Annotated in this window: 60 protein-coding genes (2 of these 60 only partly in view); 35 read left to right on the top strand and 25 right to left on the bottom strand. The window is 36.8% G+C overall.

Features of this window, described 5'->3' with window-relative positions:
• From ACMAWV_RS08705 to ACMAWV_RS08675, 7 genes are all read right to left on the bottom strand, one after another.
• Positions 1–359, bottom strand: the 5' end (the start) of a protein-coding gene (locus ACMAWV_RS08705) for a hypothetical protein (RefSeq protein WP_412469562.1). The gene continues 1,219 nt to the left of window position 1, outside the view; only the first 359 of its 1,578 coding nucleotides appear in the window; it begins with the start codon at positions 357–359; the stop codon falls past the left edge of the window.
• A 25-nt stretch (positions 360–384) separates the two neighbouring features.
• A complete protein-coding gene (locus tag ACMAWV_RS08700; protein ID WP_412469563.1) occupies positions 385–1,725 on the bottom strand; it encodes a cytochrome P450 in 1,341 nt (446 codons plus the stop codon).
• Between the two features lie 12 nt (positions 1,726–1,737).
• Positions 1,738–2,670: a hypothetical protein gene (locus tag ACMAWV_RS08695; protein ID WP_412469564.1), complete on the bottom strand. Its 933-nt coding sequence runs from the start codon at positions 2,668–2,670 to the stop codon at positions 1,738–1,740.
• 132 nt (positions 2,671–2,802) lie between these two features.
• Positions 2,803–3,378, bottom strand: a complete 576-nt coding sequence (locus ACMAWV_RS08690) for a hypothetical protein (RefSeq protein ID WP_412469565.1) — start codon at positions 3,376–3,378, stop codon at positions 2,803–2,805.
• A gap of 74 nt (positions 3,379–3,452) precedes the next feature.
• Positions 3,453–4,433: a PHB depolymerase family esterase gene (locus ACMAWV_RS08685; protein WP_412462624.1), complete on the bottom strand. Its 981-nt coding sequence runs from the start codon at positions 4,431–4,433 to the stop codon at positions 3,453–3,455.
• A 119-nt stretch (positions 4,434–4,552) separates the two neighbouring features.
• The gene (locus tag ACMAWV_RS08680; protein WP_103217249.1) at positions 4,553–4,999 is read right to left on the bottom strand and encodes a hypothetical protein; all 447 of its coding nucleotides are present in this window, start codon (positions 4,997–4,999) and stop codon (positions 4,553–4,555) included.
• 169 nt (positions 5,000–5,168) lie between these two features.
• Complete coding sequence (locus ACMAWV_RS08675) at positions 5,169–6,524, bottom strand: hypothetical protein (protein ID WP_412475821.1); 1,356 nt, start codon at positions 6,522–6,524, stop codon at positions 5,169–5,171.
• 95 nt (positions 6,525–6,619) lie between these two features.
• Here ACMAWV_RS08675 and ACMAWV_RS08670 point away from each other — a divergent pair, with 95 nt between their 5' ends.
• Together ACMAWV_RS08670 and ACMAWV_RS08665 are read left to right on the top strand one after the other, a co-directional pair.
• A complete protein-coding gene (locus tag ACMAWV_RS08670; protein ID WP_103217251.1) occupies positions 6,620–7,093 on the top strand; it encodes a hypothetical protein in 474 nt (157 codons plus the stop codon).
• Complete coding sequence (locus ACMAWV_RS08665) at positions 7,093–9,396, top strand: hypothetical protein (protein WP_412475822.1); 2,304 nt, start codon at positions 7,093–7,095, stop codon at positions 9,394–9,396. The genes ACMAWV_RS08670 and ACMAWV_RS08665 overlap by 1 nt, the downstream gene beginning before the upstream one ends.
• On the opposite strand, the gene ACMAWV_RS08660 is transcribed toward ACMAWV_RS08665, so the two are convergent.
• Positions 9,389–11,044 carry a S8 family serine peptidase gene (locus tag ACMAWV_RS08660; RefSeq protein ID WP_412469568.1) on the bottom strand — a complete coding sequence of 552 codons (1,656 nt, stop codon included), beginning with the start codon at positions 11,042–11,044 and terminating at the stop codon, positions 9,389–9,391. The genes ACMAWV_RS08665 and ACMAWV_RS08660 overlap by 8 nt on opposite strands.
• 174 nt (positions 11,045–11,218) lie before the next feature.
• Between ACMAWV_RS08660 and ACMAWV_RS08655 the strand changes: the two genes are divergently transcribed.
• Positions 11,219–11,521, top strand: coding sequence for a metal-sensitive transcriptional regulator (locus ACMAWV_RS08655; RefSeq protein WP_158246820.1), 303 nt, complete (start codon positions 11,219–11,221; stop codon positions 11,519–11,521).
• On the opposite strand, the gene ACMAWV_RS08650 is transcribed toward ACMAWV_RS08655, so the two are convergent.
• On the bottom strand, positions 11,518–11,793 hold the full coding sequence (locus tag ACMAWV_RS08650; RefSeq protein ID WP_103217255.1) for an acylphosphatase: 276 nt from the start codon (positions 11,791–11,793) through the stop codon (positions 11,518–11,520). The two genes, ACMAWV_RS08655 and ACMAWV_RS08650, sit on opposite strands and share 4 nt — an antisense overlap.
• 70 nt (positions 11,794–11,863) lie before the next feature.
• On the opposite strand from ACMAWV_RS08650, the gene ACMAWV_RS08645 reads away from it, so the two are divergent.
• The gene (locus ACMAWV_RS08645) at positions 11,864–12,592 is read left to right on the top strand and encodes an SOS response-associated peptidase family protein (protein ID WP_103217256.1); all 729 of its coding nucleotides are present in this window, start codon (positions 11,864–11,866) and stop codon (positions 12,590–12,592) included.
• A gap of 10 nt (positions 12,593–12,602) precedes the next feature.
• Here the strand turns inward: ACMAWV_RS08645 and ACMAWV_RS08640 are convergent, their stop codons facing one another.
• On the bottom strand, positions 12,603–13,079 hold the full coding sequence (locus ACMAWV_RS08640) for a GreA/GreB family elongation factor (RefSeq protein ID WP_146037798.1): 477 nt from the start codon (positions 13,077–13,079) through the stop codon (positions 12,603–12,605).
• Positions 13,080–13,172: 93 nt separating this feature from the next.
• Here ACMAWV_RS08640 and ACMAWV_RS08635 point away from each other — a divergent pair, with 93 nt between their 5' ends.
• The 3 genes from ACMAWV_RS08635 (at position 13,173) to ACMAWV_RS08625 (ending at position 15,255) form a co-directional block, all read left to right on the top strand.
• A complete protein-coding gene (locus tag ACMAWV_RS08635; protein ID WP_412469569.1) occupies positions 13,173–14,009 on the top strand; it encodes a hypothetical protein in 837 nt (278 codons plus the stop codon).
• A gap of 76 nt (positions 14,010–14,085) precedes the next feature.
• Positions 14,086–14,718 (top strand): PAQR family membrane homeostasis protein TrhA, encoded by a 633-nt coding sequence (gene trhA / locus ACMAWV_RS08630; protein WP_103217259.1) that lies wholly within the window; start codon positions 14,086–14,088, stop codon positions 14,716–14,718.
• Positions 14,719–14,820: 102 nt separating this feature from the next.
• Positions 14,821–15,255, top strand: a complete 435-nt coding sequence (locus tag ACMAWV_RS08625) for a Dps family protein (protein WP_103217260.1) — start codon at positions 14,821–14,823, stop codon at positions 15,253–15,255.
• Positions 15,256–15,268: 13 nt separating this feature from the next.
• Here ACMAWV_RS08625 and ACMAWV_RS08620 read toward each other — a convergent pair whose 3' ends face one another.
• Entirely contained in the window at positions 15,269–15,877 is a 609-nt protein-coding gene (locus tag ACMAWV_RS08620) for a tRNA-uridine aminocarboxypropyltransferase (protein WP_412469570.1), read from the bottom strand.
• Between the two features lie 60 nt (positions 15,878–15,937).
• Here ACMAWV_RS08620 and ACMAWV_RS08615 point away from each other — a divergent pair, with 60 nt between their 5' ends.
• Complete coding sequence (locus ACMAWV_RS08615) at positions 15,938–17,698, top strand: acyl-CoA dehydrogenase family protein (protein WP_392991900.1); 1,761 nt, start codon at positions 15,938–15,940, stop codon at positions 17,696–17,698.
• A 34-nt stretch (positions 17,699–17,732) separates the two neighbouring features.
• Here the strand turns inward: ACMAWV_RS08615 and ACMAWV_RS08610 are convergent, their stop codons facing one another.
• A complete protein-coding gene (locus ACMAWV_RS08610) occupies positions 17,733–18,443 on the bottom strand; it encodes a hypothetical protein (RefSeq protein ID WP_412469571.1) in 711 nt (236 codons plus the stop codon).
• A gap of 77 nt (positions 18,444–18,520) precedes the next feature.
• Between ACMAWV_RS08610 and mnmD the strand changes: the two genes are divergently transcribed.
• The 3 genes from mnmD to ACMAWV_RS08595 all read left to right on the top strand — a co-directional run bounded on the left by mnmD (position 18,521) and on the right by ACMAWV_RS08595 (position 20,980).
• A complete protein-coding gene (mnmD, locus tag ACMAWV_RS08605) occupies positions 18,521–19,273 on the top strand; it encodes a tRNA (5-methylaminomethyl-2-thiouridine)(34)-methyltransferase MnmD (RefSeq protein ID WP_412469572.1) in 753 nt (250 codons plus the stop codon).
• Positions 19,263–20,207, top strand: a complete 945-nt coding sequence (locus tag ACMAWV_RS08600; RefSeq protein WP_412469573.1) for an NAD(P)H-dependent flavin oxidoreductase — start codon at positions 19,263–19,265, stop codon at positions 20,205–20,207. The genes mnmD and ACMAWV_RS08600 overlap by 11 nt, the downstream gene beginning before the upstream one ends.
• Before the next feature lie 209 nt (positions 20,208–20,416).
• A complete protein-coding gene (locus tag ACMAWV_RS08595; RefSeq protein WP_103217267.1) occupies positions 20,417–20,980 on the top strand; it encodes an HNH endonuclease in 564 nt (187 codons plus the stop codon).
• A 36-nt stretch (positions 20,981–21,016) separates the two neighbouring features.
• Here ACMAWV_RS08595 and ACMAWV_RS08590 read toward each other — a convergent pair whose 3' ends face one another.
• The 3 genes from ACMAWV_RS08590 to ACMAWV_RS08580 form a co-directional block, all read right to left on the bottom strand.
• Positions 21,017–21,490, bottom strand: a complete 474-nt coding sequence (locus ACMAWV_RS08590; RefSeq protein WP_103217268.1) for a hypothetical protein — start codon at positions 21,488–21,490, stop codon at positions 21,017–21,019.
• Positions 21,491–21,625: 135 nt separating this feature from the next.
• Positions 21,626–22,600: a DUF4423 domain-containing protein gene (locus ACMAWV_RS08585; protein WP_103217269.1), complete on the bottom strand. Its 975-nt coding sequence runs from the start codon at positions 22,598–22,600 to the stop codon at positions 21,626–21,628.
• Between the two features lie 82 nt (positions 22,601–22,682).
• Positions 22,683–24,224: an FMN-binding glutamate synthase family protein gene (locus ACMAWV_RS08580; protein ID WP_103217270.1), complete on the bottom strand. Its 1,542-nt coding sequence runs from the start codon at positions 24,222–24,224 to the stop codon at positions 22,683–22,685.
• Positions 24,225–24,374: 150 nt separating this feature from the next.
• Between ACMAWV_RS08580 and ACMAWV_RS08575 the strand changes: the two genes are divergently transcribed.
• The 5 genes from ACMAWV_RS08575 to ACMAWV_RS08555 all read left to right on the top strand — a co-directional run bounded on the left by ACMAWV_RS08575 (position 24,375) and on the right by ACMAWV_RS08555 (position 30,831).
• Entirely contained in the window at positions 24,375–25,238 is an 864-nt protein-coding gene (locus ACMAWV_RS08575; protein ID WP_392991886.1) for an acyl-CoA desaturase, read from the top strand.
• 100 nt (positions 25,239–25,338) lie between these two features.
• Positions 25,339–26,295: a tyrosine-type recombinase/integrase gene (locus ACMAWV_RS08570; protein WP_412469574.1), complete on the top strand. Its 957-nt coding sequence runs from the start codon at positions 25,339–25,341 to the stop codon at positions 26,293–26,295.
• 440 nt (positions 26,296–26,735) lie between these two features.
• Positions 26,736–27,707: a ribonucleotide-diphosphate reductase subunit beta gene (locus ACMAWV_RS08565; RefSeq protein ID WP_233189698.1), complete on the top strand. Its 972-nt coding sequence runs from the start codon at positions 26,736–26,738 to the stop codon at positions 27,705–27,707.
• Positions 27,708–27,710: 3 nt separating this feature from the next.
• Positions 27,711–30,080, top strand: coding sequence for a ribonucleoside-diphosphate reductase subunit alpha (locus ACMAWV_RS08560; RefSeq protein ID WP_412469575.1), 2,370 nt, complete (start codon positions 27,711–27,713; stop codon positions 30,078–30,080).
• 100 nt (positions 30,081–30,180) lie between these two features.
• Positions 30,181–30,831: a hypothetical protein gene (locus ACMAWV_RS08555; RefSeq protein WP_412469576.1), complete on the top strand. Its 651-nt coding sequence runs from the start codon at positions 30,181–30,183 to the stop codon at positions 30,829–30,831.
• A gap of 27 nt (positions 30,832–30,858) precedes the next feature.
• On the opposite strand, the gene ACMAWV_RS08550 is transcribed toward ACMAWV_RS08555, so the two are convergent.
• The 3 genes from ACMAWV_RS08550 to ACMAWV_RS08540 all read right to left on the bottom strand — a co-directional run bounded on the left by ACMAWV_RS08550 (position 30,859) and on the right by ACMAWV_RS08540 (position 33,570).
• Positions 30,859–31,179 (bottom strand): hypothetical protein, encoded by a 321-nt coding sequence (locus ACMAWV_RS08550; protein ID WP_412469577.1) that lies wholly within the window; start codon positions 31,177–31,179, stop codon positions 30,859–30,861.
• Positions 31,180–31,189: 10 nt separating this feature from the next.
• Complete coding sequence (locus ACMAWV_RS08545) at positions 31,190–32,608, bottom strand: DUF4105 domain-containing protein (protein WP_412469578.1); 1,419 nt, start codon at positions 32,606–32,608, stop codon at positions 31,190–31,192.
• Between the two features lie 107 nt (positions 32,609–32,715).
• Positions 32,716–33,570 (bottom strand): class I SAM-dependent methyltransferase, encoded by an 855-nt coding sequence (locus tag ACMAWV_RS08540; protein WP_103217277.1) that lies wholly within the window; start codon positions 33,568–33,570, stop codon positions 32,716–32,718.
• A gap of 93 nt (positions 33,571–33,663) precedes the next feature.
• On the opposite strand from ACMAWV_RS08540, the gene ACMAWV_RS08535 reads away from it, so the two are divergent.
• Positions 33,664–34,239: a Maf family protein gene (locus ACMAWV_RS08535; RefSeq protein WP_103217278.1), complete on the top strand. Its 576-nt coding sequence runs from the start codon at positions 33,664–33,666 to the stop codon at positions 34,237–34,239.
• Between the two features lie 95 nt (positions 34,240–34,334).
• On the top strand, positions 34,335–35,951 hold the full coding sequence (locus ACMAWV_RS08530) for a YiiX/YebB-like N1pC/P60 family cysteine hydrolase (RefSeq protein WP_412469579.1): 1,617 nt from the start codon (positions 34,335–34,337) through the stop codon (positions 35,949–35,951).
• A 1-nt stretch (position 35,952) separates the two neighbouring features.
• Here ACMAWV_RS08530 and ACMAWV_RS08525 read toward each other — a convergent pair whose 3' ends face one another.
• Both ACMAWV_RS08525 and ACMAWV_RS08520 read right to left on the bottom strand, forming a co-directional pair.
• Complete coding sequence (locus ACMAWV_RS08525) at positions 35,953–36,441, bottom strand: dihydrofolate reductase (protein WP_199177521.1); 489 nt, start codon at positions 36,439–36,441, stop codon at positions 35,953–35,955.
• Positions 36,438–37,235, bottom strand: a complete 798-nt coding sequence (locus tag ACMAWV_RS08520) for a thymidylate synthase (RefSeq protein ID WP_103217280.1) — start codon at positions 37,233–37,235, stop codon at positions 36,438–36,440. The genes ACMAWV_RS08525 and ACMAWV_RS08520 overlap by 4 nt, the downstream gene beginning before the upstream one ends.
• 123 nt (positions 37,236–37,358) lie before the next feature.
• On the opposite strand from ACMAWV_RS08520, the gene ACMAWV_RS08515 reads away from it, so the two are divergent.
• On the top strand, positions 37,359–38,543 hold the full coding sequence (locus tag ACMAWV_RS08515; RefSeq protein ID WP_412469580.1) for an exo-beta-N-acetylmuramidase NamZ domain-containing protein: 1,185 nt from the start codon (positions 37,359–37,361) through the stop codon (positions 38,541–38,543).
• Between the two features lie 27 nt (positions 38,544–38,570).
• On the opposite strand, the gene ACMAWV_RS08510 is transcribed toward ACMAWV_RS08515, so the two are convergent.
• A complete protein-coding gene (locus tag ACMAWV_RS08510) occupies positions 38,571–40,094 on the bottom strand; it encodes an alanine/glycine:cation symporter family protein (RefSeq protein WP_412469581.1) in 1,524 nt (507 codons plus the stop codon).
• Between the two features lie 165 nt (positions 40,095–40,259).
• Here ACMAWV_RS08510 and ACMAWV_RS08505 point away from each other — a divergent pair, with 165 nt between their 5' ends.
• Both ACMAWV_RS08505 and ACMAWV_RS08500 read left to right on the top strand, forming a co-directional pair.
• Positions 40,260–40,469: a hypothetical protein gene (locus tag ACMAWV_RS08505; protein ID WP_103217283.1), complete on the top strand. Its 210-nt coding sequence runs from the start codon at positions 40,260–40,262 to the stop codon at positions 40,467–40,469.
• Between the two features lie 148 nt (positions 40,470–40,617).
• The gene (locus tag ACMAWV_RS08500; RefSeq protein ID WP_103217284.1) at positions 40,618–40,950 is read left to right on the top strand and encodes a hypothetical protein; all 333 of its coding nucleotides are present in this window, start codon (positions 40,618–40,620) and stop codon (positions 40,948–40,950) included.
• A gap of 58 nt (positions 40,951–41,008) precedes the next feature.
• Here ACMAWV_RS08500 and ACMAWV_RS08495 read toward each other — a convergent pair whose 3' ends face one another.
• Entirely contained in the window at positions 41,009–41,719 is a 711-nt protein-coding gene (locus ACMAWV_RS08495; RefSeq protein WP_103217285.1) for a hypothetical protein, read from the bottom strand.
• Positions 41,720–41,799: 80 nt separating this feature from the next.
• On the bottom strand, positions 41,800–42,018 hold the full coding sequence (locus ACMAWV_RS08490) for a hypothetical protein (protein WP_103217286.1): 219 nt from the start codon (positions 42,016–42,018) through the stop codon (positions 41,800–41,802).
• 114 nt (positions 42,019–42,132) lie between these two features.
• On the opposite strand from ACMAWV_RS08490, the gene lysS reads away from it, so the two are divergent.
• The gene (gene lysS / locus ACMAWV_RS08485; RefSeq protein WP_103217287.1) at positions 42,133–43,710 is read left to right on the top strand and encodes a lysine--tRNA ligase; all 1,578 of its coding nucleotides are present in this window, start codon (positions 42,133–42,135) and stop codon (positions 43,708–43,710) included.
• Positions 43,711–43,716: 6 nt separating this feature from the next.
• Here the strand turns inward: lysS and ACMAWV_RS08480 are convergent, their stop codons facing one another.
• On the bottom strand, positions 43,717–44,226 hold the full coding sequence (locus ACMAWV_RS08480; protein ID WP_146037802.1) for a hypothetical protein: 510 nt from the start codon (positions 44,224–44,226) through the stop codon (positions 43,717–43,719).
• 264 nt (positions 44,227–44,490) lie between these two features.
• On the opposite strand from ACMAWV_RS08480, the gene ACMAWV_RS08475 reads away from it, so the two are divergent.
• The 3 genes from ACMAWV_RS08475 (at position 44,491) to ACMAWV_RS08465 (ending at position 47,771) form a co-directional block, all read left to right on the top strand.
• Positions 44,491–45,153, top strand: a complete 663-nt coding sequence (locus tag ACMAWV_RS08475) for a hypothetical protein (protein WP_103217289.1) — start codon at positions 44,491–44,493, stop codon at positions 45,151–45,153.
• A 132-nt stretch (positions 45,154–45,285) separates the two neighbouring features.
• Entirely contained in the window at positions 45,286–46,620 is a 1,335-nt protein-coding gene (locus tag ACMAWV_RS08470) for an aminopeptidase P N-terminal domain-containing protein (RefSeq protein WP_158246821.1), read from the top strand.
• The gene (locus ACMAWV_RS08465) at positions 46,620–47,771 is read left to right on the top strand and encodes a hypothetical protein (protein WP_412469582.1); all 1,152 of its coding nucleotides are present in this window, start codon (positions 46,620–46,622) and stop codon (positions 47,769–47,771) included. Before ACMAWV_RS08470 ends, ACMAWV_RS08465 begins: the two co-directional genes overlap by 1 nt.
• Positions 47,772–47,848: 77 nt before the next feature.
• On the opposite strand, the gene ACMAWV_RS08460 is transcribed toward ACMAWV_RS08465, so the two are convergent.
• Positions 47,849–48,829, bottom strand: a complete 981-nt coding sequence (locus ACMAWV_RS08460) for a polyprenyl synthetase family protein (protein ID WP_412469583.1) — start codon at positions 48,827–48,829, stop codon at positions 47,849–47,851.
• A 108-nt stretch (positions 48,830–48,937) separates the two neighbouring features.
• Here ACMAWV_RS08460 and ubiE point away from each other — a divergent pair, with 108 nt between their 5' ends.
• From ubiE to ACMAWV_RS08410, 10 genes are all read left to right on the top strand, one after another.
• A complete protein-coding gene (gene ubiE, locus ACMAWV_RS08455; RefSeq protein ID WP_103217293.1) occupies positions 48,938–49,651 on the top strand; it encodes a bifunctional demethylmenaquinone methyltransferase/2-methoxy-6-polyprenyl-1,4-benzoquinol methylase UbiE in 714 nt (237 codons plus the stop codon).
• Positions 49,652–51,025, top strand: coding sequence for an isochorismate synthase MenF (locus tag ACMAWV_RS08450; RefSeq protein WP_412469584.1), 1,374 nt, complete (start codon positions 49,652–49,654; stop codon positions 51,023–51,025). It abuts the gene before it with no gap.
• Positions 51,007–52,728 carry a 2-succinyl-5-enolpyruvyl-6-hydroxy-3-cyclohexene-1-carboxylic-acid synthase gene (gene menD / locus ACMAWV_RS08445; RefSeq protein ID WP_103217295.1) on the top strand — a complete coding sequence of 574 codons (1,722 nt, stop codon included), beginning with the start codon at positions 51,007–51,009 and terminating at the stop codon, positions 52,726–52,728. The genes ACMAWV_RS08450 and menD overlap by 19 nt, the downstream gene beginning before the upstream one ends.
• Positions 52,729–52,732: 4 nt before the next feature.
• Positions 52,733–53,644 (top strand): 1,4-dihydroxy-2-naphthoate octaprenyltransferase, encoded by a 912-nt coding sequence (gene menA, locus ACMAWV_RS08440; protein ID WP_412469585.1) that lies wholly within the window; start codon positions 52,733–52,735, stop codon positions 53,642–53,644.
• Positions 53,632–54,612 (top strand): hypothetical protein, encoded by a 981-nt coding sequence (locus ACMAWV_RS08435; protein WP_412469586.1) that lies wholly within the window; start codon positions 53,632–53,634, stop codon positions 54,610–54,612. The genes menA and ACMAWV_RS08435 overlap by 13 nt, the downstream gene beginning before the upstream one ends.
• 41 nt (positions 54,613–54,653) lie before the next feature.
• Positions 54,654–54,854 (top strand): hypothetical protein, encoded by a 201-nt coding sequence (locus tag ACMAWV_RS08430; protein WP_103217298.1) that lies wholly within the window; start codon positions 54,654–54,656, stop codon positions 54,852–54,854.
• A 102-nt stretch (positions 54,855–54,956) separates the two neighbouring features.
• Positions 54,957–55,127 (top strand): hypothetical protein, encoded by a 171-nt coding sequence (locus tag ACMAWV_RS08425; protein WP_158246822.1) that lies wholly within the window; start codon positions 54,957–54,959, stop codon positions 55,125–55,127.
• 137 nt (positions 55,128–55,264) lie between these two features.
• Positions 55,265–56,431 carry a hypothetical protein gene (locus tag ACMAWV_RS08420; protein ID WP_412469587.1) on the top strand — a complete coding sequence of 389 codons (1,167 nt, stop codon included), beginning with the start codon at positions 55,265–55,267 and terminating at the stop codon, positions 56,429–56,431.
• 100 nt (positions 56,432–56,531) lie between these two features.
• Positions 56,532–56,783 carry a GlsB/YeaQ/YmgE family stress response membrane protein gene (locus ACMAWV_RS08415; RefSeq protein ID WP_103217300.1) on the top strand — a complete coding sequence of 84 codons (252 nt, stop codon included), beginning with the start codon at positions 56,532–56,534 and terminating at the stop codon, positions 56,781–56,783.
• 77 nt (positions 56,784–56,860) lie between these two features.
• Positions 56,861–57,159, top strand: the 5' portion of a protein-coding gene (locus tag ACMAWV_RS08410) for a hypothetical protein (protein ID WP_103217301.1). 262 nt of this gene lie beyond the right edge of the window; only the first 299 of its 561 coding nucleotides appear in the window; the start codon lies at positions 56,861–56,863; its stop codon lies off the right edge, out of view.

The raw sequence follows: 57,159 nt of genomic DNA, 5'->3' as shown, positions 1-57,159 counted from the left end.
ATTAAGCTTTGGGTGTTTTTATAATTTATTTCAAAGACGCCATCAAAATCCTTATCAACCTCAATTGTTGCCTGAAATTGAGAATCATTTAGTTTTCGATAACTAACCCTACGATCAATTTTCCCATCACCGTTGGTATCTTGTAATGTTTGTTTGTATATCTCTTTTAGGTTGAACTTCGTGATAAACTCAAATTTTCCATCGCCATTTCGATCTTCTTGAATTTCAACAATTTTCTTTCCAAGACTTATTTCGATGCGATCGATCTTACCATCTTTATTGATATCAATTTTCTTATGGCGTAATTTTTGAGCTGCATAAGTATTAAAAAATAAGGAAAGGACTATAATAAATCTCATTCCTAAATTTTAACATAAATTGGATTTATCGACGTATAAATTCTAAAGAAATTTCACGATCACTACTGAAAACAAATTTTTGCTTTGGTTTTACTTGCGCTAAATCACATGCTGGCCTGATATGATAACTTCTTAATATATGGGCAAGAATGAGCTTTACTTCAATACTTGCCATTTCACGCCCTAGACAAGTACGTGTTCCTGTTGAGTAAGGAATATATGCTTTCTTCTGCTCACTTGTTAAATGATTAAAACGCTTTGGATTAAATTTATCGTGATCTTCACCCCAAATTTCTTGATTATTGAGGATTTTACCCAGAAGTGAAAAGACGATTGTCCCCTTCTTAACTTTGAATGTAATATCTTCGCTTGTTAACTCTTCATCTTCTGCTGCTTCTCTAAACAAGATAGGGAAGGCCGGCCTTAAGCGAAGGGTTTCTGCAACATAATTTTCCAAGAATTCATTTTTAATTATTGAATTTGAATCGTTAAGATCTAGTGTAGCTAACTCTTGATATAATTCATTTTGTAATTCTTGATTTTGAGCTAGAAAGTAAAGGGCCCATGTTAAAGAGACCGCTGTTGATTCAAAAGAAGCTCCTACTAGGCCATATATTTGACCGATAATTGCTTCAGTATCTAGGCCTTGATTTTTTAAGTGAGTAATTAATGTATAACTAGTTGTTCCTTTCTCAACTTTTTCACGAACAAATTGTTTTCCTTCCTTAATAAATTTAGAAAATCGTAGGTTGCTAAGCGTTGGTAAGTATTTCCACATTGGGCCATAGTTCATTCGCTTAGTAAGTTCAGCAATAAGAAATTTTTGAAAGTAATAGAAACTATCGCTATCTGCATTTGAATTTGTAATTTCCTCTTTATTAATTTGAAAATTATGTTCAATAAAGAACTCACTTGTGATGGCCAAAGCAATTTTCCCCATCAATACTTCAACATCATCAACAATTGAATGATCATCAAATAGTGGAAGTGACTTTTCAAGTCGCTTGCTTGTAATATCATATAGGTTTTCTAATACCTTAGGTGTAAAGAAATGGACTAACTCCCCTCTTAAATCCTGCCACGTTTTCCCATCGGCATCAAGAATTGAGGGCCTCCCTTTATTGATGTGTTTAATCTCATTAAGGGTACTTCCTTTTAAAAAAGTATTTCTTTTTTTAACAATTACTTCTTTATAGAGATCATAATTTCCGATTACCACAATATCTTTATGAAAAATTTTAAAACGATATGAATCTCCAAGCACCTTGCTTTTCTCATTAAGCTGATCAAATAGACACTTTTTGAAGTCTAACTCTCCAATACTGCCGATTACAGGTAATGTTTTTAAGCTTGGAATTGTACTCATATTAACCTTCTTTTATAGTCCTAAAATATCGCCAATTCGATCAAAGATTCCTCTTGCAGTATCAGCAACAGGCTTCTTTAGGCCGTATTCAACTGTTCTTGGAGAAGTAACAAATCCAAGTGCCTCATATTCTCTTGCATCTAGTTCAACAAGAGAGTCTTTAATACAAGATTTTTCAACTTCATCTATTTTAAGTGTGCCTGTTTTTAAGTAATTCTCAACACAATTTTTCTCTTCTTTCGTATTAATTGCAGCAGTAAGAAGAACAGCTGAAACTGTTGGTGCAGGATATTTCATATCAAGCTCACCTTTTCCAACATAGTTTCTAAGAACAGATAATCCGTAATTGGCCCCCTCTTCATCATTTGATTCATAAGCAGAACAGGCAGCAATACTAGCAACCTTAAAAGACGAATAACTTGTTGAGTAGCTAACACAAGTAAACTGTTGCTTTGAAGAAATTTGATTACAATATTCAACGACTTTATCATCAATATTAAAGTCTTCTTTTAAGTAATCCACACAAGCAGGCGAAGCATCAAGTAGTCCGGCCTTTACTTTTTGAATAATAAGTTCCTTCTTATTGACACCTATACACTCAACATCTGCATCAACAGAACAATAGGCCATTTCACCTGCGATATAACAGTCTGAATTACTAAAATCTATTTTTTCATTATTATCACAAATTCTTTTTATACTGAAAGTAGCATTGGCCTTTGCTTGTTTCGTTGCCGCCAGTTTTGCCTTAGTTTCAGCAAAAAGTTTTCCTTCAACTTTTGATTCACCTTGTGAGCGAAGACTTAGGTCTGCACGATCACCATATTCATGCAGGCGAATCTCTTGGTACTCAACACTATCCATTGCCTGATCAGCAATTGAGATCGCTCCATGGGCCATAGAATTTAGCAAGAAGAATGCAAGTAGTGATAGTGTTTTTTTCATAAGTCATTACCTTTAAAAATTGTACACCTATAGGCCAGCTGTCCAAAAATGAAACAGGCATAGTCCTCTAAAGTGCTAAATTCTTTAACAAATTAAGTATTCAAGGTAATAAGTTGCAAGGGATGGGCCAATTTAGAAATTTGTTTCGTAACCGCTTTCTTTAAACTCTAATTCACGCCATACACTTTTCCAGTCATCCTTAAGTAGAGTTGACGGCGTAAGTCTTGCTTGATTAGGTGTATCTTCTTTGAGCTCGATTTTCTCAAGGCCAGAGATGAGAAACATTTTTTCTTTATCGAATTCAATATAAAAATCAGATTGGAATAAATGTCCCTTTAATGTCTTTCCCTTTAGGAGTACGAGGAGATAATCACTTGTTTTACATTTCTTATCAAGACGATATAGAAGCTCGCTTTTTGCGTTGTAATAGGTTTTGCGCAAGTCCCCCAAGTTTAAGCGCTTCTTACCAATCATAGGAAAAGCGATATTCTCTTTAAGTAGATAAGAAACTGTAGTCGGGGTATCTGGATAGTTAGAATAATATTCTTTAAAGCATTCTTTGTTAAAGAAGCTACCTCTGGTTGTAGCAGCAAGTTGAGACCTTACTTCATAGACCTGGTCAACAATGTGATCGTTGGAATAAGTTGAATATTCATAGAAATCGACAACGACTTCGCCTGCTATTACAGGAGTCGAAATAGTTATCAAAATAAATATTAACTTAGCAAAATATCTCACAATACTGTTTGTTTACCATAAAAATATAGTGTTTCAATAAACACTTAAGGTTTTTGTAAAATATCTAAGACCATGGCCTTGATTATACGCATTTGTTGGCCATCTTTCAGGTGATAATTTGCTCCTGAATGTCCCCACCAGTCCCAACAACCGTGTGGATTTCTTCCAGGAATTACTGATTTCTTTGCTTGAGGAAAAAGAACAACAACATCAAGCTTATCAGCAGCTTCTTTTATTCCAGTATCATTAATATAACTCATGCCAATATGATCTACAGTTTGCTTACAGCCATGAAAAGCTACATGCAGGTCACACTTTCTGTCACCTTTACAACGCGAAGGAATATAGAGATATGCCTTGTCTTGTAATAGTGGCGTGAATGCTCCAACATCAAAAGCTGTAAAGTGCTTGGCCTGATCAACTTCAACTGTTTTTCCTTTGAAAGTAAAACGCCTTTGCTTCTTTTCAGGATAGAGCGCACTAAGCGACTTCAAAGCACCATTGTAATTACAATTTCCAATATAAGGAACTTCTGAAAGCTCACACTCAACTCCTTTATTTTCAGTAGGATAAGTATGGCCAGCTGCTAATGTACCCTCGTACTCGAGATTTTTAACACCAAAGAAAGCATACAAGTCTCTAAGTTCTTCACTTACGCTAGAAACGACTGTTTTATCGTTTTGCCCAGAGAAAATATAAACCTTATCATCCTTTAAATTTGTCGTAGGATCAATAAGGCCCATCATGGCCAATCCACTGGCAAATACATACGACTGATAAGCACTGCCCCAGGCACCATTTCCCTTCATACATGTATTTGTCGCCAAGGCCACAGAGCCCTTTGCGCAGTAATAAGGGCCTGCTGCAAATATAGCTGCACCTTCTACTAGGTTGCTATTGGCAATGTGAAACTGATGAGCAAAGAAGCCTCCTGAGGAGATCCCTGATACAGTAATTTTCTCACTCAGGTTAAGAGCGAATACATTTGAAACTAAGATTATATAAATAGCTAAGATTATTTTCATTTTTGCTTTATAGAACAAAATCTATCGAATTTAAATGAGCATGAAATAAGTAAAGGGGGGCCTCCTCACAAAGCCCCCAATTATGCTAGAACAATCAGCAAACCCCTAAGAATTCTTGATTATTCCACAACAATAAAGTTGAATTCACATACGTATTTTCCGCCACCGAACATACCTTTTTTGTAGAAATCAACATCTCCAAAAACATATCCGATAGTTGTATTGATGATTCTGTTTCTCATTTTCATACACTCAGTATATGACTTATCGTAGTTATTAGTGATTTTCTGTTTAATTTGCTTCTTAGATAGTACTTGCTCGTAACTATCAAGAGTTGTTCTGATTTCACAAATGTGATGGCTACCACTTTTTCTAGTGATAAATTCAAATTCAATACCTTCAACTTTGATATCTTTGATTTCATCATACTCAACTTCTGCGTCAAGACATGCTTTCTTGGCTTGCTCCTCTGTGTCATAACGATCTATTTCGATGCTTGATGATTGAAGCTTTGCAAAAGATGATAAAGAAAATACTGCACATAAAATTAAAAGTAGGTGTTTCATAAGTTTCCCCTCTGTTTTTCAATTGTTAAAAAATAATGTTTTTTCTTGAGAAACTTATAGCCAATGAGACTACTCAGGTCAGTTTAAGAAAGGTAAAGTTAAAAGTGAAAATGTATAAACTCTCTTAACTTTACATTATCTCTGGAATTTTGTTGGTAATTTCGGATATTTAGCTAATTCGTCGTTGAAAACCTAGTACCACAAGGGAAAAACCGAAGATGACAAGCCCCATAACTTTAAAAATACGAGTTGGATCAAAAGAGACATTTAACTTAACCTTCTTGGGTGTATGTGGGCTTAGTGGATCTAGAGAAATTAACCAGCCACTTATATTAGCTTTTGAATTCTTCGAGTTTAAAATGTATTTTTGATCTGAAATTGAAAGTTCATAACTACTTTCATTATTTTGTTTTGAGATTTTGTCTAAACGAATATCAAAAGGAAGTTTAAATTCCTTATTATGAAATTTAAGATCATAGAATCTTCCTTCACTATCAATAATCTCTCTCGTTTCACCTAATTTCATTTGATAAATTTTTTGAGTATTTCCCTTCTCATAAAACTTAAGAATGTCACTATCATGCTTTTTAAAATTACTGCTATAGCGATATTCTAGTTTTAGGCCAGTATCCTCTAGAAAGTTATTTAAGCGGTACTTATAACTATCACCAACAACTTCTAACTTAACTTTTTGCATTTTACATTCATTACCTAAAGAATAAAAACCATCTTCTTTAAGAGCATATTTATTAGTTAAACAGTATTCTTTTTTGAGCAATGATATTGACTTTCTTCTTGTGTACACTGAACAAGCAGGGTTCACATTTGATAAATTTTCCAAGCAATTGAGCATTGATTGATTAAAGAGAACAATCTCCAAATTACCATCCTTTATACTAGTTGGATGATCAAGACGACTTGAAGAAAGATAAATCAACTCACTATTAACTCCCGAAAGGTAGCGAGACTCCTTCAAAACGACAGCACTATTATCTCCTGTACTTTTAAAATTTGCGTGAAATTTTTCGCTATAAGGTAGGTATGAAATTAGATAAACCGGACCAAAATCGAGATTAAGGCCTTGAGGTCTTACTGAAAAATTTAGATCAATATATAAAGTTTTTCCGCTAGATCGCTCTCTTAATTGAGCTTGATACTGATCGAGCATAGCAGTTTTAACTTCCGACTTCTCTAAGAGTTCTATATGACCCTTAACTGATGTGAAAGTTGAGACTATCGTCGAGACACAAATAGTAATTAAACCAATATGTGTTAAATGAATACCTAGTAACCTAGTTCTTATTGGAAACTTTTTAAGAAAACTTACGACTAATGATAATGTTACAAGTGAAAGTAAGAAGATAAAAAATGGGCCATTAAAAATTAGGGAATTTGAAATCTTCGGGCCATATAAATAATCGACAACCGCACCTATGACCAAATAAAGGACAAAAATGATTACTAAAGTGATAGCACTATAAACACTACTAAAAGAATGATTTAGTTTTGATAAGACTTGTCTCATGACAATAGAATAACTTGGGTCAAAATATCTGTCTACGTGCTAAAAAAGCGCTAAAAGACGTAAAGCACTTCATTAACCAACCGATAATATAAGGTATGAGAAGAGCTATTATAATTACACTTTTACTACTATTTAATTTCACGGGCCAAGCTAATAAAAATCAAGATTTAGAATGGGAACATGACTTCAGTTTTGACAACATTCAGGTCTGGAAGAATTCTCATAAGAGACTAACAGTCGAGGATAAGAATTCATCGAATAAAATTGAGAATTATAATAAAGAAAAAATAAGAAAATACTTAGATCAAAGAAACAAAATACTCAAGTATAGCGATTTCTCACAATTTAAAACAGAGTCCTTAGACTTCACGAAAAAGAAAAACTATATTCAAGTCTATAAGCTTGGTAGCTATAAAAACTCAAGATCCAAAACAATCTACTTAGCTGAGATACATCGTCTTTATAAAAATCGCACGATTATCACAATGCTAAGCTCTGAAAAAAAGATATCAAAATCAGATATAAAAGACTTAAATGAAAAATTCAAATTTGTTACGGAGCAAAGATAATGAGAAAACTTTGTACCGTACTTACTCTAATTATAAATATGTCAATTCACGCATTTGTCCCAATGAGTAATTATGAATTGGATCTTAGTGTTGCACAGACTCAATGCTTAGAAATTGGAAACCTTAATATTCTTGATGAGGCAAATTCACAACAATTATGTGAAATTGTTGTAAACTCACCTGCCTGCGAAGATGTTGAAGCAATAGATAAAAGAAAATGTGATCCGGGCCTTATAGTCGAGAGCAATGTTGCTGTTGATTTTATCTCTTGCCTACAGGGTCTTTGGGGTTCTGCGGTTGAGTTTATGAAGTTCATTGGTTCAGTCATCGATTATATTATTGATGATGAGTATCGTGGAGAAAAGAATGAAGAGCTCCTTAATACCCTTCAAAGCGCCAAACACATGCTCGCTATGGAATGGTCGCGCTCACTAAGTGAAACTGATGGTATAGGGCCTTTGCATTATATCAATGCAGCAAAGCACTTCTCAAAAACAATGGGAACAATTATTTTTAATATGCTCCAAGATGCTTATTATTCGACGCAAGCAAACTACGCTTGTCTTTCACCAGCGGCAAGAACAAAAGCAATATGTCAATTTGCGGGTTCTTATGTTATTCCACCAACAATTGTGATAGCAAAGGTTGCGAAATTTCTATTAAAGTCAAAAACTGGTATAAGTCGCTATACTCGCGAAGACTTTGCAAAAGAAGAACTCGAAAATAATATTCACGAGAAAAAAGATATTGATGATGAAGATGTCGTTGAAACAAAAGGGCCTTATTCAGAAGAATCAAGCTTTTTAGCAAGACTCGATTTATCACTGGCCAAAAGAGCGTTTGAAAAACCTGATCAGATCACAGAGATTTCAAATGCGCAGACAGAAGGAATATTAAAGGTAATCAATAAAATTGAGCTTCCACATCGAATAGATATTATTGAAATTCAAGGAAAGAAAACAAAACGAATTGTTCTTTATGAAGGTGATCTTGTAGCAGCAAAATCAGATGCGGCCAAAGAACTACTTGCATACATGAAACAAACGGGAAGAAGTCAGATCGTTATCTCACCTCAAGAGATGTATCAAAGAAGTAGTGCTCTTCTTGCATCAGATAAAACAACTTTCGTCTCAGGTACTGGTCTTGCAAATATCCTACGCCTTAATGAGAAGAATAGTCTGAATCAGAACAGGGCCTCTGCAGCAATTGAGGCAACGATGATTGATTCATCAGATGAAAACATAATTAGACTTGCAAAAGAGTTAAATGATCAAGGCTTCTCAGTTCGTGTTATAGAAAGAAAGGCCGTTAATAAAGAGACGAATCAGAATGTAACTAAAAAGGCCCTACAATTTAATAAATTTGCTGCAGATCAAGACAACCCAGCAGTAATTAGACTAAATAGATTCAGAAATGAAGATTTCAGACAAAAGATAGTCTTTTATCCAGATGACCTAAAGAAAGCGCAAGGCTCTTCAAATAGAGGAACTAGAACTGTCTCATTTAATTTTTCAAACTTAAGAGAGCTAATTAATGGAGGCCATGCTAATACTCTACCTCATGAGTTTAGACATGCTAAGTTTGAATATAATCGCTCAATCGGAAAAGAATCAGCTTACGATCTACGTGTTCAACACTTAAAACCAGACGGCAAGCTTCATGATGGAAGAACTTATACAAATTATTTTTCAATGGAAGAGCTTTATAACCACGCACAAGATATTCAAAGTGTGACAAGAAAGATTCAGAAAGACCCTCAAATAGGTTTCACACTAGAAAAGGTCGCTGCAAAGGCAGATACGATAATCAATATTGCGAAAGGATTCAAAGTACAAAACGACTCTCTTAACTTGAACTTAATGTCGAGAATTCTTCCCTCGCAACTTAGTAGGCCTATTAGAGATCAGGGCACGTATAAGATAAATGTTGGGAGTGATAGTTATGTTAAAATAATAAAAGATAATAATAACTATTTCTCGATTGTTTTAAAAGATGATGATGTCGAACACACGGTACCAATGACATCAGAAAACTCAAAAAATGTGCTTAGAAACTTCATCAGAAATGCAGATAATGCAGCTCAAACAAATGATATGAATACTATTGCGAGTGAGTTAAAAACTGTTCTAAGAGATGTGGTTGCTAAAAACAATGAAAGAAGAAATCTCATTCGGTCAATTGAGCCAAGAGCAAAGGCATTAAAAGAAGCAGTTAAAAATACTGATTACTCTAACAAAAGCTTAGAAGAAATTAGAGAGCTGTCACGCCAGCTCTCGCAAGCTACAAAAGGTCGTGTTAATTAGACTTTGTTTTTAACACGGCCTTGTAAAAGGCTTCAGGATCAACGATCCCACCACTTTCACATGGAAGCCTTCCGCCTTTTGGAATATAGGCAGTTGATAGAAGCAGCTCTTTTAATTTTAAAGGAGAAAGCTCTGGATTAATTTTGTGTCCTTTTAACAGTACGTTTGTCACAAAAGGAGCGGCCATAGAAGTTCCATTTAATGGAATTGTTCCACCACCTGACTGAGCAGAGACAACACCTTGCCCCGGGGCGAAGATTTGTACTTTCTTGTTTCCAAACTTTGAAAAGCTAGCAGGTTTATATGTGTCCATCTTCTCCTTTTCAAGTGTTGCCGTATTTAGTGCTCCAACTTTAATCATATTATTGTAATCATAGCTTGCTGGGTAATTGTCGTTTCCTTTTAAATCGAGATCAAGATTTCCACGAGCGTTCCCTGCTGCCACAACAAAGATAGTCTCTGGATTTTCAACGAATGTATTTTCTAGATAATAGAATGATTCACGTGGTGCCGACATTGGCGCACCAGGATAACCAATAGCAAAGCTCATATTAACAAATTTAACATTCTTCTCTTTAATATATTCTGCAGCTTTCTCTAAGTGATCAGAGATGGCCACATCTCCAGCAAAACCAACAAGGCCGTACATATCTAAATCTTTTAAAGCAAGGGCCGCTACGTGGGTTCCATGAGAAACAGGATATGGAGTATGAATAAGGGAATGCGTTTCACGAATATTGTTATTGTCTAACAGGAGGCTTAGGCCAGCATCATCTTGTCTTTGCCAACCCCAAGAATCATCGACTCTCCCATTTCCATCATTATCAATACCATCACCTACTAAATCAAATGGCGAGTTATATAATTTATGAGTTAATGAAGGGTGCATAATATCAAAGCCTGTATCAATAATAACAACAGGCTCACGAGTCTTGTCTTCAAAGATACTTAATCTACGCTCGTATTCTTCATTTGAAAGATTAAATTTTTTAAGCTGATCACTAACATTAAAAGGTGCAACTTCATTATACTGGCCGATCAATTCCCCAGATGGTGTGAATGCCTTAAACTCTGAAACGAGATTAGCAAGAGGCGCTTTCATATTATAAACAACTTCGTAGTATTTTGAGACCTCGCCATCTTTACCAAGAACATCAATTCGATAAGGCTTTACAACAAAGAAGTCATCATCATTAGTTTCATCGTAACGGTAATGTTTAATTCCAATTTGCTTATATGAGCTTTGTGAGATTACCCATTGTTTTAAAATTGTAGGATCTTCGGCATCACCTTTCATAAGAATCTTTTCTTTTATTTTGTCTGAGACAATGCCATTTTCATCAATAACGTAAACACTTTTTAAGCGCTCTCCATTGTCAAAATATTCAAACTCAGCATGATATGTATAGATACCATCAGAACTCCAGGAGTCATTTGTTAGCATACGCCCTTGTTCATCGTATGTGCTAGCTCCCGTTTTTGAGCCCGTCTTTAAATATGTTTCAAAAGAAGACGTCAGTTTATTATTTTCACATTGGTAGGTCGTTTTCCAATTTCCATCGATTACGATTTTATTCGTTGGACAAGGAGCGGCCATAAGTGAAAGTTGAGATAAAATAAGAGTTGTTGCTGTTGTGATATATTTCATGCCACGGTTTTTACCACACATAGACGCACCGCAAACAATGCTTGAATAGATTACATGAAAAATTTTTAAGACCATATAGTTTCAATGAGTTAAATGTCTTTTTAATACCCCATCACCTATATTTCTGATCACTTTATATGGACGGATTCTGGCCTCTTCGCTAGTATGGCGCTCATGAACGAAATAGAGTTAGAGAAATTTATCAATACACCAGGGGCAGATCACCGCTCGCACCTTAATCGTCTTAAAAGAATTCAGGGACAACTTGAATCCCTCATAAATCTGGTTGAAGATGGAAAGTATTGTATCAATATCGTTCACCGCTCAAAAACAATTCGCGGCGCCCTTCGAGGTTTTGAAAGTTCAGTCATGGAAAATCACTTAAGAGGTTGTGTTGCAAAAGCGATCCAATCACAAGATACGAAACTGATTGATGAAAAAATTGATCAACTTTGTACAATTATCAGAAAGGACTAACCAATCTGAAATTCTGTAAAATTTGAGACTGGCAGCTCTTCAATAATTGTCACATTCGTAACCTTGGCCGTCTCTGGGCCGACCTTTAAAAATTCTTCGAGATTGGTTATATCGTCTAATTCGCCACTGGCCATAACCTCAACGCTTCCATCTTTGAGATTTTTTACATAACCAGTAATTGTAGGTGTATGTTTAAGAACATACTCGTATGTACTTCTTCGAAACCAAACACCCTGAACGACGCCTTCAACGCGGTATCTTCTGTTAATCATAAATCCATCCTAGCATGTTCATACATCTTGAAGATGTAATTTTTCTTAATTTATATGTTAAGATATTACCATGTGTTTTTCGATACAAGCGCAAACAAACTTGAAAGTGCTTTCACAAAAGCTTAATACTCCTTTAAACACGAAGGCTTATGAGTCATTTCGTCTGTTGCAAGAATTAGAAGCTTCTCTTGATCCGCAAGAATTAAAGAAAATACTGGGCCTAAAGAGAAAACCAAGTAGTGATATCTTTAAGTCAGCTGATAAAGAAGGGCGAATTTTTCCAAATTATTTTGCAAATGTTATGACGCAAGAATACGAAGAGAGAAGCATTTCACCAATGCGCTACCGTGTTCGCCCAAGAGGATCGCAAGAAGAAATTCCGACCAAATTCAATGTCTTTAATGCCAGACTTGATTCACTCGAAAAGAGACAAACATGGGCACCACTTTTTATGAAAAACCATGGAGTCATTGCCTTTGAAGCATTTTACGAATGGGTTGAAAGAAACGGCAAGAAAACTCTTATTAAATTTCTTCCACAAGATGGAAAGCTCATTCTTGCACCTTGTTTGTGGGATGAGTGGACATCAAATGATAAGCAAATAAGCTTTAAATCATTTGCTATCATAACAACTGATCCACCAAAGGAAATTGAGGAGATGGGACATGATCGCTGCCCTATCTTTTTAAAAGAAGAGTATTTAAACGACTGGCTTAACCCAAAAGGCTTAAGCAAAAATGATACATATGAGATTCTTACCCATCCGTACCAAGAGCATTATGATTACGAATGGGCCTAATGATTTTATTTTAAGAAATTGAAATAACTTCGTATTCACGAGTAATATCACCCGTTTCAACATCAAAGAAATCTCCAACTTCCATCCCTAAGGCCTCATTTCCAATGGGAGAGAAAACTGAAATAACAAGAAGTGGTGTTCCATCAAGATTTAGCATTGTTCCACCTGCAGTTGGTGTGATGAAGTAATGCCTTGTCTGATCATTGAATTTAAGTTCAACAAGTGAGCCTAGTGCGATTTTATCTCCCTTAGGAAGATCTTCAGAAAGCTCTTTAATCATGTTGATATCGATTTCTAGCTCATCAACACGCTTCTTTTGAGCCCCTGCAAGATAGCCTGCTTCAATAGCGCGAGTATCGTACTTACCTTCTTGGGCCATATCAGGCTCTTGAGACATCACTCGAGTCGTCTCAAATGCAGCTTTGGCCTTTGTCAGTTCTGTTTCTAAATTTTCAATAAGTGTAGAGATGATAGATTCTTTATTCATAATAAATAATTTCGCTAGATTACCTTTAAGAAATGGTTGTATTATTTTCAACAATATACCTCAAAATCCCCTTTTGTACTATAAATTGGGCATATGAAAATCTTGCTTACCTTGCTATGTGCACTATTAACTTTTTCGGCCCTTGCTACAACTAGTGAGAGAAATCCTCATGAGTATCAGATTCTTGCTCATGAAGACCTTGGTTCAGAAGTAAAAGAACAAGATTTTTACTTTGTCGTTGTTGAAGCCTTGAGGCTGTATCAAGACGAAGCGATAAAACAAAAGCGTGGTATTTCAGTGAAAACCCTCGACTGGCAAACTCCGTATTTTAGTGCTTGGGCCTTATACGATGACAAGGCAAATCACTTTAATATTAATTTCTGGGGAGGCTTTGCTCGCATGCCTAATATGACAAAAAGAGCATACGCCTTTACTGCCTGTCATGAGATAGGACATGTTCTTGGAAAAGCACCGCGTATGGAAAATAAGCATTTTTCACAAATGAGTACAGAAGGACAATCGGACTTCTTTGCAGCAGCAAGTTGTTATAAGAAATTTGTCATTAATAATCCAAACTACTTTGACTCTCCAATAGAGCTTGACCCATATGCGGCCTCATTGTGTCTAGAGAAGTTTTCTTCTGATAATTTTAACCAAGAGCTTTGTTTTGAGACAATGCAGGTTGCTCAAGACTTCCCTAAGGCCATTGCTCATATGAGTTCTGACCCAAATAAGCACGCTAAAATAACGAACTCAGATCCTACGACTGTTACCAAGACCCTTGATAGCTATCCAACATTACAGTGCCGTATGGATATCATCAAAAACGGGGCACTTCTTGAATTTAGCGGGGACGAAATATCAATAAAAAACCTCGAATCGCGCTTGCCATGTTGGTTTGCAAATTCAGCTACTTCCCATATCCATTGACATAAAATAGCTCTAACGAGTTAAGAGAAAGTTTGCCGTATCTATATAATTTCTTAACTTCTGATATAATTTCAATATGCACGAACGTAACGGCGAACTCTATTCTAAGTTTGAAGAAATCATCAACTCAACAACACACAGCTTGGGTATCATCCTAGGAATAGTTGGAACAATTATGATGGTTTTGAAGGCCAAGTCTGGCATTCACACTTTCGCCTATACTGTATTTGGACTTTCAATCACTTTCCTTTATACAATGTCCACTCTCTATCATGGGACGGCCCATAAGAAGCTTAAGAATATTTTTCGTAAAATGGATCATATTGGCATCTATCTTTTGATTGCCGGCTCATATACGCCATTTCTTATGCTGGCCATTAAAGGTGAAACAGGAATGTGGATGATGATCAATATTTGGGCCTTGGCCTTTATTGGGATTCTGATTAAGCTTTTTGCCTTTAATCGTTCTGAAGTTCTTACGATAATTCTGTGTCTGATTATGGGTTGGATGGTTCTTGCTATTCGCACAGAAATGATCGCAAATCTAAGCTTTGATTGCCTCAAATGGATTGTCATTGGTGGCGCCTGCTATATGACAGGAGTTCTCTTCTACCTGCGTGAAAGTCTATACTTGGGTCATGCAATTTGGCATATTTGTGTCCTTTTAGGCACTACTTCTCACTTTTACGCAGTGTATGCATACGTCTAATCTTTCATAAACTTCAATAGATTTTTACTATGAGCTGACATAGATTCTTTATTGGATTCGTATAATTATTATTGTTATACTTTAGAAAATAAAGGAGAACGTATGAACACGATTAACCAATTAAAACTAATTCAAGCTGATGCACAAGTATACTTTATGAAACTTCACAACATTCACTGGAATGTAACAGGAATGATGTTTCAACCAATTCACGCGCTAACTGAAGCTCTATACAACGAATTTGCGATCGTTTTTGATGACCTTGCAGAAAGACAATTACAACTTCATCAGAAACCTGTTTTAACGATGTCAGGCGCACTCGAAATAAGCCGCATAAAAGAGACGAATGAGTCATCTTTTACAAGTACGCAAGCGCTAGAGCTAATACTAAAAGACAATCAATACTTCCTAGAAGCCTTCAAAGAGTTATCGGCAACAGCTGGTGATGAAAACGATGCTACAACAGTCGCTTATGCAGACGAAAAAGTTGCTTGGCTAGAGAAAGAAAATTGGCAATTAAGAGCAATGCTAGAATAGTCTAAAATATCCACTAAAGCCGAAAGTCACCCTTTCGGCTTTTTTTTATTCTTTCCACTATCACCTTAAAAGCTTCAATCATATGATCCTTAACCTCAGATCCCTCGAGAACCTCTAGAGCGTGTGCTATGGCCTCATATGTACACAGAAAATTCTCACCAGGAGACTTTCTTAATTCGTAGATACTGTGTCCCACATCAATTAAGTGATATTTAGGCATACGCCCAAGTACTTCTTCACGCTTGTGAAATTTCTTGGCCTTTGACCAAGAACCGTCAGGCACAACAAGACAAGTCTGCTTACCTTCTTCGGCCTTATAATCCTGCAAAGGAAGTGAGTCTTGTGTTGGAAAAAGATAGATATAATCAAAGGTATCAAAGTCGAAAAGCTGGGGCCCAAAAGGCTCATGAACATTTCCTCTTTCGAAAATTTCACATTTCTTAAGTACCTTGGTCGCGAAATAGGCCGTATTACTCGTCAGCCATCTCTCAGTATAATGCATAGGGATGATGACTTTAGTTTGGTTAGCAAACGGTTTAAGCACGTCACAAAAGCACCAATGAGTATTGATGCGACAATTTGGACAGCGGGAATCTCTTGTATCTCGGCGTGACTTTGACATAGGTTTGATTTATCATAATTAGTGCATTTATTCGATTTTAAAATAAAGGAAAGGTAAAAAATGAATTATTTTAGTGATGAAAGTGAATGGAAGTGGATGCTTAGAAACGCAATTGATTGGAAAACTATTATTCCAATGTACTATCCTAACTTCCCTACTGAAGACGGCTTTAATAATGAAGAAGAAATCCTAAGCTTTATGGAAGAGCTTCTTACTCAAACAGGTAGCTGGGCAGCTGATGCAGTCTATGCCAGAGCAGAGGCCATTGATCAAAATGGTGCTGGAGAAGTTAAAGATGGTAGAACGATTCCTGGCCCAGAATTAAATGCATTCTATCAAGAGGCAACTGAGCTGGGAGCATTTGGAGTAAGTCTTCCTACTGATTTTGGAGGAATGGGACTTCCTGCTGTTGCACTAATGGTTTTACTAGAACAACTATCACGAGCGTGTAACTCTCAATGTACACAGCTTGCTTTCTTTACTTCAATCGCAGATATGGTTCACCGTTTTTGTGACCACGAAACAGCACAAAGAATTGTTCCTAAAATTATCTCAGGAGAACTTTCAGGATCAATGAATTTAACAGAGCCTGGCTGTGGTTCAGATCTTGGTATGATTAAAACTTCCGCAACTCCAGTTGGAGATGGCACATATAAGCTAAATGGTTCGAAGATATTTATCACTAATGGTGGTGGCGGTATTGGCTTTGTATTGGCCAGAGTAAAAGGTGCACCAGAAGGACTTTCAGGTTTATCACTCTTTCTATGTGAGCAAGATGAGCCAGGTGTTGAAGGCCCTAATTTTATCGTTGCCAAAAACGAACATAAGATGGGAATGCATGGATCATTTACTTGTGAAATCGTTTATGAAAATTCTATTGCTCGCCTAATTGGTGAAGAAGGTCAAGGATTCAAGTATATGCTTCACCTCATGAATGAAGCACGTATCGCTGTAGGTATGCAGGCACTTGGTGGAATTGAAGGCTGTATTGGCTATGCTAGAAAATATGCTGATGAACGTATGCAATTTGATAAGCCGATTTCAGAACTACCACTTATGAAAAGAAATCTTGAAGACTTTGAAACTGAAAGAGATGCAATTAGAGCACTACTTGTTGATACGATTTCTTCATATGATATTTTTCAAAAGTTAGATCTAAAAAAGAAAATAACAGGAGAGCTTACAAGCGAAGAAGAAGCTCAATTTAAGAATGCTTCAATTTGGACAAGAAAACGCACTCCTCTTGTTAAGTACTATTCATGTGAAGCTTATACATACCTCTCAACTAAGGCCATTCAAGTTCTTGGTGGTTATGGATTTATGGAAGAGTATCCTATGAGTCGCTATCACCGTGATTCGTTTGGTCCACTTCTATACGAAGGAACAAGTCAAATTCAAGCGCTCATGGCCCTTAAAGACATGATTAAATATATTGCAAAGAACCCTGACAAATACTTTAAGAATCTCTTTATTAAGCACCCTGCATTTAGTTGGGTTAGTGCGGAAAGCAAAGAACAAAAAGAGCTTACTTCAACACAATATACTTTTAAGAAAAGTCTTGTGAAATTAATCATCAAATGTCTCAAGCCAGATAGCCTTTCAGATCTTGCAAACCCAAAGGCATGGATGAATGAAGAAAATGTCGACAAACTAATGATCCACGCTGAAACGATCTGCCAAGGACTTTCATATCTTGAAACATTAAGAGTTCTTGCAAATCACGCTTCAATCGATAAACAGAGATATGATTTATTCTCTCGCTACTTAAGACTTGTTACACCAAGACTAACAGCAATTTATAATGATTGGGATTTAAGATAATGAATGAAGCCTCTTATTAAAAGTGAGAGGCTTCTTATTTTAAAGTATATTCTTCAATATTTTGATAATCATACTTAACATTGTTATTTGAGCATTGTGTTTCATATTCAATTTTTTCGATCATTGCATTTCGAGAAGCAGCTGAATTGGCTTCAATTGTATAAGTATACTTTTGCGACAAGACCTTTTCGTTTGCAGATCGATCAGTAACGATACTTCTTACAAAGATATTTGAGTTTGGAAATGAATAAACAATTCCAATTCCTGCAAAATTTGCGTAAACCTGATTAGGATTTCCATTATTGAAGAAGGCCTGACAAAATAATTGCATAAATCCATCTTCATCTGTTTGCACTTGAGTCTCTAAGAGCTCACCAGGTACATCGAAGGCACCAGATACAACTTGTAGGCTTATTTTATTATTATAAACAGCATCAATACTTGCCCTTACATTTCTAACACTCGGGTTAGCACTACAAGAACCTTTTCTAACTTCAAACTTAACAGTCTCGATATCATCAGTACTTGCTAAATTCATACGCATTGCTCTTAAACGAGAACAAGCAGAGCGAGCATTAGATAAAGAAAGTTCATCTAAAGACGGCTGAACTTCAACTATACTACCAACTTGAGAACTAGAAATAGGTGCAGGACCACCACCGTACTCACCACATGACGACATCACAAATGTGCAGGTGATGGCCAATAAAATATGAAAGAATTTAGATTTTAAAACCGTATTCATCAACTAACTATTCGGATTCGGTTAACTAAACTTAAATTTCCATGGCCGTGAAATAGCTCAAGTGTTAAATTTTACCTATGAAATTCAAAACAAAATTAGGCGAATACCAAGCAGTAGAAACCGCTGATGGACATCTAACACTACACAGTGGCCTCTATGATGAGAATTGTCATTCAACTGCTGGTGCCTATGAAGAAACCCTCCATAACTACGTCTATGGCTGCAGCGTCATTGACCGAGCAAACAACTCACCTATAACAATTTTAGAGATTGGCCTTGGGGTAGGCCTAGGAGTTCTTGCAACATTCAATGAAGCAAAAAACTGTCAAAATAAGATCAAATTTATCTCAACAGAAATTGACCCTGAACTAGCTCAATGGGTTTGTCGACAACATGGTTTTTCAAATGGCGAAATTTCAAATGATAAAATCAAATTTAACATAGACGATAATTTTGAAGTTGAAATTCTAATTGGTGATGCCAGAGAAACTATAAAGAAACTTATCCTAGAAGAAATTAAAGTGGATTGTATTTTTCAAGATGCTTTTTCGCCTACAAAAAATCCTTCTTTATGGACAAAAGAATGGTTCAGGAATCTGCGTAGTTTATGTAATAATAATTCCGTAATGACAACGTATAGCGCATCAGTCAAAATTAGAAAGGCCATGCTCGAAGCAGATTTTCACGTTACCAATATGAAAGGTTTTGGCAATAAACGAACGGCCACTCGTGCTTTTACTGACGGCCAATTCAAAGACGAGAAATTAGAGGGAGAGCTCAGTCGATCAAAGACTCCCCCTTTTTCAGATAAGGATTTAAATGAAATTTGATATGTTTAACTTAAAAGATAATGTGATTTGTAAGCTCTTCAACATTGAATACCCTATCATTCAAGGTGGGATGGTTTGGGTCTCTGGCTCAAAATTAGCGGCAGCAGTAAGCAATGCCGGAGGCTTAGGCCTTATTGGTGCAGGTTCAATGAAGCCGGATCTTTTAAGGGAGCATTTAAGAAAAGCTAAATCACTTTTAGATGATGGTAAGCATATTGGAGTCAATGTCCCTCTTCTCTATCGTCTTGCAGAGGAACAAATCCAAACTTGTCTTGATGAAGGCATTAAAATCTTTTTTACATCAGCAGGCTCACCAAAGAAATATACAAAGTTTTTAAAAGATCAGGGATGTACAGTTGTCCATGTCACTTCAAGTCCTGCCCTTGCAAAAAAATGTGAAGATGCGGGCGTTGATGCAGTTGTCGCAGAAGGCTTTGAGGCCGGTGGCCACAATGGACGAGACGAAATTACAACAATGTGTCTTATCCCACAAGTTTGTGACACAGTTAATATTCCTGTTATTGCGGCCGGTGGCATCTTTGATGAACGCACAATGGCCGCAGGCCTTTGTCTTGGAGCAAGCGGTGTCCAACTTGGAACTCGCTTTCTTATGACCAAAGAAAGTAGCGCCCACCAAAATTATAAAGATCTTATTTTAAAAGCAGGCCCTGGAGACACTCGCCTTCAGATGAAACCATACGTTCCCGTAAGACTTTTAAAAAATAAATTTGCCATGGAGTCACTTAAACTAGAACTCGAATGTGCATCAGTTGAAAAGCTCGTTGAACATTTAGGAAAAGGCCGCGCCAAGCTTGGAATGCTTGATGGCGATATTGATGAAGGTGAATTAGAAGTTGGCCAGGCCTCGGGGGCCATTGACGATCTTCCAAGTGTTAGTGAAGTTATGAAAAAACTTATCACAGTTTTTTCATAATTTTGTGGCGCCGCTCTGATCCTGACTATTTTTAACAGTTACTTTGTGTCACCTGTTCAATCTTTTTTTTAGATAATAACCATCTAATATTGTTATGTTTTTTGGCATGGCCCTTGCTTTATATAAAGCAAGGAGGTGAAAAAAAGTCCTAACACTAGGCACACACAACACACGCACATTACACAGACATTTTGACGGAGGAAAACGCAATGAATGCAATCGCGATGAATGGATTATCGTTTGGTTTCTATCGTGAATTGGCCATGACACTAGTATGGTATATTGGCTCACTCTCGTTGATGTTATCGCTATTTGTTTTTGTTATCAGACCAAAATTTGGTCTAGCGCAAGCGCAGCAAGCTGAATTTAGAACACAGATGGAGATTGCAAAATTTATTCACACAAGAAAGTCCCAAGTAGCATTTGGGAATGAAAAAAACTGGAAGTATCTACGTAAGCAAGTCTTTCGTATCCAAGGCACGAAGTGTCTAAAGTGTGGAATCGAGCACGACAATATGCACATTGATCATATAAAACCTAAATCGATTCACCCACACTTAGAGTTTATGATTGATAACCTTCAGGTTCTTTGTCCAAGTTGTAACCGTGAAAAGTCGAATAAAGAAGAAGTCGACTATCGCAAAGGACACCACTTAATGGCGCTCGTAAATACCATTAAGGAGAATAAGTTATTAAGAGAAAGGTATACTTATGACTTTGACAAGCTAACGGGCCTTACAAAAGAAAAAATGCAATTTGAATTAGCAGCATAATCAAATGAAAGAAGGGAGCGCAGGCTCCCTTTTCAATTATAGATATTCGATTTTAGTTACTGAAAATAAAAAGACGTCCTCTTCAGTTTCGACCATTGTCTCTACTGAGGAAATTGAAGGCCTACGGCCCTTATAGTACACATCAATCATACCAGCGTTTGTAATCGCATAATCAAGTTTTGAATATTTAAAAAGTTGAGTTACAAGTCCACCAGATCCACTTAAGTAATAATTTGTATACGCAGATGATCTTGTATAGTCGTAGCCTAGATCATGAGAAACATTCTTAATAAGAAAGTTATCACCTTCTCCAACATTGCAATTGAAAACATTCAAACTATTGTTCCATTCAAGAACTTGTGTAACTTCACATTCAGCTGAAATAACAATTTCATTTGTCAGCATATTTGTAATTTCAAAGTCAAATTGAAATCTTGCCGTAGACTTGGCACTTGCATTCGAACTAATAAAAATAAATGATAAAAGTAGCGTCAAAATTATTCTATTCATAAAAACTCCCTAATGAAAATTTAAAGATAGGTTATAAATTTTGAAATGAATAGAATATATTCAGGATATGAAAGTTGGAAAAACTCTCCCCGATTTTGTCACACGAGTAACAAATTTAGACACAATTAAATAAAATCAGTCATTTATATCATCACTACCAGGATTAAATAGATTGAAATTGAGCACTAAAGTAACAACATCTTCATCAGTATCTTCAGAAACTATCTTTTTAAAATCTTCAAAAAATCTCAAGTAAAGAGCAATGATTTGTTGTCTTGCAGATTGGCTTGCATTAAAAACCATAGAACCGTAAGCATCTTTTTCTGACTTATCCTTTATATTTGCGATGGCCTTTTCAAGCCAGAACTTACGAATATCATTCATTTGCTGACGGCTACCTCGATCACTAATTTTAATTTTTCCAGCACGATAGATTCCATCGACTTTTTCAATCAATTTATTATTTTCACAAATAACTAGAATATCATTAACTTCTTTTATACTAAGGCCTGTGGCCTTTGCTAGAAACGAATCCTGATGAAAGCTAAGTTTTTTATATGCAGGTAAATCCAAACAAATAAGAACAATTCCAATATTTGGGTTATCAAAATAGTGCTTAGTAATCTCAAGGCGCATCTTATTATAATTATCGAGGAGTGGAATTGACTTCTGTGAAGTTAATTCGAAGACAAGGGCCATCGATTCCATCTCATCAAGTCCAAATACGATTTGTAAGAAATCATTTAAACACAGTCCTGTCTCGCCACTTTTTAAACGTCTTAATTTTGATGTAGTAATGCCACATGAGCTAGAGATGTCATTTAAGGATTTATTACTAAAAATAAAATCAAGTAATTTAGATGGCTCTTGTAAGGTATCTTGATAGCGTAAATAGGACAAAAGAATATTTTTAAGATCAATCTTAAATATGTCACACAAAGATAAAAAGTCTTCCCATGAAGTCTTTGAATGACCTTTTTCCCAACGATGGACAATATTAGAGCTGGCGCCTAATTTCTGATTAACCCATTCTTGGCTTTTGTCACCACGAATTGATCTTATTAACTGTTGTGATAATTCATCAAAATCAAAATCTGTCGTAATACTCATAATCTCTTATCGACAAATTTCATTCATATTTAAGTGAAATATTGGATAAAAAAATGCTAGGGCCTAAGCTCTAGCATTTCCTTTATAACGTCTTATATGAAGGATAGATATCTTCGTAAGAGTTTACACCGTGATTACTATCGCGTTTAAAGATATCCTTACGCTTTAGATCCTTAACATTTTCATAGCCAGCAGCTGCGACAATTTCTCTAACGGCCTCAACTGTTGCGTGGTGAAAGTTTGCAACACGCTTACCTTTTTGATCCACATTAAGACCTTTAACGAGATCAGGGTTTTGCGTTGTGATACCAACTGGACACTTATTTGAATTACAAGTAAGAGCTTGAATGCAGCCAATTGCAAGCATCATTGAGCGCGCGCCATAACATGCATCGGCACCAAGTGCGATGGCCTTTACAATGTCAAAAGCTGTAAAAATCTTTCCAGCGGCAATGACTTTGATTTCATCCTTTAGGCCGTATTCAGTTAAAATATTAACGACAGCTGTTAGACCTTCAATTAAAGGTGTTCCAATTGAGTCAGAAAACTCTAAAGGGGCAGCACCTGTTCCTCCCTCGGCACCATCAACTGCTATATAATCAGGATAGTTTCCAAGCTCTTTAAAGGCCTCAACCATTTCGACAAACTCGTCTCTACGCCCAAAACATAATTTAATACCTACTGGCTTGCCTCCACTTAACTCCCTTAAGCGCTGAATGAAAGCAACCATCTCTGTCGCATCTCTAAACTCTTTGTGAGATGGAGGTGAGTCAACCTCAGTGCCCTGTTTAACTCCACGAATACGTGCAATTTCAGCAGTATTCTTTCTGGCCGGTAAAATCCCTCCATGCCCAGGCTTTGCACCTTGAGAAAGTTTTAACTCAATCATCTTCACCTGATCCAATGTGGCCTTCTCTTTAAAGCTCTTATCACAAAAGCCACCTTCTGGAGTTCGTGCCCCGAAGTAGCCTGTTCCAATTTGCCAAATAAGATCACCTCCACCCTTTAGATGATAGTCACTAATTCCACCTTCTCCTGTATTGTGAGCAAAGTTATTAAGCTTTGCACCAAGGTTTAATGCTTCAACTGCACGCGAACTTAGAGAACCAAAACTCATTGCAGAAATATTGAATATTGAAAGATTGTATTTCTGATCACAATGCTTGCTCCCAACCACGACTCTGAGATCTTTTTGGACTTCATAAAATTCTTTAGGATACATTGAATGATTGATCCATTCATAACCTGTTTCATAAACGTCTTTTTGAGTTCCAAAAGGTTTTGTACTAAGTGCTAGCTTTGCTCTTTGATAGATAACGTTTCTAGTTGTTCGTGGGATGGGTGTTCCATCTTCATCTGATTCAATAAAGTATTGATAGATCTTAGGTCTTAGATCTTCCATAACATAACGAAAGCGTCCAACAACAGGATAGTTGCTCTTTAGTGTATGCTCACTTTGCACTAAATCGTAAAAACCCAGTAAATAGATTGGGACTAAGATTAAGTACTGATAGTAGAAGAACTCATTAAAAAAGACTCCAGCAAATATCGTTGCCACGTTTGTAATAAGAAAAAACAACCAAAATAATTTACGTGGACTAACCCCGCGACCAAGATAGGCCATAGATACCTCATTCGTAGTGAACAAATTATGTTTTAATTTGTCAGTTTTATACTATTTATGACTTACTTATCGTCAACATTTACATTTGTTTTACAATGAAATTGCTCGTGAATTGTTAAGATTAGTTAAACACAAACACGAGAGACACCTATGTGCAAAAAGACTTATTCATTAAAAAATCTAAATAAAACAAATACACTCTTTCTTTTAATCACACCACTAATTGCTATTGCAGGAACAATTGCATGGCTTAAAATTGATGGTTTTGATTGGAGAATTTTAGCATTATCGTTAATTTTCTATATCGCAACGGGGCTAGGAATAACGGCCGGATATCACCGACTATTTGCTCACAGGTCCTACCAAGCGAGTTGGCCAGTAAGACTTTTACTACTGATATTTGGAGCTGCGGCAGTACAAAACTCTGCACTTAAATGGTGTAATGACCACAGAGTTCACCATGGAAAAGTAGATACCGAACTTGATCCATACAATATCAATGAAGGATTTTTCTACGCTCATATGGGCTGGATTCTACTTTTAGAAGATCAAAATGAGTACAAGTACTCTAAGGACCTACTAAAGGATCCAATGGTTATGTTTCAACATAAATTCTATCTTGGCTTCGTTGCACTTTTTAGCTTTGCCCTGCCAGCACTCATTGGATACCTATGGGTAGGATCTTGGCTAGGTGGCCTATTTGTGGCCGGTGTTGCTAGAATTGTTTTTGTTCACCACTGTACATTCTTTATCAATTCACTATGTCACGTTGTTGGGACTCGCCCTTACGATAAAGGACAAACAGCACGTGATAGCTGGATTATGGCGCTTTTCACATATGGTGAAGGTTATCATAATTTCCACCACACATTTCAAACTGACTACAGAAATGGAATTAAATGGTATCACTTTGATCCAACAAAGTGGCTCATTCGATCTTTAAACTTCGTAGGGCTTACGTGGAATCTTAAGAGGACACGTCCTGAGTTAATTCAAGCCAAAATTCAGGCCTAAACGAAGCTTATATACCTGTTAAAGGCACACCAGAATAGAAACGGTGTGCCTTTTTTTTCCTCCACCATACCCCAGATAAAAACCTTGCTAAAATTGATATATGTTCGATTTAAAGCAAGAAGATATTGGTCATGACTTTATTCTCGATGAAGAGTTTTTTGAAAACTTTACTTCATCTCATACAAGAAAATCTTATCTAAATGATATTAACCAATTCTTATGCTGGATTAGTGATTACTATAAGCTTAATGACTACAATTCAATTGAGCGTATACATATCATCAAATTTAGAAATTACCTCTCTGAATTTGGAGGTCATAATCAAAACCCTTCAACACCAAAGACGATCAATCGAAAGCTTGCGAGTTTAAGCGCATTCTTTAAGTATCTCGTCGAGAAAAATCTACTTAAGGCCAATCCTGTCTCAAGTGTTAGAAGACCAAGAAGTGAAGTTAAATCCCCTACTAATGCCCTTAACAAGCAACAGGTTTTAGAGCTATTTTATCATATGGGACAAAATGAAAAGAGCAAGTATCTTCACTTAGCACTCTTTACAACGTTCTTTACAACGGGACTTAGAAAGAGTGAAATTTTAAATCTACGTTTTAAAGATTATCAAATACAAGGCGCTAATAAGATTCTTCAATATCGTGCAAAAGGTGGAAAGCTTGGTAAGAAAGTTTTGAATCCTATCGCGATAAAGGCCCTTGATGAATATATTGAATGGATGAATGAGAATGAACGAGACACAGCAGAAAATGACTGGCTTTTTCAACCAACTAGAAATCCAAGTGATCCAACAAATTTAAACAAACCTATAAACCCGAGAACAATTAATGAGCTTTTAGACAAGTATGCTCTTAAAGCAGGTATCGGATTTAAAATTACTCCCCATTCGGCCAGGGCCACTTTTATCGGAGAGCTCCTAGAAATTGGTGTCGATATCTACACAATTGCAATTGAAGTAGGTCACGCATCAGTGAAAACAACTGGTGAATACGATAAGAGAAGAAACAAAATTAAAGAATCTCCTACACTAAAATTAAACTGGGAATAAGTTAGTTTTTTTATTTCGCACCCCATTGTTCGTATATTTTAACAAGATATAGTAGTGTCAAAAATATTACGGCCACAATATATGGTATAAGCACATCGTGTCAAAGACTCCCCTTGCTAATAAAAATTAGATGACAGAATTTTTAAGACAGTATTTTTTTTCTAAAAATAAGACTTGAAAAAGTGCCGAAACCCCTTGTTTAATGGGTCTAGAAAGACACATCAACCTGATCAAGTATAAAAATTAGCGGCCCTTAAAAAAAAAGAAATATCTATTGAGTCTTGTGTATTGAAATAGAAAGTAGGCAGTCATACACTGAATAAGAACAACACAACACGATCTTATTAAATAACATTTAAGAGATTTTATATTTTTTTTACTAAATATAAGTTGCATGTATTTAGCACACACACGCTATTGCAAAAGTTAAGGAGGAACTTGTGACTTCACCAATTCTAGCACAGAATGACGATAGATTCGTCCTTTTCCCAATCGAATACAATTCAATCTGGGAAATGTACAAAAGACACATGGCAGTTTTCTGGACTGCTGAAGAAATCGACTTGGCCCAAGATATTACTGACTGGGAAAAGTTAAATGACAATGAGAGACACTTCATTACTCACGTTCTTGCATTTTTTGCAGCAAGTGATGGGATTGTTAATGAAAACCTAGCTGTACGTTTCTACAATGATGTACAAAACCCTGAAGCTAGATGTTTCTATGGTTTTCAAATTGCAATGGAAAACATTCACTCTGAAACTTACTCTCTACTAATTGATACATATGTAAAAGACGCTAAAGAAAAAGATCGTCTTTTCCACGCTGTTGATCACTTTGAGCCAGTTAAGAAAAAAGCTGACTGGGCAATGAAGTGGTTATACTCAAAAAATACATTTGCTGAAAGATTAGTTGCATTTGCTGCCATCGAAGGAATCTTCTTCTCTGGTTCATTTTGTGCAATCTTCTGGCTAAAGAAGAGAGGCCTAATGCCAGGTCTATGTACTTCTAACGAGTTTATTTCTCGTGACGAAGGTCTACACTGTGAATTTGCAGTTCTTCTACACTCACTACTTGATAAAGAAGAACAATGTAGCAAAGAAAAGATCAAAGAGATCCTTACTGAAGCAGTTGAAATTGAAAAAGAATTCATCACTGATGCAATTCCAGTTTCTCTAATTGGTATGAATGCAGACCTGATGAAGCAATATATTGAATTTGTAGCTGACTTCTGGATGCAACAATTTGGTCTAGAGACTCACTATGGTGCAGCGAACCCATTTGACTGGATGGAGCTAATTTCTCTTGAAGGTAAAACAAACTTCTTTGAGAAGAGAGTTTCTGAATACCAAAGACCAGGTATTCTTTCTGAAAAATCAGAAAACACATTCACACTAGACGCGGAGTTTTAAGAAATGTACGTACAGACAAGAAGTGGCGAGAGAGAGCCAATTAAATTCGATAAAATTACAGACAGAATCAATACACTTGCCTTTGGACTAGAAGGTAATGTTGATGCAACAATGATTACTCAAAAAGTAATCGAAGGTATCTACGACGGTATTACAACAACTGAACTAGATGGACTTGCGGCCGAAACAGCTGCATACCTTGCAACAAAGCACCCAGACTATAACGTACTTGCTGGACGTGTTGCAGTTTCTAACCTTCACAAAGAAACAAAAGGTTGTTTCTCTGAGAACGTTAAGGAAATGTACCACTATGTTAACAAGGCAACTGGTGAGCACGCTCCTCTTGTTTCAAAAGAACTATATGAAACAGTAATGGCAAATGCTGAATTACTAGATAAGACAATCGTTGATAAGCGTGACTTCAACTACGACTACTTTGGATTCAAAACTCTTGAGAAGTCTTACCTTCTTAGAATGGATGGTAAAATTGTTGAAAGACCAGGCCAAATGCTACTTAGAGTTTCTGTTGGTATCCATATGAATGACATGGATGCTGCAATTGAAACATATAACCTAATGAGCCAGAAGTTCTTTACTCACGCAACTCCGACTCTATTTAACTCGGGAACAACTAAGCCACAGCTTTCTTCTTGTTTCCTACTAACAATGAAAGATGATTCAATTGATGGAATCTACGACACTCTTAAGCAAACTGCACTGATTTCTCAGTCTGCTGGTGGTATCGGTCTATCAATCCACAATATCCGCGCAAAAGGTTCATTCATCAAGGGAACTAATGGTACGTCGAACGGAATCGTTCCAATGCTAAAAGTTTTCAATGATACTGCTCGCTACGTTGATCAAGGTGGTGGAAAGCGTAAAGGTTCATTTGCAATTTACCTTGAGCCATGGCACGCAGACATCTTCGAATTCCTAGAAATGAAGAAGAACACTGGTAAGGATGAGCAAAGAGCGCGTGACCTTTTCTACGCACTTTGGACGCCAGACTTATTCATGAAGCGTGTTGAAGAAGATGGACAGTGGTCACTATTTTGCCCACATGAGTGTCCAGGTCTAGCTGAATGTTATGGTGCAGAATTTGAAGCTCTTTACACTCGCTACGAGGCAGAAGGTAAAGCTAAGAAAACAATCCGTGCACAAGACCTTTGGTTTGCAGTACTTGAATCACAAACAGAGACTGGTTCTCCGTACATGCTTTACAAAGATGCAGCTAACGAAAAATCAAACCAAAAGAACCTAGGTACAATCAAGTCGTCAAACCTTTGTACTGAAATTCTTGAATATACAGCACCTGATGAAGTTGCTGTTTGTAACCTTGCTTCAGTTGCTCTTAACAAATTCGTTAAGACTGACAAAGATGGAAATGTAACATACGACCACAAACACCTTTATGAAGTTGTTTACCGTATGACGAAGAACCTTAACAGAATCATCGACATCAACTACTACCCAGTAATTGAAGCGAAGAATTCTAACATGAGACACCGTCCAATCGGTCTTGGTGTTCAAGGTCTTCAAGATACTTTCTTTATGATGAGACTACCATTTGAGTCTGAAGCAGCACTTAAGCTTAATAATGACATCTTTGAGACAATCTACTTTGCAGCTGTAACTGCTTCAAAAGATGATGCAATCATTGATGGGCCATACTCAACTTACGAAGGTTCTCCAATGTCACAAGGTCAATTCCAATTTGACATGTGGGGACATACTGCTCACTCAGGAAACTGGGACTGGGATGGTCTAAAAGCAGAAGTTGCAAAGCACGGTGTAAGAAACTCTCTTCTAGTTGCTCCAATGCCAACGGCATCAACTTCACAAATCCTTGGTAACAACGAGTGTTTTGAGCCAATCACTTCAAATATCTACGTAAGACGTGTTCTTTCTGGAGAATTTGCAGTTGTTAATAAATTCTTAGTTCGCGACCTAATTGATCGTGGCCTATGGGATGATACTTTAAGAAATGAAATCATTGCTAACAATGGTTCAATTCAATCAATTGAAAGAATCCCAGAGGATTTAAAAGCTCTATACAAAACTGTTTGGGAAGTTAAGCAAAAAGCAGTTATTGATATGTCTGCTGGACGTGGGCCTTACATTGACCAAGGTCAGTCACTTAATATCCACCTTGAAAACCCTAACTTCGGGAAACTTTCTTCAATGCACTTTTACGCTTGGAAGAAAGGGCTTAAGACAGGTATGTACTACCTACGTTCACGTGCTGCAGTTAACGCTGTTCAGTTCACAGTAAAGAATGAAGGTAAGAAAACTCCTGAGCAACTTGAGCAAGAAGCGGCAGCAATGGTTTGTTCAATCGACAATCCAGAAGATTGCCAAATGTGTGGAAGCTAGTAGTTACATTTAAATTAAATTTGATCCAACTCCGGTTGAATCGAAGTGCTAGAAAGAGGGGCCAAGGGATTTGGCCCCTCACTACATTTAGAGCGATAATATGAAAATTGAAACAAATCAAAAACAAGATAACGCAAAATTTTGGCAAGAGGGATGGGATAAAGGCTTCACAGGCTTTCATCAGAGTGAATACAATCAGGCCATGATTGATTACTTCGGCGATCTTGATCTAAATGGAAAAACTGTACTCATCCCCTTATGTGGTAAATCACTAGATATGATCTATCTTGCAAATAAGGGGGCAAAAGTAATTGGCGTTGAAGTCGTTAAAGATCCTGTTGAACAGTTTTTTAACGAGAATGAAATTGAGTTTAAAAATAATGATCAAGTCTATTCTTCTAAAGATGGAAAGATCGAAATTCATAACAAGGATTTCTTCAAGATCGAAGACTTAGGTAAAATTGATTTTCTCTACGACCGAGCTTCAAATGTAGCACTTCCAAAGTGCATGAGAGAAGAGAAGTACTACCCTACAATCAAGAGACTAATCCAAGAAGAGACCAAAATTCTATTGATTACAATGGATCACGATGGATCTCGTGACTTTGGTCCTCCTTATGCAATAAATAAAGAAGAAACAAAAGAGCACTACCCATTGATTGAGCTGACTAATGAAGATAGTTCTAAGGCAATGGAGCGATTCCAAGAAGAAGGAATCAAGAAAGTAAGACGCTATATTTGGGCCAACTAAAAAAGCGGGCCCAAAGTATAAGCTAAATTAGTAATCGTAGCTTGCAAGAAGTTTTAGACACTCAGTTTCTGGAGATTCAAACTCAGCTCCGTCTGACTCAATACACTCTTCTAGCCTTCCTTTAAGTTCAATCGACATCTCTTGACGTTCTTCTTCTGTCACAACACCATCTGCAATAATGTGTCCAGCTTCTTCAAACTCATCAGTTGTTAATGCATCATTAATTGATTCAGTCGTCGTAACAAATGGTGAAATAGTTAAAATAGTTGAAAGCTCTCTCTCAGAAACACCATCTGAATGAGCATTTAGACTTAAAAGTGTCATAACGATTAGTGCGATATTTTTCATAAACTCTCCTTTATAAACGTTTTCGTTTGTTGATATCTTTAATTAATTCTTTCGTTGTTTTTATATTCAAAGCGACTTCTTTAATTCGCTCAATTCTTTGCATAAAGTGAATACGATAGAATTGATCAATTCTATTTGTGACATCATTTGCCTTAGGCTTCTTTCCTTGTCTTAAGAGTAAATTGCTCTGTCGATACCAATCCTTATACTCGCTAGCAAGAGCTTCAAATTCATTGGCAATAGATGCATTTTCATTTTTTGAAGCAAGCTCGAGTAAATTCATATTTTCTGTCGAAAAGGCCATTGTTTCTAGAAACACAAATGCATGTAAAACTGAGGTATCATTAGAATCTTGACGAGAATGACGATGATGAAACATCTGCGCTTTAGCGGCCCTTAAACTAGGTTCAAGTAAGAGATAATCTTCAAAGCTTTTAACATCAAGTAATGCAAGACTCTCTAAAACCTTTTTCGATTTCTCTTTTAAAGTACGACTCTTTTTAGTACTTACATATCCACTCTCTTGTAATTCTTCTAAAAGACCCTTTGGAGTAGAAATATTTGAGCGCAATTTAGTGTGGCCAAAAGCTGCTCTTATGAGCTTGTATGATTCTGTCGCACAATTTGCAGAAAAGAACTTGTAGCGTCCCATATCTTTGTTCTTATATAGATTAAGCGCATGAGAGATAAATCGTCTCTTATCACGTCCTGTTACATTCAAGTCGTATTGGTAGAGGTCTCTAAATTCTTCATAATTATATTTTTGTTTAACTTGGGCAAGTGACATGAAATCAATCTTTGCAGCATAACCACCAAAGATACCTTTGAAAAAACCAGGAGATAAATCATCAACATCGGCCGCAACACCAAGAACAAATTCGACCTGATCTCTTGTTGGACAATTCTCTATATCTAGCTTACATGCAGAAACATAGAACATACTGTGGCCAAAGCGGCTCATTGCACTCTTTCCATTAGAGGCCATAAGGTATGAAATCTTAGTTATACGATTCGTATAAAAACTAATTTCAACAAGGCCCATTTGATTAAAAATAAATGTTGAAAAATGATTATCACACTTACTTGATGTGGGCCTTATACCTGTAACATCGGCCATGAATTCATAAATAGCAAAACGCTCACATTTAAAATTTTCATCGAGATAAAAACTTTCTAAGACTGAAGAAAACTCTTTAGCTGGTGATTTGAAATCTGATTCTAGATTAAGAGACTTGTAAATAACTTGCCTCTTTCTTACGCCCCCATGATGAATCGTACGTATACTTCTTTTCCAATTTGTCAGTGAAAGGAATTGATCCCTATGGGCCTCACTTAACTTACGAAACTCTAGTTCTCCAGCAATAGCTGGCACTATCATTAGGCACATGATGAGTGTCGTAAATAATTTGGAAGTTAGACGTAATTTCATAATTACTATAATTACGCTAAATTAAGGCCATTCAGTTAAGAAATGAAAGAATGTTAGAGGCCGTCTACTCTCTAGACGGCCATTAAATATATGAAATTATAGAATTTTTAGTTCGCGTTAGCGCTTGCTTGAACAAAGCTATAGTAGAAAACCGCGTTTGGATCATTAGAGACTTTCTTTAGCTCAATTCTCATCTCATCAACTGTCTCTTGATCCACACGTCCTTCTTTTACAAGTTGAGGGGCCGCAGACAAGAGAAGCTCACACCAATAATCGATGAATTCCTTTCTCTTATCGGGACGTCGATTATCAAGGTGCCACGTCTTTGATTCCACCTTAATATTTCTAAAACCTTGTTGCATAAGAAGGTTTCCAAGCTTTGCACCAATAAACGGGTCACCGCCCATATCGTATTGATAGTCATTAAAGGCCTGCCAATACTTCCAAGTATTTGGAGAATATGGATCAAGAAGAAAACTAGAATTCATAACTTCAGTAATATAAATACGCCCGCCAGGTCTAAGAACTCTTCTTGCTTCTGAGAGAACCTTTGCTGGTTCAGGCACATGCTCAAGAATCCAACACAGAAATGCTCCATCAAACTTACGTGAATCAAAAGTTAAATTTGTTGCATCCATCTGATGCAGTTCAAAACGATCCTTAAAAGCACCATTAAGAGTGCTCCCGAGAAATTCCTTTGCAGAGGCAAGCTGATGTTCACTGCGGTCGACGCAAGTAATGTGCATATCAGGAAATCTTCTTAAAAGTATTTCCGTTTGAGCACCAACGCCACATCCAATCTCAATTAATTCCTTTACCCTCGAAAGATTTACATCCTTATAAACAGTTTGTTCTGCAAAACGGGCCTGAGCACGTAAGCGATCCTGTTCAGTTTGGTCAAAACCATGAAGATATGGAAACTCGCTAGGATTTACATTATTATTTTCATTATTATCAGACATAGATTACCTCAATAAAGTTTGGGTTATTATATCATGAATGGCCCAAGCGTGATAGATTTGCTAAGTTATGAGAAATCGTTTTCGGAGTAAATTATGCAGTTAATATTAGGAAGTTCATCACAGTTTCGCCAAGCACAATTAAAACAGCTAGGCCTAGAATTCACATGTATTTCACCAAATATTGATGAAGAGGCCATAAAAACACAAGGCCTTACTCCACTTGAGGTTTCTCGTGAATTATCTCTACAAAAAGCACAAGAGGTTCTCAAAACTAATCCTGAATCAATTATCATCGGTGGAGACCAAGTCCTAAACTTCAATGGAGAGATTTTTAATAAGCCAGAAACACCAGAAAATGCTTTTAATCACTTAAAGCGCCTACAGGGTAGTACGCATGAGCTCATTACAAGCATTGCTGTCATCTCAAAAGAAAAGCAAGTGATTGAGACTGTCGTCTCTAAAATGAAGATGAAACCATTAACAGATGAACAGATCAAGCGCTATATCGAAATTGATGAGCCTCTATGGAGCTGTGGTGCTTATAAACTTGAAACACTTGGGATCGCGCTTTTTGATGAAGTCGAATGTCCAGATCACTCTTCAATAATCGGGCTACCACTTATATCACTCTCAAAAATCTTAGAAGATTTCGGTATCAAGGTTCTATAAATAACTGAAAAAACTAATAAAACAAATATCTGACTAAACAACTCCCTCAATATTACCGATGAATAATTGGTATTGATAAATATGAGGGAGTTATCATGATGAGAAAGAGTGCAATAGTTGCTATTATGGCAACCAGCTTATTCGTTTCGAGTTGTACGAAAGACTATGCAGATATAAATAGAAAAATATCATCAGTAAGTCTCTACGGCCCAGAGGTCGAAACCTATTATGATCATGAAGAATTAGAAAATTATCAAAATAGAATCGAAGAAATTCTAGTCTGGCGCCACAACGCTATTGATTTCATTATCGACATACAAGAACAGAAAGTCTTAAAGAGTAGTCAAATCACTACAATGCACGAAGAAGGAACTGAAACCTACAAACGATTTAGAGATTCGGTATGGCCAAAAATTGATGAAACAAAATGGATTGTTGATCGCTATAACGAAGTAATTATCACAACAGATCGTCCATCAGAAATTTTAAAGAAGAAAAAGAAAGTAAGAACGAATCATAATCAAAAAAGAGATGCCCACGAAAATTATCGTTGGCAGAAATACAAAGAGATTACAATTAACCCAACTGATGAATTAGGTAAGGCCCTTATCTATGACATGAAGATGTCTATCGCTACAGCTCTTGTTATGTACGATAATTACATGATTGTACTTTCACAAATACAAGAGATGAAAAAGATTCGCCACCTCATTAACTACGATAATGCTGAATTAAAAAATCAACTAGCAAAGATTACTTTTAGCTACAACAAATATGACAATTACAATCGCGTTGAACGAGGCTTAGAACAATACCAAAATCTTCTAAAGTTCTATGCTGAAAATAATATTGCAACAGACCGTGCTAATTACTACCTAGATTCTCTCATTCAATCATCTATTAGTTTTGATAAATTAAATAAGGAATTTAAAAAAGGAATTCTTGGCAGAAAGATTTCGATGATCTGGCGTTATATTGGCGACTACTTTAAAGAGAGTAAAAATAATGCCACCCATGTTATTTCAAAAGGTTTTGGAAACACTGCAGGTCTTGTTCAAACAAGACGTGGAAAGCTTTATGATCCATCTCCAGAAAAAATTCAGGAGCTTGAGGCACAACTACAACCTCTTGATGTTTTACTAGAAAAGACACCATTTAGACTTACAGATAAATTCATTCCTGGTCACTGGGGACACGTTGCCATTTGGACTGGAAATAAGGCCCAGCTTCAAGAATTAGGAATATGGGATCATCCTGAGGTCGTCCCTTTCCACGATGAGATCGAAAATAAAGGAAAGCGAATTATTGAAGCACTTAGACCAGGTGTTCAGTACAATACTCTTCATCACTTTATGGACATTGATGACCTAGCAGCTGTTCGCTACCAAAGAGAGTTAACTCGTGAGCAAAAACAGGATTACTTAATCAATGCTTTCAAACAAGTTGGTAAGGTCTATGACTTTAACTTTGATGTTGAGACTGATGAGAGAATTGTTTGTTCAGAACTTGCTTACGTCACTTTTGATGATATGGAATGGCCTGTGGCCAAGGCCGCTGGGCGCTATACAATCTCACCTGATAACGTTGGTGAAAAAGTTGGAGATGATAAATCATTTACAACAGTTCTACTGATTCACGACGGAAAAGAAGTAGCAAAGGATCTCAATGGAAACTTTGCTCAACTTATGAAAGATAGTACTTTAATTAAATAGATTACAATCGATTTAAAACAGAGAATTTCCAAGCTGGGGAATTCTCTGTTTTTTCAAAGAATACCTCTTCACTTACACTAAATTCACTTCGGTCAAACTCAGGAAAGAACACATCGGCTTCTCCTTCAAAATCAACTTCAGTTAAATAGATTCTATCAACCATTGGTAGGTAATATTCGTAAATGAATGAGCCACCAATAACCACGGCCTCTTCTACTCCTGCAGCTTTTAAATTATCTAAGACTTCTAGTGGATTAGAAAAAACTTCGCAACCTTCTATCGTTAAAGAAGGATCACGAGAGACGACAATATTGCGTCTCTTTGGCAGAGGCCTGCCGATTGAATCATAGGTTTTTCTTCCCATAATAATCGGCTTGCCACTTGTTATTTTTTTAAAATTTTTCAGGTCCTCGCTAATATGCCAAAGCAGATCATTGCCCTTGCCTATTTCACGATTCTTCCCTATTCCAACAATTAACGAAAGGATCAAACTGAAACCTCTCCTGCAATATGTGGATGGGCCTCATAGCCTTCAAGCTTGAAGTCTTCATAAGTAAATTCAAAGATTGATGTGATCTCTGGATTTACCCACATCTTTGGAAGTGGATGTGGCTCACGCGTTAGCTGAAGCTTTGCTTGATCCAGGTGATTTAAGTAAAGGTGAGCGTCACCCATTGTGTGAACAAAATCACCAAGCTTAAGACCTGTAACTTGCGCTAGCATCATTGTGAATAATGCGTATGAAGCGATATTAAATGGAACACCTAAGAAGATATCTGCAGATCTTTGATAAAGCTGACAAGATAATTTCATATCAGGTGAAACATAGAATTGAATAAATGAGTGACACGGTGGAAGTGCCATATTATCAACATCGGCCGGATTCCATGCAGTTAAAATATGACGACGAGAAAATGGATTTTCACGTAAACCTTTTACAAGATTTGCAACTTGGTCAACTTCGTCTCCATTTGGAGTTTTCCAGTGACGCCATTGGTATCCATAAACAGGTCCAAGATCACCGTTTTCATCTGCCCATTCATCCCAGATGCGAACTTTATTTTCTTTAAGATATGCAATATTTGTATCACCTTTTAGAAACCAAAGAAGTTCATGAATGATTGAACGAAGGTGACATTTCTTAGTAGTAACTAAAGGAAATCCTTCTTCTAAATTATAACGAGCTTGATAACCAAAAACTGAAATTGTTCCCGTACCTGTGCGATCTTCTTTCTTTTGACCGTTTTCAAGCACGTGTTTCATAAGATCTAAGTATTGTCTCATCCGTGTGTCTCCCAAGGTTGTGTGTGTTTTCTCTAAACTCAATTATAACGAAATAAGCACGATTTTAATAGCTTGCAACTCGTCAAAAAGGCCCATAAAATATTACAAATAAGGAAATATATTATGATAAAAATAGGATTAGAGCGTCTAAGAGATGACGCAAGTTTACAAAATAAAATTACAGGAAATATTGCATTACTTTGTCACAGCGCAAGCGTCGATACAAACTTCAAGGTCGCCCCAATTATTTTCAAGGAAATTTTTGGAGATCGATTCAAAAAATTATTTGGCCCTCAACACGGCTTCGTTAGTGACGTACAAGACAATATGGTTGAGACTGATCACTACACTCACCCATTCTTTGGTGTGCCAGTTTACTCACTTTATAGTGAAACAAGAAAGCCGACTTCTGAGATGCTTGAAGGTATTGATACTTTTGTTGTTGATCTTCAAGACGTTGGAACACGTGTCTACACTTATATTACAACAGTTACATATCTACTTGAAGAATGTTCAAAGCACGGTATTAAGGTCGTTATCCTTGATCGTCCTAATCCTGTGGGACTTGAAAAGATAGAAGGAAATATATTAGAAACTGAGTATAAGTCATTTGTAGGTGCACTAGAAATTCCACAACGCCATGGACTTTCAATGGGAGAATACGCACTCTTGGCCAAAAAGAAGCTAGGTATTAACGTTGAACTTGATATTATCGAAGTTGAAGGGCTAACAAGAGCAATGTTTTGGAAAGACACAGGACTTGCCTGGGTTAATCCATCTCCAAACCTACCAACACCTGAAGGATCACTTACATTTTGCGGAACCGTTCTTTATGAAGGAACAAACTTAAGTGAAGGACGAGGTACAACTCGCTCCCTTGAAGTTGTTGGCCACCCAGCAATAGAAGCCTACTCTTTTGTAGACTCACTTAAAGAGACACTTAATGAAATTGATAACGGAAGCTTTATTCTACGTCCGGTAAACTTCATGCCGACTTTTAATAAACATGCAGGAAATGCATGTGGCGGAGTTCACATTCACGTGACGAATGAAAAAGAATTCAATTCATGGCAAGTTTCTCAATATCTTTGTCGTGAGTTTAAGCGCGCCCTAGGAGACAAATTCCAGTGGGATGCTAAAGACTATGAATATGCGTTTGGCAAGCTGGCCATTGATCTTATTAACGGAAGTGAATTTGTCAAAGACTGGGTAGAGCGTCTAGGTAGCATGAATGAACTTCGTGAGTTTGAAATTAAAAATCATAAAGAGTACTTAGAAGAAATTGAATCAATAAAAATTTATAAATAAAAATGGCCTCTTTCGAGGCCTTTTTTATTAATTATAAGTTTTCATCTGACCAGACTTAAAACGTGTAATATAATCATCCGCTTTCGCTTTAAGAAGATTTGAGAAACAAACCATTCCGATAATATTAGGAAACGCGATTGAAAGAAGCATTAAGTCTGCAAAGTCTAGTACGTGACCAATTTCAAGAACAGGACCTAATATAATAATAAATACGTAACAAAGACGATAGAACTTCACACTTTTAAAACCAATCCATTTTTCAAATAGAAATAAAGTTGCTCTCTCACCATAATAAGACCAAGAGATAACTGTCGAGTAAGCAAAAACACAAATGGCCATTAATAAACAATAAGGTGCCCAATCACCAAGAGTCGCAAAAGCATATGCCGTCATCTCTACACCTTTACCTGCAACACTAGGTTCAATGTGAGCGTTAGTAACAAGAAGAGTCAGGGCAGTAATTGTACAAACAATATGAGTATCAATAACTGGCCCAATCATCGCAACAACACCTTCTCTAACAGGCTCACTTGTTTTGGCCGCAGAGTGGGCAATGGCAGCTGATCCAAGCCCCGCCTCATTTGAAAAAGATGCTCTTTGAATCCCTACAAGCATAACAGCGAAAGCACCGCCAAAAACAGCGTCAGGTGTCATTGCCTCTCTAAAGATCATCGAAAACATATGAGGAATATTACTATAATTTGAAAGAATAATTGCGAGACAAGTAAAAACATAGAATGCGCACATTATTGGAACTAGCTTTGAAGTAACCGTTCCGATTTTTTTGATCCCACCAATAAGAACAACACCTGCTAAGAATGCAAGGATAATCCCTACGATCCACGGTGAAGTACCAGGGTGCTGATCGGCAATAATTTTGAAAGTTTGGTTTGCTTGAAATAAGTTACCACCACCAAATGATGCTCCAATAGTCATTATGGCATAAAAGATACCTAGGAACTTCCCTACCCAAATGAGCTTAGTTTTCTTAAACATTTCAGTTAAGTAAACCATTGGCCCACCTAACATATCTCCATTTGAAGTCTTATGCTTAAACATTTGACCAAATGTAGAAGAAGCAAATTTCATCGACATCCCAAAAAAGGCGATAATCCATAGCCAAAGCACAACTCCTGGACCACCTTTACCAATGGCAAGAGCAACACCTGCAATATTACCAAGACCAACAGTTGCTGAAAGTGCGGATGTTAGCGCTTGGAAGTGAGTAATATCCCCTTCATCCTCAGGGTTGTCATACTTTCCACGAATTACATCAATGGCGTGCTTAAAAAGTCGAATATTAATAAATCCAAGTCTTAGCGTGAAGAAAACACCACCAAAGACCATGACGAACAAGATTAATGGCATATCAATAATTGGAATATTCCAAAAAAGAAATGGATAGTATTTTCCATTTATGACACCAAAAATATTATTCACTTTATCTTGTAGATCAAGCTCGCTTTGAGCGTAGTCTTGGGCGTAGGTACTTAGGGTGATGATAGAAAAAATAATCCCCATCAACGTGCGAGACATTGCGATTTTAATCATTAAACAATCCTTTGTTTTAGTTTACTCTTTCAAAATTCGTATGCGTTTTTTATTGTGTCACAGTAAATTTTATAGAAACTTTATTGATCTTGTCACCTTTTTTATTTTCGGGCCCATTAAAATCGTGTATTCTTATTTCTTATAAAGATTTAAAAGGAGTAAAAAGTGAGTAAGTTACCAACGCTTGAAGAAGCGATTGAAATCGTAAAACCACTTGTTAAGTATTCAACAATTGATAATCAAAAACATATCGATCTAACAGTTGCTACGGCCGATAAGAGATTTATTAGCCAACAGGCGCTAATGGTTATTAAGACTTCAATCGAAGCAGGCCAAGCAGATGAAAAAGAAGTGAACGCTCGCCTAGGGCTTTAATCTTCAAATCAGTGCAGATTCTTGTCTAAGTCATGAGAAAGACCTACAGGAATCTGCGAAACTGAACCCACTCGCTTATTTTCTATACACCCTTGTAAGCCTTACACCAAACAAAGAATCCCAACCGCTTAAGTGCTAAAATAAACCTATGAAAGCACTACTACTAGCTCTATTCATTTCAACTCATACACTAGCGGCCATTCCACTAAGTGGAGATGATGAGAGATCAATTAACAATATCTCTAAGATGGCCATGCAGAATGTGCAGCTTAAAGAGATGACAAAAAAGCTAAATCTAGCAATTTTTGAATATGCAAAAGTTAGAGACCTAGCTGATCAGGACTACGCTTTAGAGTTAAATAATATTGCATCTGAGTTAACTCATTTAAATGACCACACAAGTGAGCTTTCACCAGAGTATTTAAAAGCATTAGAAGAAGATATTGAATATATCCATCAAGATTTAATCGAGATGAGATAACCCCTCCCCCCAAAGAAATAATAAGACAAAAAAAGACCGAATTAATTCGGTCTTTTTTTTAATCAGCTCTTAAAAATTTTTGATAAATTAATCGATAGTCTTTACCAGAGTGATCACTAATGAAGATTTCACTTTGTTCGATGGCCATCCCGTAATAACGAGAGTCCTTATTGATATCGAAACGATACTGATAAGAACGATAAAGGTAGTATTTAGAGTCGTTGTGCTTTGTATAGATACCTACATCAAATCGATCATCAGAAATGACATTATAAACGTAATACTGAGATCCAACTAATTGCTGAACTTTCGGTGGCGCACCGACATTATTGAGCGTGTAATCACATAGTGACGCCATATAGAGATTATTTTCTGTTGGAATTTTAGTGATAAAATTCTTAACAACACCCTTCGTCCCCTTGAAAGTTGGAGTTGTATTGTAGTCATTAGGCACTTCAATATAAACACCGATATTTGAAATATCTCTTATCGTTGGGTCCCCATAAACTTTTTGACGACGAGAAAATATAAAGTCTTCTGAAAATACACCACGTAAAATATTATCGTGATACTCTTCAAGTCCTTCACACATTCTAGTTAATCGAGTTAAACTAACTTCACTTAAGGCCACATTCGATATCTGCAACGCCTCACCCGCACGGATTACACCACGATCATTTTGTTCATCCTTTCCATAATCTTCACAAGAAGATAAAGTTAAAACAAAAAATATAGGCCATAGTAAAACGACAAAAAGGCTCTTAAACATCAAATTCTCCAATAAAATAGATCGTTATATTATTCTAACGAATAAAAAGAAATTGAGTTCTGTTAATTTCTTACAATTAATCAATCGATAATGCGATAGTCGGCTTCAATCACATCTTTATCACTAGCTGGGCCTGTACCAGATTGATTTTGACCTGAGCGATAAGAGGTATGCTCATGTTGTTGGTATTTTTGAGTCGTCGGCTTAGAACCAGACAAAACGCCAGTGTTTCTAAGAATCTTTCTTATCTGAATAAAGATAAAATAAAAAATGGCGGCCTTAATTAATGCTGCAAACATGCTTAAAATCTAGCATAAAAGTAGCAAAAATATCATTAAAAATCTTAACTACGTGAAATTATTTTGTTATAGTGTGAGCGATTTCGAAATTATTATTTAAGCAGTAGGTATCATATGACAGAAAAACTGAATCTAGTTCACTGGGCCGACATGACGGCAGACCGCATCATTCGTCAACACGGCGACAAAAACGACTATGTAGTCGCAAGTGGGATCACACCATCTGGTGTTGTTCACTTTGGTAACTTTAGAGAAGTAATCACAACTGACCTTGTTGCTCGAGGCCTTCGTGCTCGCGGCAAGAATGTTCGCTTTATTTTCTCATGGGATGATTACGATACATTTAGAAAGATCCCAGCAAATCTACCAAAACAAGACGAATTAGCTCAGTACTTATTCCAACCAATCGTTGATACTCCAGACCCATTTGGAGAGCACGAAAGTTATGCCGCTCACCACGAGCATAATTTCGAAGAGCAACTTAAGAAAGTTGGAGTTGAAGTAGAACCAATCTATCAAGCAAAGAAATACCGCGCTGGTGATTATAAAGACCAAATCAAACTTGCACTTAATAAGAGGTTTGAAATTCGTGATATTTTAAACCAACACAGAAAAGAGCCGTATGGTGATGATTACTATCCAGTATCTGTCTACTGTGAAAAATATAAAACAGATAAGACGACAATCCTTTCATGGGATGGTGAGAGTAAGTTGCGTTATAAGCACAATGAGCACGACTATGAAGGTGAAATCGATATCAACACAACAAGTCTAGTGAAACTACCATGGCGTGTCGACTGGCCAATGAGATGGGCATTTGAAAAAGTTGACTTTGAACCAGGTGGTAAGGACCACTCTTCTCAAGGTGGATCTTTCACAACGGCCAAAGACATTGTAAAAATCTTTGATTGGGAAGCACCAATTTACCTTCAATACGATTTCGTATCAATTAAAGGTCTTGGTGGCAAAATGAGTTCATCAAAAGGTAACCTTGTTACAGTTAATGATATTCTAAAAGTATATGAGCCAGAAATGGTTCGTTGGATTTTTGCTTCTTATAAGACCAATGTAGATTTTGCGATCTCATTTGATTTAGATGTACTAAAGACTTATGAGGACTTTGATCGTCAAGAGCGTCTAGCTTATGGGCTTGAGCCAGGAAATGAGAAGAAAGTTGCAATGGCAAAGAGAGTTATTGAACTTTCTCAAATTGGAGAGCATCCAACAGAGTGCCCATTCCAACCATCTTTTAGACACCTTTGTAACGTTCTTCAAATTAATGATGGAAATATTGAAGCTGCACGTGCCTACTATGCTGATCAAATCAAAACTGAAAGAGACGAGAGACGCTTTAGAGAAAGAAGTACTTGTGCTCTTCATTGGCTACAAGAGAATGCTCCAGAAGAATTTAAATTTGCTATCAATAAAGAAGCAGTTGAAATGGAGCTAGAAAGTAATGTTCGTTCATACTTAGATAAACTTGTTTCACTATGTGAATCTGAATGGGATTCTATTGCAGACGATAAAGAATTCAATGATAAAATGTATGAGATTATGCACGAGCTAGAACTTAAGCCAGCAGATATCTTTGCACCGATCTATCAAAAACTAATTTCACGTGAAAAAGGCCCTAAGCTTGCTGGTTTCATCCGTACAATCGGGAAAGAGCGTGTAATTAAACTTCTTAAGTAAGAATACTTAAAAAATCTTTTTAAATACTAGGCCATCCTTAGCGATGGCCTTTATTTCAATTGGGTACTCTCTAAATTGTTTTAATCTTTTGGCCACTTCAAGGTCATTCTTTGATAATAAGCATAGTTTAAACTTTTTGCGATCAATATAGCATGAGCTTAAATGAGTATGTGCTATTTCGGCCTTTATAATCGCAAGGCCACACTTTCTGGCCTCACTTTCAAGTTCAAGCATTGTATTCATTATCGTTTTATAGTCAGAGACACTACGAGAAGAGCCTTTAAATATCTTTGACTCGAGAATGATATTTCCTTCCAGATGAAAGCGAATCTGCATCACTTCCCTTTTAATTACTCCGTATAGTGCATATGAGTGTCTTAATAATTTCTTGTCCCAACGAGTAGGGCCACAAACCATTTGATCATTGCAGTATACCTGCTGCCCCACAGTTTTTAGGTTGACGTACTCATTACTTAAGGCGTGAATTTTAACTCTTTCAAAGAAGCTCATTTCCATAAATAAGTTTTCGGTGAAGTTATAAATCAATGTGAATAAATCTTAAATATTGGTCACAATGGGAAAAATAGTGGCATTAGGGGCCCAAAAATCTTGATTTTTTGTAAAAACTCCTCGATTTAAATGTCATTTTTTGTGAAAAATCTCAGAATTTCTTACAATGGGCCTAAATATTGCGCCTCTAAATTATTGAAATTGTCACACTTCTTCTTTGTTCATAAAACATAATTAACAAAATAAAAAAAAACGAGAGGGGTTTTATTTATGAAAAAATTTTTAGTTGCTGCTGCTTTATTCGTTACATCTGCAATGGCCATGGCCGAAACTTGTCATGTTGATATGGTTGCCAGAAATGGCCGCTCAATCGATAAATTCTCATCTTATGATTATGATTTTGAAGCCGCTTGCCGCCAGGCCCTTAGGCAATGTACACGCGAACAAGATAGAAGATCATATGATCCAGTTGTTTCAAGAGCGACTTGTAATGTAACTTCAAGAAGGCCAGTTCCACCACCACACCAGAGAAAAGAAGTTTGTTCATTCAACTTAGTTAACACACAAAACGGAAGAGTTGTTGATACATTTACAGCTCAAGCAAATAACGAGCACCAAGCTTGTCGTAAAGCAGATGATAAGTGTTTTGATGCAAGATACACAAAGCAAAACCCATGGAAATTCTCATGTGAAAAAATCCGTGGAGGTTCAAGACCAACACCAAGACCAAACCCAACTGTAACAAGGTTTTGTACAGTAGATAGAATCGCAAATGGATCAATCTCAGGACGTGTCGTACAAACTTATACGTCAAGTGCAACTGCAATGTCAGCATACGAAGCAGAAAGCCGTGCTTGTCAAAAAGCAACAAGTGACTGTGCAATGGATGCCAGATATAGCCAACGTCGTGATACTTGTATGAGAAGATACTAATTACCCAATTTTTATAGAAAATCTAATACTCCATTAGATTTTGGTTGTAGCAGAGGGCGCCTTTTCCAGGGCGCCCTCTTTGCGTTTTGGGCGTAATTTGATATGATGCCAATCATAAAAGTGAGGTATCAAATGACAAATAATGTCTATAGTAATCGTCGTAAACAACTTCTAAATATGATGGATGATGGAATTGCCATTATCGCTTCAGCTAAATATGCACATAAAAGTAATGATACGGAATTTCCATTTCGCCAAAACTCAAACTTTCGTTACCTAACTGGATTAACGGAAGCAGATAGTGCACTAATTCTTTCTAAAAAGAATGGTGTTGAAAAACAAATTATCTTCGTTCGTCCAAAAGATGAAATTGCAGAAATGTGGGCCGGAAAAAGACTTGGGCCACATAAAGCAAGTGAACTTTTAGGAACAGATGAAGGTCACTCAATTGAAGATCTAGATAAGAAATTAGAAGAACTTCTTCCAGGACACAAAAGCTTATATGTTCACCTAAGTGAGCGCACAGATATCGCTGACAAAGCGAGAAAAATTGCGGCCTCTTTATTTAGCAAGAAAAGAGCACAACAAGAATTGCCACCAGAGACATTTAAGAATGTTGGGCATTTAATTGAGAAAATGAGATTCATCAAAGATGAAACTGAAATCGCACAAATGAGAGAGGCCATGATTGTTACAGATCGCGCCCATCGTGCGGCAATGGCCCTTGCAAACCCAGGTGTTTCAGAGCAGGAAGTAAACGCCCTGATGACTTACCTTTTCATGAAAGGACCAACTCAAGGAAGTGCTTACGATAATATTATTGCAGGTGGAAATAATGCTAACTGCCTTCACTATATTAAAAACGATGAAATTCTAAATGCAGGAGATCTGCTTTTAATTGATGCCGGTAGTGAGTTAAATGGTTATGCGACGGATATCACTAGAACTTTCCCTGTAAGTGGAAAATATACTGGAATTCAAAAAGAAGTTTATAATATTGTTTTAGAATCGCAATTAGCGGCCATTGAATTATCAAAGCCAGGCAATAACGCTACAATTCTTCATAACAAAGTTAGTGAGATTCTAACTCAAGGACTAATTGATCTTAAGGTTCTTGAAGGAAGTGTGAGTTCAAATATTGAACAATCGAATCACAGAAAGTTCTTCCCACACGGAACAGGACACTGGTTAGGTCTCGATGTTCACGATCAAAACCCATACCTAGTTGATGGAACAAGTGATCCGATGCCATTTACTAAAGGCTGTATCTTCACTATTGAGCCAGGACTTTACTTCTCAAATGAATTCACAAATATTCCAGAAGAACTAAAAGGAATTGGAATTAGAATTGAAGACAATATTCTAATTACAGATAATGGACATGAGAACCTATCTCACATGATCCCTAAAACTGTTGAAGAAGTTGAAGAAGCTTGTGCAAAAGATGTAAAGGACTTCCTACTGTAATGAAAACGACAAATCTTCTTTTAGTTACACTATTTATTTTCTTAGGTGCTTCATGTGCTACCAATAATAGACGAGATGATGAAATTCATCTCGTTCATTGGAATATTAAAGAACTAGACAATACAAAACTTAGTAAAAAAAATGATCAGCTAACAAGTGTTAAGAATATTCTGGAAAAGCTAGACTTTGATGCCATTAGTGTAAATGAGATCCAATACGATCTACCAAATGGAAAAAACCTAGAAAAACTTTTAGGACAATTAAAAGAAGATACGAGTGAATTTGCCTTTAGCTTCACTCAGGCCAACACAGGAAATAAAGCAAAGAAAGTTAATGGCAAGTATTCAAAAGATAGAAAGAATGCCGATCAAGTTAACTACGGCCTATTTCCTGGACAGTACTCCACTGGTTTTGCCTCAAAGCATCCAATCAAAGAGGAAATTATTGTAAAAGATCTTCAGTGGAAAGAGTTTAACCCGGCCGCTGACTTTTCAAAATTTCGTGATGGTGCAGGAAAAAAACTGCCTAAAGAAATGGAGCTTTTTGATAAGAGCTTCACTCACCTAGTTGTTGAAGTGGCCGATCAAGATGTACACATCATTCTTCTTCACACTGTTCCAAGTTATCACTTTGGAAACCGCCAAACTCCAAACTATGAAAGAAATCGCGATCAACTGCGATTTCTAGAGTGGTATGTAACGGGAGCAACAAACTTCAATGTAAAACTTCCAAAGAAGTATGCACACTTAAAACCAATTCATAAAGAAGATCGAGTCATCATCATGGGTGATTTCAACACTTCAATCTATATGAATAATCCAGGTTCTGTTGTTCTTAGAAGATTATTTAATCACCTAAATCCTTGGCTTAAAAACCCAGGGCCAACAAATGAAAGACAAACATTTGCAGCTAACCGCAACCCTCTAACACTAGACTATATTGCTTACAGAGGCTTAAAGCTTATCGATTCAGGTATTTATAATCCTGAAACACTTGTGAATAAAGGCAATGTATTTTGCACGCCACCAAGTCAGCTGCCAAAGTATATGATTAAAGGATTAGATAAGCGTGTAAGTTGTATCGATGACGATGCAATTGAGCTTAAGAAGGCAAGCGACCACTTCCCTATCTGGGCAACGTTTAGACTTTAAAAGAAAGGCCAAGCTAAAGCTTGGCCTTAAATATTTTGTGAGTAATATAATTATCAAACATTAGACAGTAAAGTATCTTAAACCTGGCGGTTTAGAATAAACCCACCAATAAGCTCAAGAGGCTTGATCGTTTCAGCTAAGCGCTCTTCATTGAACCCACGAGAAATTAATTCTGTGCGAATTTCGTGAAGGATATCATTAGCTTCATCAACAAGTGCTGTTGCTTCATTTTTAATATTAGAAACATTTTCTGAGATTTCTTCGAGATTAACGATATCCTTAAGCTCGCCACCTTTTTGATACTCATCCATCTTAAGAGGATTTGCCGCAAGATAGTCATAGACAACTGAGTTAACTAAATTCTGCTCTAGATCAAGGTGAGCATCCTTTAGGCTTTCTCCATCACTGAAATCAAGTGTGTCATCTACCATCTGGAAAGCAATTCCGATTAGGTGGCCAAAACGTGCAGCTTTAGATGCAAGCTCTTCATCCTCTACACCAAGGTAAGCTCCAGACCAACAGCACCACCCCATAACAGAGGCCGTTTTATGAAAAGCAATTTTTTCAATAATTTCTTTCGAGTACTTACGAGAATCGAGAGCATCAGACTGAACCCATTCACCAATTGCAAGATCTTGAATTACCTGAGACATGCTTTGAAGAACTTTGATTGAGCCAATTTTAGAAAGGCTTAAGATAACGTCTGCTAGCAGATAATCTCCAGCAAGAACGGCCTTCTTATTTGATGCCTCAACATTAATTGAAGGATTCCCACGCCTTTGCGTTGCGCCATCAATAACATCATCATGAGCAAGTGAAGCAGCATGAACCATTTCAATTGCACGAGCACATATTGCGACATCCTCTTTTTCGTGCGCATTAAAAAAATCTGCCATTAGATATGTCAGCATAGGACGCAGGCGTTTTCCACCAGATAAAACAGTTTTAGCAAGAACTTCCTTAATTGCTTTAAGGCAGTTTTCGGACTTAATTTCTAGGTCAATATTGACCGCTTTCTCTAAAATTTGTGGAGGGATGCTTTCAAAAAATTCGTTCATAGTTTTTTCCGTTTTAATAGTAATACCACTTGTCGAAAGGGGCCGTAAATGATTAATATAACGCAAATACTATTGATAAACACTGCACTGCAGAAGGACTGATTAAATATGAGCAATAAAGAGCTTGCGACAAGAAAAACAAAGTCATTTGAAATCTTTGATAAAATTGCCGGAACATACGATTTACTAAATCACATCCTTTCATTTGGTATCGATATCTACTGGCGCAAGGTGGTTATTGCCAACCTTCCAAAGAGAGAAAAACTTCAGTGTCTAGATCTTGCTTGTGGAACTGGAGATTTAACAATTGCACTTGCTCGTGCAAAAAATGTTGAAAGCGTAACAGGTATCGACTTATCAAAAGGTATGATCGAAATTGGAAAGAAGAAAATTGTTGCTAAGAAATTAGATAAAAAAGCCAAAATGCATATTGGCGACGGTGTTGAAATCCCAGCGGCCGATGAAACATTTGATGTAACAAGTGTAAGCTTTGGTATTAGAAATTTCCCAGACTTCAAAAAATCATTACAAAATATGTACAGAGTGATTCGTCCAGGTGGAAGAAGCTTTGTTTTAGAATTTTCTATTCCAAAGAACTTTCTTTTTCGTGGAATCTACTTCTTCTACTTTAGATACTTACTTCCATTTGTTGGAAACCTAATCTCTAAGCATAAAGATGCTTATACCTATCTAAATCAAACAGTAGAAGATTTTCCATATGGACAAGAGTTTGCAGACGAGATGACAAAAGCAGGTTTTAAAAACGTTAGATTTATTACTCTTACATTTGGGATAGCCACTCTTTACATTGGAGAGAAGTAATTGCGTTTATCTGCTAACAACCTCCAAATTGATATCATCAACGCCCTGATTAAACTTGATTGTTCAAGTGAAGATTTAATCAAGGGTAGTGAATATAGTCTTGTAAAGTTTGAGGCCGGGTTTAATAATATCTCATCTATTATTGACCTCTTTCAAACTTCAAAAAAGTTTTACTTTCTAAACAAAGACAAAGATACAGAGTTTCTGGCCCTTGGTTCTTGGCGTGACTTTAGCTCTCTTTACCACTACGAAGATATTGAGAGACTAATTGAATCCCATGATTTTCTTAAAATTTGTGGTGCTCAAAGATTTAAAGCTGAAGCAGATTCGCTTGAGTGGCATGGACTTGAAGACTGCTCGTACTTTGTTCCTAAGGTCTTAATCGAGACGACACCTCAGGGTGTTGATATCAATGTAATTCTTCCAAACTCATTCTTTGCGGATGAGCAAAATAAGAAAGAGGCCCTTCATGAATTGGCCATTACCCTTGATCCAAATCCTAGGCATATGCATAGTGATTACAATCATATAACAAAGAATATTTCTGAGACGAGTAAGAATCAGTGGAGTAAAATAGTTGAAGCCGCAGTTTCTAAGATTAATCGTTCACAAATTTCTAAGATAGTTCTTTCTAGAAAACTTAAGGTTTCATTTAAGAACCCTATCAGTTCATATGAACAATTTAAGACACTAAAAGAAAACAATAGCTACAATAGCTATAATATCTTATTTCAATTTTCAGCACACCAATGCTTCTACAGTGTAACACCAGAGACTCTATTTAAGCTTGATGGCAGAAAAGTTCTGATCGACAGTATTGCAGGAACGACGAAAAGAGGCGCCAATAAGCAAGAAGATGACACGCTAGAGGCAAATCTACTATCTAATACAAAAGAGCTTGAAGAACACAGACATGTTTCAAGTTATATTGAAGAGACGCTAGCTAATTTGGCGAGTGATATTGAAATTACTAAAAAAGAACAAATTCTAAAACTTAAATATATTCAGCATATTCATACGAAGTACGAAGCGACTTTAAATGATAGTGCTAAACGCAGTGATCTAATCACTAAACTGCACCCTACACCTGCAGTTGCGGGGCTTCCAAAGCCACTTGCAATTAATCTTATTAGTGAACTAGAAACTAATTCTCGCGGGCTCTACGCTGCCCCAATTGGTTATTTTTCAAAAGACAAAACTGAGCTTGCAGTTGGTCTAAGGTGTGCACTTGTGGATAAAACAGACCTACATATTTATGCTGGTTGTGGAATCGTTAAAGATTCTTCGGCGGAAAAAGAATGGAATGAAACCACAAACAAAATGAAAAACTTCACTGAAGTTATCAAGGCCAAATCATGGACAAATTTCCAGTAACTGAAAATCTTTCAAGACTTTGGGCATCAATCATTGTTGATGAATTAGCAAAGAATTCAATCACGCAATTCTACGCGGCTCCAGGAATGAGAAATGCACCAGTTCTTGCCGCTGCTCACTATCATGAGCTTGTTGACACATATTCATACTTTGATGAAAGAGCACTTAGCTACAGGGCACTAGGGCGATCTAAAGTCTCAGACTCAATTCCCCTGCTTACATGTACATCGGGAACGGCCATGGCCAATTTTGCGCCGGCAATTATCGAGGCAAATAAATCAGGGCTACCATTAATAATATTAACAGCTGATAGACCTAGTGAATTAGTTAAAACGGATTCAAACCAAACAATAGATCAATTAAGTGTTATTGCTGATCACACTTGTTATAATTTAAGTCTTGAGGCACCAAATGAAGCGCTAAGTGCTACGAGACTTAGAACGCTAATTTCAACGGCCATAGGACGCGCAAAAATCAATAAGAGGCCTGTACACATTAACCTTCCTCTTAGAGAGCCACTTGACTCAACACCAATGCCTATTTCAAAAGAGTATCTTGAAAAAGCGCTAGAGAGTTTTAATAATAACGGTGCCAAGGTGATCTCAAGCGCTTATCAAACTTACCAAATGGAGTTTGAACTAGGACAAAAACTAGTTGAGGCAAAGAATGTCTTACTCGTTATTGGAAAACTTGATGGAAAAAAAGATCTTGAGCATTACCAAGACGCGCTAATGAAAATCAAGGTGCCAAAGTATCTTGATATCACAAGTGGACTAAAGTACCAGTTCTGTCTCGAAGACTATCTGACACCAAACTTTGATCATCCAGAGGTTTTGGATGTTTATGAACAAAGTCCACCGGAGATTATCATTCATATCGGTGGCCGCTTAGTTTCAAAGCATTATTATAATTTCTTAGAAAGAAATAAATGTGAACTTATCCATGTAACAAATGTGGATTTTGATCACGACCCAGGATTTTCAAACACATATAAAATTATTTGTGATCCACTTTCGTTTTTAAATGGACTCGTAAAACTTGAACTGAATCAAGCACCACCAGTTATGTGGCATGATTTCGTGGAAAGAAAGAGGGCCGTTATCGAAGAAGAAGAGCTGACTCAACCTTTTATCTCTAAGAATATTATTGAAAATATTGATGAAAACTATGATCTTCTTGTAGGTAATTCAACAATTGTCAGAAGCTTTGATAACTTTGTATCAAGTAATTACAGATCAAATGTAAATGTTTTCACTAACCGTGGCGTTAGTGGGATTGAAGGGTTTGTTGCAACATTAGTTGGACTAAGTGATGAGAATGATAAACCAAAGCTACTAGTTCTTGGCGACATTTCATTCAAGCATGATCTAAACTCTCTATATATGCTAGAAGAAGCTGCCAAGGCCGGAAAAAACCTAAGTGTTATTATTATTAATAACTTTCAAGGCGATATTTTTAATCTTCTACCTATTGCTAAAGAGAAGGAGTTTCTTCCTCTTTTAACGACTCCACACAACGATCGCTTTGATCGCTTAATAAAAGCATTTGATGGCCTATCATATGAGTGCTGTGAAACGAAAGATGACTTCAATAAACTTGTGGCAAAGGCCCTAAGTTCTAAAGGGGTCAATATTATAGAGGCCATAACAAATAATGAGTCAAATATGGCACTCTTTAAAAAATTAAAAACAGTAAAAAGGTAAAAGAATGAGTCAACTTGTAAAAGGCTTTATCATTGCAGCAAGGCCAAAGACATTACCAGCGGGAGCTTCACCAGTAATACTAGCGACAGCACATGCCTTTTTTGACCAAGGCGAGATTAGCTGGATTATTTTTGTTATTACTCTGCTTTGTACATTACTTTTACAAATCTCATCAAATCTAATCAATGACTACTATGACACTCAGACTGGTGTTGATACGCAAGAGCGCCTCGGTCCAGAACGTGTCACAAACACCGGCCTAATAGAGCCGCAAACAGTTAAAAAATTCTTTATTGGAACGTTGGCCTTAGCATTTCTTCTCGGAATCTTCCTGATGAATGTTGGGGGTATGCCCATTGTTATTCTAGGTCTGGCCTCAATCGCTGGTGCATATCATTACACAGGAGGGCCATTTCCTCTGTCACACTATGGAATGGGAGAACTACTTGCTCTTATCTTCTTCGGAAATATTGCAGTTTGTGGAACTTACTACCTTCAGACCTCAACGATTAACGACGCAGTCATACTGCTAAGTCTTTTTCCTGGCCTTTTAAGTGCTGCTATCATGGCCATTAATAATGCACGTGATATTGAAAGTGATGCTATTGCAAAAAAGATGACTCTTGGTGTTCTACTGAATCGTGCACTCAAAAAGCAAGCGTCTAGCTGGCTTCCATTATTTTTTGTTGCTCAAGCCTTTTTCATTCTATGTGCCCACTCATACCTAGTTCTAAATCAAGGACAATCACTTGCTTTTATGATGGTGTTTCTAATTATAACTCTCATTTTTTTAAAGACATGGACTTTCTTAATTAAAAATGGGCCATCTCCAGCTTATAACGATAGTCTTGCTCGTACAGGTAAGTACCTATTTATTACATCACTTATCTATAGTGGAATCTTGTGGCTAAGCTAATTCTTAGACCTATATACAAAGAAGTTCACAATATGCGCTTAGCACTTAAGGCGCGAGCAAAAGAGTATAAGAAAATCGATTACTTTGAAGTTGAAGTATATATTAAAGAGGAAGTATTCACTTCTTATATTACACAGTTTGCTTTCTTTTACGAAAATCAAGAACTTGAGCATGAGTACGAAATTGACTATCCTCTCGAGCAATTTCTAAATGGGGACTTATTTGAAGCACCTCTTATTGATGCCAAAGATATTCCAAATAACGTTATTCTTGCTTTTGAGTATGCCCTCATAAAATATTATCGTAAGAAAAACTTCAAGCAAGACAATCACGAAGATTACTTTAGTAAAAATAATAGCGTCAAAATCAATTTACTATTTCAGAAAGGATTAGACTTAAAGTTTGGCACCTCTGATATTTTAAAATATAAAATCTCGACTAACTCTAATACCCATGAAGTTATCACAGACCTTAATTCACTTGCAGCAAAAGGAGTTAAGTTACGCCTTGATGGCAATAGATCCCTTGATAGCTCAGTCTTAGAAAGTATTCTCTATAACCTCGATTCAAATACAATTGATGCCATCGAATATATTGAAGAACCATTTAGTGACCTTGGGCTTTGGGCCCAAAGTTTATGGAGTGATAAGATCACTCTAGCTCTTGATGAAAGCTTTGAATTTCAATTTAGGGACTCTATACCAGAGGAAGTAAGTCATTTAGTTCTAAAGTTTGGTGTCAACATAAGTGTCTTTGAATTCTTCCAGTTAAGACGTGATAAAAGAAATTGGCAAATTATCGTCACAAGTGGCTTTGAGTGTCCTAAATTATTTAACTTTATTATTCATCTTGCAGCTTTAGAAAATAATGCCGCAGGCCTTTCTACGTTCAACTTCTACGAAAATGGGTTAAAATTATTCAAAGAATTTCAACCTCAAAAGAGTTTGCTAATTGCAAGGCCTCTTTAATCTTTGTGTTGAAGATTATTAACAAATTTTAAGGAGAAGTTATGTTTAAAGTACTTGGTCTAACTGCATTGTTAGTTATGGGATCTTGTTCATCATTCAAAACTGGTGAGTCATGTGATCGCTCACAAAAGAGTTGTTGCGCTAAGAAGAAAAAAGACTGCAAAGACTCGAAAAAATGTGATGGAAAATCATGTGATCGCAAAGACAAGAAGGGCAAAAAGGCCCATAAGTCACACTCTTAATAATCGATTCTATCGATCATGTAATAGAGGGCCTGCACATTTTGCAGGCCTTTTTTTTATCCTAATTCGAGTTATAATATTTGCAGGAAAAAGGAGTTTTTCATGAAAAAAATTATCTCTCTACTTGCCCTGTCTACACTAGTTTTATTTAGCGCCTCGTGCTCTTCGAACTCAACTCGTGATGTCGCTTCTGAGCGAAAAGACTGTAAGGAAACATCAGTTCCTGACTACGAACAATATTACGAGAATTACGAAGACTGCAATAAGCTTTAAAAAACAGCAAAGGCAAAATTATATTGTAAGTAATTCACACTTAACACAATTCTGTTTTTACAGTTTGTCACTTAATTGATACATCTCTCTTATTAAATCGCCAATTTATATGTCATTTTGATAAGAGAGAGTAGACAATGTTTAAAAAATCCCTACTAGTTTCACTATTACTACTTAGTAGTATTACTGCCCAAGCCTACGACTTCAATGTTCGTGCCTTCATGGTTTTAGACCTAATGACACTTGAGAAGATCGGTGGCAACAGCACTCGTGCTGAAATGGGTTATGGTACTGCTGATATTAAAGTTTACTTTAACCACGAGCAGTGGAGTGCAAAGTTCAAACTTGATATTGATGCAACTGAAGAAGCTGGGACAACTGTTGATCTAATGGAAGAGGCCCTACTTACTTACCGTTTCAATAGTAATTGGAAACTAACAGGTGGTAAGGGTAAAGTTCCTTTCTATACAATGCACTTTGGTATCACTGAAAGAAACCTAATGGACGGTGGATACCTTACGCAAACATACTCTGGGATGAGAGCTGGATACTTTAAAAGAAAGTATCTTCTAACTCTACGCTACGGTGGATGGAGACAAGGTCAAATTCACGATGTGACTTTCTTTGGTTCAAACCAACAAGTAAGACGTGACAGAGACAATCAATCAATTCCATACCTTGGTGGAGATCCGACGTCTGAGCTTTCTTATGATACAGAAAGAACTTTTAACACAAACTTTCAAAGAGGTTTTGCTTATAAAGGTCGCTATATCCCTTCTCAAAATCATGAGATCATCGTAGGTGCTTTCACTTACTGGCGCGATATCGATCCAGAAGCAGATCACGGTTATTCTGTAGCATACCAATATGAAAATAATAGCTGGGCATTTTGGACAGAAGGTCTTTTTGGTTACTTCTCAAAGCATCCAAACGATCGCTACGCAACTCTTAAGCAAGAGACTTACAATGCTCAAGCTGGCTTCCTTTATAAGATCGATGACAAGTGGGCCGCGGGGATTAACGCTGAGTACTCATTTGTTTACGATCTAGCACACGATGCTTCAGACTACCCTACGGGAACTGATGGGTTTGGACAGTCGAGATATAACGATGGAAATGTAAGTAGAACAACGATCTACAAACTTGATATCGGTGCTCAGTACAAGCTATCAAAGAAAGTACAACTTAATGGTGGTTTCCTTGTTGAGCGCCAACTAAGAGAAGAAACAAATACATCAACAGATGGTAACGCGGACGAGACGAACGGATACGCAATTAACTTCTCACTAAGTACTTGGCTTTAGGCCCAGTACTTAGAGCTTAAAAGTTTTACTTATTTAAGTTATCTTAACTAACAATCAATACGATACATCTCCTAAAATGAATTAATTTAGGAGGTGTTTCGTGGCCATCGAACAATTTATCATAATTTTATTTATTGGTGCTATCTCAGGCTGGCTGGCCGGAAGTCTCTATCGCGGAGAAACCTTTGGCCTTGTGGGCAATATCATCGTGGGTATCATGGGCTCCTTCGTAGGAAGCTTCACATTCCATCTGGTTGGCTTTGCAGGCTATGGCCTTATTGGAAGTATCGTTATTTCCACCATCGGCGCTATCGTCTTTCTAGCGACTCTCCAGCTTTTGCAAAAACTATGAACAAAAGTTAATGCGAACAAGGTAATTATCTGTAGACTAATCGCAGGCCTGTGACTAAAATACGCCACATGGGCCTAATGTTTATATTTCCAGTATCAAAAGAAGAAAAAGATCGTATCACAATCAATGAAGAGGGTTTAACTCTTAAAACCTATGGACTACCAATGGTTTTCTGGGGCTATCTTCTAGCAGCGGCAACAGTTGTCTTTGCAATGTTCATTGGTGTTAAAGGTCCAATGGTTAAGCTTTACAACACAGGTGATAGTATCAATCAGGCACTTGTAATTGCAGTTGCGGCCACTCTATTTCTAATCCCATTTATTACGCTATGTTTTTATATGTATGAGAAATTCATCGTTAAGCAAGATGATAAGCT

The sequence above is a fragment of the Halobacteriovorax sp. RT-1-1 genome, from assembly GCF_047085455.1.
Lineage (GTDB): Bacteria > Bdellovibrionota > Bacteriovoracia > Bacteriovoracales > Bacteriovoracaceae > Halobacteriovorax_A.
This window is presented reverse-complemented; position numbering and strand designations above follow the sequence as displayed.

What these genes read in the sequence shown, in the direction of transcription:
- ACMAWV_RS08670 (WP_103217251.1), top strand. Translation starts at nt 6,620, where the DNA reads ATGAGAAGAGCTATTATAATTACACTTTTACTACTATTTAATTTCACG.
- ACMAWV_RS08490 (WP_103217286.1), bottom strand. Translation starts at nt 42,018, where the DNA reads ATGTTTGCAGCATTAATTAAGGCCGCCATTTTTTATTTTATCTTTATT.
- ACMAWV_RS08645 (WP_103217256.1), top strand. Translation starts at nt 11,864, where the DNA reads ATGTGTTTTTCGATACAAGCGCAAACAAACTTGAAAGTGCTTTCACAA.
- ACMAWV_RS08475 (WP_103217289.1), top strand. Translation starts at nt 44,491, where the DNA reads ATGAAAAAATTTTTAGTTGCTGCTGCTTTATTCGTTACATCTGCAATG.
- ACMAWV_RS08700 (WP_412469563.1), bottom strand. Translation starts at nt 1,725, where the DNA reads ATGAGTACAATTCCAAGCTTAAAAACATTACCTGTAATCGGCAGTATT.
- ACMAWV_RS08680 (WP_103217249.1), bottom strand. Translation starts at nt 4,999, where the DNA reads ATGAAACACCTACTTTTAATTTTATGTGCAGTATTTTCTTTATCATCT.
- ACMAWV_RS08465 (WP_412469582.1), top strand. Translation starts at nt 46,620, where the DNA reads ATGAAAACGACAAATCTTCTTTTAGTTACACTATTTATTTTCTTAGGT.
- ACMAWV_RS08545 (WP_412469578.1), bottom strand. Translation starts at nt 32,608, where the DNA reads ATGAAATTACGTCTAACTTCCAAATTATTTACGACACTCATCATGTGC.
- ACMAWV_RS08420 (WP_412469587.1), top strand. Translation starts at nt 55,265, where the DNA reads ATGTTTAAAAAATCCCTACTAGTTTCACTATTACTACTTAGTAGTATT.
- ACMAWV_RS08580 (WP_103217270.1), bottom strand. Translation starts at nt 24,224, where the DNA reads ATGGCCTATCTTGGTCGCGGGGTTAGTCCACGTAAATTATTTTGGTTG.
- ACMAWV_RS08635 (WP_412469569.1), top strand. Translation starts at nt 13,173, where the DNA reads ATGAAAATCTTGCTTACCTTGCTATGTGCACTATTAACTTTTTCGGCC.
- ACMAWV_RS08695 (WP_412469564.1), bottom strand. Translation starts at nt 2,670, where the DNA reads ATGAAAAAAACACTATCACTACTTGCATTCTTCTTGCTAAATTCTATG.
- ACMAWV_RS08585 (WP_103217269.1), bottom strand. Translation starts at nt 22,600, where the DNA reads ATGAGTATTACGACAGATTTTGATTTTGATGAATTATCACAACAGTTA.
- ACMAWV_RS08535 (WP_103217278.1), top strand. Translation starts at nt 33,664, where the DNA reads ATGCAGTTAATATTAGGAAGTTCATCACAGTTTCGCCAAGCACAATTA.
- ACMAWV_RS08620 (WP_412469570.1), bottom strand. Translation starts at nt 15,877, where the DNA reads ATGTCAAAGTCACGCCGAGATACAAGAGATTCCCGCTGTCCAAATTGT.
- ACMAWV_RS08530 (WP_412469579.1), top strand. Translation starts at nt 34,335, where the DNA reads ATGATGAGAAAGAGTGCAATAGTTGCTATTATGGCAACCAGCTTATTC.
- mnmD (WP_412469572.1), top strand. Translation starts at nt 18,521, where the DNA reads ATGAAATTCAAAACAAAATTAGGCGAATACCAAGCAGTAGAAACCGCT.
- ubiE (WP_103217293.1), top strand. Translation starts at nt 48,938, where the DNA reads ATGAGCAATAAAGAGCTTGCGACAAGAAAAACAAAGTCATTTGAAATC.
- ACMAWV_RS08460 (WP_412469583.1), bottom strand. Translation starts at nt 48,829, where the DNA reads ATGAACGAATTTTTTGAAAGCATCCCTCCACAAATTTTAGAGAAAGCG.
- menD (WP_103217295.1), top strand. Translation starts at nt 51,007, where the DNA reads ATGGACAAATTTCCAGTAACTGAAAATCTTTCAAGACTTTGGGCATCA.
- menA (WP_412469585.1), top strand. Translation starts at nt 52,733, where the DNA reads ATGAGTCAACTTGTAAAAGGCTTTATCATTGCAGCAAGGCCAAAGACA.
- ACMAWV_RS08520 (WP_103217280.1), bottom strand. Translation starts at nt 37,235, where the DNA reads ATGAGACAATACTTAGATCTTATGAAACACGTGCTTGAAAACGGTCAA.
- ACMAWV_RS08575 (WP_392991886.1), top strand. Translation starts at nt 24,375, where the DNA reads ATGTGCAAAAAGACTTATTCATTAAAAAATCTAAATAAAACAAATACA.
- ACMAWV_RS08470 (WP_158246821.1), top strand. Translation starts at nt 45,286, where the DNA reads ATGACAAATAATGTCTATAGTAATCGTCGTAAACAACTTCTAAATATG.
- ACMAWV_RS08550 (WP_412469577.1), bottom strand. Translation starts at nt 31,179, where the DNA reads ATGAAAAATATCGCACTAATCGTTATGACACTTTTAAGTCTAAATGCT.
- ACMAWV_RS08610 (WP_412469571.1), bottom strand. Translation starts at nt 18,443, where the DNA reads ATGAATACGGTTTTAAAATCTAAATTCTTTCATATTTTATTGGCCATC.
- ACMAWV_RS08560 (WP_412469575.1), top strand. Translation starts at nt 27,711, where the DNA reads ATGTACGTACAGACAAGAAGTGGCGAGAGAGAGCCAATTAAATTCGAT.
- ACMAWV_RS08660 (WP_412469568.1), bottom strand. Translation starts at nt 11,044, where the DNA reads ATGAAATATATCACAACAGCAACAACTCTTATTTTATCTCAACTTTCA.
- ACMAWV_RS08615 (WP_392991900.1), top strand. Translation starts at nt 15,938, where the DNA reads ATGAATTATTTTAGTGATGAAAGTGAATGGAAGTGGATGCTTAGAAAC.
- ACMAWV_RS08625 (WP_103217260.1), top strand. Translation starts at nt 14,821, where the DNA reads ATGAACACGATTAACCAATTAAAACTAATTCAAGCTGATGCACAAGTA.
- ACMAWV_RS08665 (WP_412475822.1), top strand. Translation starts at nt 7,093, where the DNA reads ATGAGAAAACTTTGTACCGTACTTACTCTAATTATAAATATGTCAATT.
- ACMAWV_RS08555 (WP_412469576.1), top strand. Translation starts at nt 30,181, where the DNA reads ATGAAAATTGAAACAAATCAAAAACAAGATAACGCAAAATTTTGGCAA.
- ACMAWV_RS08590 (WP_103217268.1), bottom strand. Translation starts at nt 21,490, where the DNA reads ATGAATAGAATAATTTTGACGCTACTTTTATCATTTATTTTTATTAGT.
- ACMAWV_RS08655 (WP_158246820.1), top strand. Translation starts at nt 11,219, where the DNA reads ATGAACGAAATAGAGTTAGAGAAATTTATCAATACACCAGGGGCAGAT.
- ACMAWV_RS08595 (WP_103217267.1), top strand. Translation starts at nt 20,417, where the DNA reads ATGAATGCAATCGCGATGAATGGATTATCGTTTGGTTTCTATCGTGAA.
- ACMAWV_RS08510 (WP_412469581.1), bottom strand. Translation starts at nt 40,094, where the DNA reads ATGATTAAAATCGCAATGTCTCGCACGTTGATGGGGATTATTTTTTCT.
- lysS (WP_103217287.1), top strand. Translation starts at nt 42,133, where the DNA reads ATGACAGAAAAACTGAATCTAGTTCACTGGGCCGACATGACGGCAGAC.
- ACMAWV_RS08600 (WP_412469573.1), top strand. Translation starts at nt 19,263, where the DNA reads ATGAAATTTGATATGTTTAACTTAAAAGATAATGTGATTTGTAAGCTC.
- ACMAWV_RS08430 (WP_103217298.1), top strand. Translation starts at nt 54,654, where the DNA reads ATGTTTAAAGTACTTGGTCTAACTGCATTGTTAGTTATGGGATCTTGT.
- ACMAWV_RS08650 (WP_103217255.1), bottom strand. Translation starts at nt 11,793, where the DNA reads ATGATTAACAGAAGATACCGCGTTGAAGGCGTCGTTCAGGGTGTTTGG.
- trhA (WP_103217259.1), top strand. Translation starts at nt 14,086, where the DNA reads ATGCACGAACGTAACGGCGAACTCTATTCTAAGTTTGAAGAAATCATC.
- ACMAWV_RS08685 (WP_412462624.1), bottom strand. Translation starts at nt 4,433, where the DNA reads ATGAAAATAATCTTAGCTATTTATATAATCTTAGTTTCAAATGTATTC.
- ACMAWV_RS08480 (WP_146037802.1), bottom strand. Translation starts at nt 44,226, where the DNA reads ATGGAAATGAGCTTCTTTGAAAGAGTTAAAATTCACGCCTTAAGTAAT.
- ACMAWV_RS08515 (WP_412469580.1), top strand. Translation starts at nt 37,359, where the DNA reads ATGATAAAAATAGGATTAGAGCGTCTAAGAGATGACGCAAGTTTACAA.
- ACMAWV_RS08425 (WP_158246822.1), top strand. Translation starts at nt 54,957, where the DNA reads ATGAAAAAAATTATCTCTCTACTTGCCCTGTCTACACTAGTTTTATTT.
- ACMAWV_RS08675 (WP_412475821.1), bottom strand. Translation starts at nt 6,524, where the DNA reads ATGAGACAAGTCTTATCAAAACTAAATCATTCTTTTAGTAGTGTTTAT.
- ACMAWV_RS08500 (WP_103217284.1), top strand. Translation starts at nt 40,618, where the DNA reads ATGAAAGCACTACTACTAGCTCTATTCATTTCAACTCATACACTAGCG.
- ACMAWV_RS08640 (WP_146037798.1), bottom strand. Translation starts at nt 13,079, where the DNA reads ATGAATAAAGAATCTATCATCTCTACACTTATTGAAAATTTAGAAACA.
- ACMAWV_RS08540 (WP_103217277.1), bottom strand. Translation starts at nt 33,570, where the DNA reads ATGTCTGATAATAATGAAAATAATAATGTAAATCCTAGCGAGTTTCCA.
- ACMAWV_RS08495 (WP_103217285.1), bottom strand. Translation starts at nt 41,719, where the DNA reads ATGTTTAAGAGCCTTTTTGTCGTTTTACTATGGCCTATATTTTTTGTT.
- ACMAWV_RS08570 (WP_412469574.1), top strand. Translation starts at nt 25,339, where the DNA reads ATGTTCGATTTAAAGCAAGAAGATATTGGTCATGACTTTATTCTCGAT.